This is a genomic window from Aurantiacibacter suaedae, assembly GCF_005434915.1.
Taxonomy (GTDB): domain Bacteria; phylum Pseudomonadota; class Alphaproteobacteria; order Sphingomonadales; family Sphingomonadaceae; genus Alteraurantiacibacter; species Alteraurantiacibacter suaedae.
In genome coordinates this window covers 168106-225776 of the sequence record NZ_SKCG01000004.1, presented here as the reverse complement: position 1 = coordinate 225776, position 57671 = coordinate 168106, and the positions used below count along the sequence as shown (strand labels likewise).

The window sequence follows — 57671 nt, the reverse complement described above, 5'->3', positions numbered from 1 at the left end:
GATGATCTTTCTGCACGGGTCGGGGGAGCGCGGCGACGACATCAATGCCATCAAGCGGCACGGGCCGCCCAAGCAGGCCGACCGCGATCCCGACTTCCCCTTCCTCCTCATCTCGCCGCTGCTGCCCGCGGAAGAGGACTGGGATATCGCCAAACTCGAACGTATCCTCGATCACGCTTTCGCGACGTTGCCGATCGATCCGCATCGGGTTTACCTGACAGGTCTCAGCCGCGGCGGCCATGCGACCTGGCGGTGGGGAGCAGCGGACCCGGATCGCTTCGCGGCGTTGGCGCCGGTGGCCGGGCGCGGCGACCCGGCGACCGGCTGCGCGCTGACCGACATTCCGGTCTGGGCGTTTCACGGCGATCGCGACGACGTGGTCGAACCTGAAGGCAGCTTCGCGATGGCGCGCGCGATCCGCGCCTGCGGCGGGCATATCTCGCGGCTCACCATCTATCCCGACCTGGGGCATAATGCATGGGATCCTGCCTACGAGGACCCCGAACTCTATCTGTGGTTGCTGAAGCAGCACCGCATGACCGAGGGGCAATGAGCGCAGTGTTGGGCAAGTCGAGATCGCGCGTCCGACTGTGCGCATGGGCGGCTGTGATGGCAGCGGCTCTCGTTGGCTGCACCGCAGGCAGGATGCACTCCTCTTCGCCTCCTGCCACCGAGGTGGCAGCGGTTCGCGCGATGACCTTCAATATCCGGTTGGCTACGGATGCGGATGGCGACAACGCCTGGCGCCATCGCAAGGAGCTGGTCGCGGCGCTGATCCAATATGAGGCGCCTGATGTCCTCGGCCTGCAGGAGGTCCTGCTCGAACAGAGGGATGACCTCGCGCTCGCCTTGCCCGACTATGCGATCGTTGGCGTCGCCCGTGATGATGGCAAACAGAAGGGCGAGTTCTCCCCGCTGGTCTATCACAAGGATCGTTTCGAGCTCTTACAATCGGGTACGTTCTGGTTGTCGCTCACTCCCGACGAGCCAAGCAAAGGCTGGGATGCGGCGTTCCCCCGCATCGCCACCTGGGCGGTCCTGCGCGACGGGCACAGCGGACAGAATATTCGCGCGTTGAACACGCATTTCGACCATGTCGGCCGCGAAGCGCGCGAACGCAGCGCAGCCCTTATCGCCGAGTGGGTTGCGACCGGGCCGGGGGCCAAACTGCCAACGATCGTCATGGGCGATTTCAATTCGGACCCGGAAAGCGAGCCCTATCGGCGGCTGGTCACGGACGCCGCCGCCGGAATGGTCGATACGCGCCGGGCGAGCCGGGCAACGCCCTACGGCCCGAGCGGCACGTTCACCGGCTTCGACATCATGCGAAACGCGCCGGCGCCGATCGACCATATCTTCGTGACTGACGATTGGGTGGTGGATAGCCACGCGGTCGTTACGCAGCACTGGGGCGGCCGGTTGCCCTCGGACCATTACCCGGTGTTGGCATCGCTGCGTCTTACGGGGCGTTCGGCTCTTCCAGCCAGCCTTCGGTAAAGCCGAGCCGCTCAAGGCCGCGCCGGATATGCGGGTTCTTCCGCATCGTGCGCCAAAGGAGCTCGCTACGGTGGTTCTCCAGCATGGCCAGGATTGGCCCCTGATCGATGCCGAGATGGTCGCGCGCGACCCAGCCCGATTGTGCATCGACCGTGCCTGAGGTGCTGCCTTCTTCGACAAATACATAGCTCGGGTTGAACGCGTCCTTGAACCCGTATTGCACGTAGAGCCGCTCGCCATAGTCGGCACGCATGGCCATCAGGGCCTGCAGCGTCGCCTCGGGCGCGAAGGGGATCGAGCCGCCGGCTGCGGTGGGGACAATGGTGCCATCGTCGACCACGCGTTCGGCGCTCACGCCCCGGGCGGAGTAAGACATGAAGGTTCGCTCGCGCCCGTTGACCTCGCGCCCGTTGGCGGCGGCCGTCGGCCCGTCGGAAGCGGTCCAGCCCCATAGCCGATCGGAATAGCCGACCCAGTCGTTGGGATTGTCTGCACCGTAGGCCCGTTGGCTCAGTGTGGCGCGGCGGCTGTTCTCGAAATAGTCGAGGCCCTTGCCGCGCATGAACTCGTCCTGGATACCGCGAAAGTCGATCCACACGTGGCTGTATTGATGGCCGAACAGCGGTTCGAACTGCAGATATTCGTAGCCGTAATAGCTGCCCCAGTCTTCCTCAAGCTGCGCGGCCCAGCCTTCGTCCCAAGCGGCCTTATCGACCGGATGGGTTGGCGATCCCGCCGCCAATACATAAACGAGCATGCCCTCGTTATAGCCGACCCAGTCGTGGGTGGTGTACTGCCCGTTTTCGCCGAGCTCGGGATACCAGCCCATGGTGATCGCCTGCGGCCCACCACCGTTTGCGGAGGGAGCATCGCTGTTGGCGCGCTGCGCGAATGTCCAGTCCACCCGCCGATAGATGCGTTCGGCGAGATCGCGGATCTCCGCCTCTACCGGATCATCGCCGTCGAAATAGCTCTGCGCGAACAGCACCCCGCCCAACATCAGGGCGGTATCGACGGTCGACAGTTCGGTATTGCCGAAGCGCGTTCCATCCTCGTTGGTCAGGAAATGGTAGAAGAAGCCCTTGTGGCCGGCCACGCCGCTGGCGGCGGGGCCTTGCGGTGCGTTCCAGTAGAATGCGAGGCAGTCGCGAACCCTGTCCGCCGCCTCCTGCCGAGAAACATAGCCACGGTCCGCCCCGATCCCGTAGGCGGTTAGAGCGAAGCCCGTTGCGGCGATCGAGGAGAAGGGGTTTTTGGGCCACCGATCGGGGGCGAGGCAGCGCTCGGTATCGGTGGTTTCCCAGAAGTACCGGAAGGTCCGGCGGCTGAGGTCTTCGGAAAAGGCTTCGACCTCGGCCCGGTCAAGAGCGGCGGGCTCCTCCACCGGGAGCGTGCGGGGTGAATCGGTGGCGGCCGCGCACGCAGCGAGCATCGCGCAGGCAGTAGACAGGGTCGCTGCCCGCATCACTATGCCCCGCCCCCACCGGGGGGAGGTGGGGGCGGGGACGCGGGGGGCGAGGGTGCCGCTGGTCAGAATTCGAACCCTGCCGAGATCTTCAGGGTGCGAGGGAAGCCGTCGGTCGCGAAATTGTTCAGGTCGCGCTCGCCGGTCACCGAGTTATAACCATTATAGTTGCGATCGTTCAGGACGTTGATGACGTCGGCGCGGACATAGACCCGCATATCTTCGGACAGGAACGGCAAGTTTATGTACTTGGTCGCCGACAGGTCGAGCTGGCGGAACCCCCACAGCCCCGGATTGCCTTCCGCTTCGGTTGCGACGATCCGGCGTGACAGCGGGTCGCCTTCATCCGACACGAAGGCCTGCAGGTAGGGCGGCGAGGAAAGCTGGAACTTGGCACCCATGCTGATATCGAACGGCAGGTCGGCTGTCGCCGCGATCACCAGCCGGTGCTTGCGCACGCCGGCGGAGCGGATAACCGGGTAGTCGTCGAACGAGGGGAAATCGAGCGAGAAGTATTCGCCGAACTTGCGGTTCTCTTCGGCCAGCGTGAAGGTGTAGGTCGCGTCGATCGACCAGGGCGAGGTCCGCGTATAGGTCTTGCCGACCTTGAGGTAGCTGGAATCCAGGAAGGTGTTGATCCCGTTGGTGCCGATCAGAATCGCACCATAGGGGCTCGGCGGGAAGCCGAACGGCGAGCCTGGATTGCCTTCCGGCGGGAAGAACGAGCCGTCTTCACGACGATTGCCGAGCAGATAACCGAAGCCGTCGCGGCTTTCGATATGGCGGTAGCCGACCTCGATATTGACGAGGTTGAAGCGGCTGCGGACGCCAAGGCTGAATTGATCGGAATAGGGCAGCTTCAGGTCGTTATCGATGAAGCGCAGTTCCCCGCCCGCTCCCGGAGGTGCACCATCGATCAACTGTTGGCGTCCGGCTTCGGTCAGGTAGACGGGATCGAAGGGTACGCAGGTCGGGCTAGCCGCGCACTCGCCGCGCGGATCACCGGCATTCTGGAAGCGGAAGGTCCGCCCGAAGGATGCGCCCTGCAACAGCTCCTGCTGCAGGAAATCGAACTGATTGCGATCGTAGGACCGGCCGTAGCCGCCGAACAGGGTGAACCGCCCATCTTCGTCGAGCAGGTACGAAAAGCCGATCCGCGGCTGGATCGCCCCGTAGAAAACCTTGCGTTCGCTGCCCGTCGAGATGAAGTCGTTGATGTCGTAATCGGCATTGACGAGGTTGGGATAATTGTCCGGCTGCACCGCCGCCACGCGGGCCGGATCATGCACGAAATTGAGGAAGTCGGGCGTCCGCTCGAGATCCCAGCGAACGCCGAGGTTGAGTGTGAGGCGATCGGTGACGTCCCAGTCGTCCTGTACGTAGATGCCGAACTGGAAGGTATCGGAACTGAGCGAAATGTCGCCGCCGGGAACAACAGAGCTGAAATTCACCTCATAGGGGATTTCATCGTTGAACGGGCCACTGTTGGGATTGCCGGGGGCAGCCGGATTGAAGGAGGTGTTGAACACATATTGCGGGTTGAAGCTGTTCTGCTGCGTGGAATTGAGCGTGACCCATTTCGCCTTGATGCCGGCCTTGATCGTATGCCCCTCGAACCCGATCCAGGTGAAGTCGTTCGAGATCTGGAAGCCTTCCTGCCCCTTGTCCTGGAAGTTGCGGCCACCGCCCGTTTCAAGAATGGCATCTTCGCGGATCGTGTCGCCTTCGGGGATCGTCGCGCGGAAAACCAGCCGCGGCTCGAACAGGAAAGGGCGCGGGTTCCAGGTGACGTCCTCGTAAGCGAACTTCAGGTCGTTGATAAAGTTGTCACCGCTATATTCCCAGCGCGCGAGACCGCGCCATTCCTTCACACTGGTGATGGTGCGGGTGGAGTAGGAACGCAGACCACTGCCGAAATCCTCGCCGTCCTCATCCCGGTATTTGAGCGAGACTTCGAACATGTTGCTGGCATCTGGGGTGAAGTTCAGTTTGCCGAAATAGAGGTTCTCGTTGAAGATCTCGTTCACACTGCCGAAGGCATCCTGATACTCCGCCGGGAAGTCTTCGGGCGACAGGTTCAGCCCCGGCGTAATATCGCGCGGCGAGACAATTTCCTTGCCTTCGTAGGTTGCGAAAAAGAACAGCTTGTCAGGGATGATCGGCCCACCAAGCGTTCCGCCGTATTGCAGATCCTTGGATTCGGTCTTTCCCGAGGGATTGTCGCCCATGAATTCGATCGGCCTTGCGGAACGCAAGTCCTGATTGGTGAAGTCGACGAAGGCGGAGCCGTGGAATTCGTTTGTGCCAGACTTGGTGATGGCAGTGATGGCGACCGAGCTGACCTGATCGAACTCTGCCTTGTAGTTCGAGCTGATAACCCGGTATTCGCCGATCGCTGCCTGCGGGAAAGGATTGCCCTGAGAGGAATCCTGCCCGGTTACGCCGCTGCGCAGGACATAGTCTTTCTGGCCCACGCCATCGATGAAGACGTTGACGCTGTTGCTGTTTTGCGCGCCGCCCTGCAGCCGCCGGTCGCCGCCGAAGCTTTCGACGAACTGCACACCCGGCGCGAGATCGGCGAAAGACAGGAAGTTGCGATTGGTCTGCGGGATTTGCTCGATGAGCCGTTCGGAAATATCGACCCCGACTTCACCGCCTTCAAGCGTGCGGATGCGCGCGCTGGTGACGAAGATCGTATCGCCATCGGCTGGAGCTGCCACGGTATCGTCGGCCGCGCTGGCGGGCGCTTGCGGCGCGAGTTCGGACACGTCGAAGTCCAGCGCGGCGTCCTGCGCCACCGAGAGCTCGAACTCGTCGCTGGTGCGCACGCCTTCAGGGGTCGTCACCTCCAGCTGATAGGTTCCAGGCGACAGCGATGCGAAATTGTAACGCCCATCGGCCGAGACCGGCACGGTGCGCCGCTGCCCGGTATCGGTTCTGATCGCCGTGATCTCGGTGGCGCCGCCGGTGATGCGGCCACGCAGCGATGCGCTCGATTCCTGCGCATGGGCCGCTGGCGCCATGCCAAGCACAAGCGCCCCGGCGGCAGTGCTGTAGGCCAGGGCTGCAGCTAACCGCCGCATCCGGAACGAACGAAAGGAACTGAAATGTGAAATCTTCGCGGTCATACTCACTCTCCCCAACCGCCCTCTGTCGCCGAGAGCTCCCAGATCCGCCCGCCGCAGGGGTCGAATCAAACCGATGGACGATCTTGTAACCGGTTTCATATTGTCTGTATAGACATTGAGAGACAACGGCGATTCTCTATCGAATCGCACCGCGAAGGGGTCGCCGGGAGGCGACGGACGGGAGAGACAATGAGATTGATGGCCAAACAGCTGCTGGCATTTGCTGCACTGCCGATCCTTGCGGGCTGCACGACCGTAGCGACGCAAGCGCCTCCGCCAGCCGGGCACGCCGCAACCGACATACCTGCGCACGTCGTGCCGGTGGAGCGGGCGCAACCCGCCTGGGCCGCGCCTGATCCGGAGATGGACCGGACGATCGACGAGCTGATGGCGCGCATGACGATCGAGGACAAGGTAGGCCAGTTGACCCTGCTGACAAGCGATTGGGAATCGACCGGCCCGACCATGCGCGACACCTATCGACAGGATATCCGCGCGGGCCGCGTCGGCGCGATATTCAATGCCTATACCGCCGGCTATACGCGCGAGCTGCAGCGGCTGGCGGTGGAGGAAACCCGGCTCGGCATCCCCCTCTTGTTCGGCTACGATGTCATTCACGGTCATCGCACGATCTTCCCGATCTCGCTTGGCGAAGCGGCAAGCTGGGATCTGGCGGCGATCGAGAAGGCTGCCCGCGTGTCGGCGCAGGAGGCTTCGGCGGAGGGGCTGCACTGGACGTTCTCGCCGATGGTCGACATCGCCCGTGATGCGCGCTGGGGCCGCGTCTCCGAAGGCGCCGGGGAAGATGTCTATCTCGGTGCGCAGATTGCCCGCGCGCGGGTGCGCGGGTATCAGGGCCACGATCTCGGCGCGACTGACACCATCCTCGCCACCGCCAAACATTTTGCCGCCTATGGCGCGGCGCAGGCGGGCCGCGACTACCACACGGTCGATATTTCCGAACGCACCCTGCGCGACGTCTACCTGCCGCCATTCAAGGCCGCGGTGGACGAAGGGGTCGCCAGCTTCATGACCGCCTTCAACGAATATGACGGCATTCCCGCCAGCGGCAGTCGCTACCTGCTGACCGATGTCTTGCGCGGCCAGTGGGGTTTCGATGGCTTCGTGGTCACCGATTATACGTCGATCAACGAGATGGTGCCGCACGGCTATTCCGCCGATCTCGCGCAGGCCGGCGAACAGGCGCTCGATGCCGGGGTCGACATGGACATGCAGGGCGCGGTCTTCATGGATCATCTGGCGCAATCGGTGTCGGACGGGACGATCGAGATGGCCGCTGTCGACCGGGCGGTGCGACGCATCCTGGAAATGAAATACCGCCTGGGCCTTTTCGCAGATCCCTATCGCTACGCCGACGAGGCGCGCGAGCAGGAGACGCTGTATCGACCGGACTTTCTGGAGGCGGCGCGCGACGTGGCGCGGCGCTCCATGGTCTTGCTCAAGAACGAAGACGATACGCTGCCGCTTGCTGCCAACACGGGTTTGGTCGCGCTGATCGGTCCGCTCGGCGACAGCAAGCCAGACATGATCGGCAGCTGGGCGGCGGCGGGTGATCGCGAGGCCCGCCCTGTCACCCTGCTCGAAGGAATGCGCGCCAATGCGCCGGAAGGCGTCAGGATCGAGCAGGTCGCTGGAGCGAGCTACCGCTTTGAGGATGAGGGCTCAACCGAGGGCTTCGCCGAGGCGTTGGCGCTGGCGCGCCGCTCGGACGTGATCGTCGCGGCGATGGGCGAACGGTGGGACATGACCGGCGAGGCGGCCAGCCGTACTTCGCTCGATCTGCCCGGGAACCAGCAAGCACTGCTCGAACAGCTGGTGGCGACGGGCAAGCCGGTCATCCTCGTCATGCTCAGTGGCCGCCCCAACTCGATCACCTGGGCCGACGAGAATGTCGCGGCGATCCTGCATGCCTGGTACCCGGGCACGATGGGTGGCCACGCGGTCGCCGATGTGTTGTTCGGGGCGTATAATCCCTCGGGCCGTTTGCCGATCACCTTCCCGCGAACCGTGGGGCAGGTGCCGATTCACTACGACATGAAGAACACCGGGCGCCCGATTGAGTTGGGCGAGCCGGGGGCGAAATACGTCTCGCGCTATCTCGATACCCCCAACGACCCGCTTTATCGTTTCGGATACGGGCTGAGCTACAGCAGCTTCGGCTACTCGCCCGTCACGCTGAGCGCACCGAGCATGGGGGCGGGCGGGTCGATCACCGCCAGCGCCACCATTACCAATACGGGCGACGTGGCAGGCGAGGAAGTCGTCCAGCTTTACGTGCGCGACCTTGTCGGATCGGTCACGCGGCCCGTGCAGGAGCTCAAGGGCTTCGAAAAGATCGCGCTGCAGCCGGGCGAAAGCCGGACCGTGCGCTTCACCTTGAAGCCTGAGGACCTCGCCTTCACCCGTGCCGATATGTCGCACGGCTGGGAGCCGGGGGAATTCCGGCTCTGGATCGCGCCTTCTTCTGGAGCCGAAGCCGCAACGCCGGTTACCTTCACGCTGACGGAGTGACCGGGATGGCTGGGCGCCTCGCAGCCGTCTGCCTGACTGTCGCGCTGACGCTTCCGGGCTGCGCGACAGTCTCCCAGCCTTCTGGCGCACGGCCCGCTGCCGCAGAGCGTGAGCGTCCGAATATCATCTTCATCATGTCGGACGATCATGCGCAGACGGCGATATCGGCCTACGGCACCGAGATCGGGCGGCTGGCACCCACTCCGAATATCGACCGCATCGCCGCCAACGGGGCGCTGTTCGAAAACAGCTACGTCACCAACTCGCTGTGCGGGCCGAGCCGCGCGACCATGCTGACCGGCCAGTTCAGCCACATGCACGGCTTCACGCAGAACGGACAGACTTTCGACAATACCTCGTGGAACTGGGTGCGCGAACTGGGGCGGGAGGGCTACAGGACTGCGCTGTTCGGAAAGTGGCACCTCAACTATTCGCCCGAGGGCGCGGGGATCGACGATTGGGCCGTGCTCGACGATCAGGGCAAGTACTACAACCCCGACATCATCACGCCGACCGGGCGCAGCGTGGTGGAGGGCTACGCCACCGACATCGTGACCGACCGGAGCATCGAGTGGCTGGAGGCCAATGCCGGATCGGGCCAGCCCTTCGCGCTGCTGATCCACCACAAGGCGCCGCACCGCAATTTCATGCCCGCGATCCGCCACGTGCAGAAATATCTCGGCAAGCAATTCCCCGTGCCGACCAACTACTTCGATCATTACGACGGTCGCCCTGCCGCCGCCGCGCAGGAGATGAACATCTACCGCGACATGTACGAGGGCCACGACCTCAAGATGACGGTGGAAGAAGGGGCGGACGAGCTGCGCTTCAATCCGTGGCCCGACGATTTTAGGCGGATGACGCCCGAGCAGCGCTCCGCCTATTTCGGCGCGCTGCAGGACAGCAACGACGCCATGAACGCGGCCCACATGACCGAGCGGCAATTGGCGGTCTGGAAGTACCAGCGCTACATGAGCGAATATCTCGGCACGGTCGCCGCAGTGGACGACAGCGTGGGCCGCGTGCTCAACTGGCTGGAGGCCACGGGCGAGGCGGACAACACCATCCTCGTCTACACCTCCGATCAGGGTTTCTATCTCGGTGAGCATGGCTGGTTCGACAAGCGCTTCATGTACGAAGAAAGCCTCCGCACGCCGTTCCTGATGCAGTATCCCGGCCATATCGCTGCGGGCAGCCGCGTCGAGGCACCGATCCAGAACGTCGATTACGCGCCGACCTTCCTCGACTACGCAGGCCTGCCCGTGCGTGAGACGATCCAAGGCCGCTCGCTGCGCGCGCTGTTCGAGGGCGGTGCACCCGCCGACTGGCGCAGGGACATCTACTACCACTACTACGAATATCCCGGCTTCCACTCGGTCCGCGCGCATTACGGCGTCAAATCCGGGCGCTACAAGCTGATGCGCTTCTACGGCGATATCGACGCATGGGAGTTCTATGACCTCGAAACCGATCCGGACGAGATGCTCAATCGGATCGACGATCCCCAGATGCAGGCCACGATTGCACGCCTGAAGGACACTCTGGTGGATCTGCGGCGCCAGTACCGCGACAGCGACGGCCCCGCAGTGACCGATCCGCTGACCGCAAGCGCCAAGGGCAAGCGCGATGCGCAGGCCGCCGCCGGGCTGGCAAGCCACGCGCACCACTAGCCGGGAATGCGCTGTCGGGTCGCACGCCCCGACACAGCTGACACACAGTCCAGGGAGCGAAAATCCCGCCCTCTCCGCGCAGGCATGATCGGGAGCGGATTTGCGCGGCAGGCCGTCGGTGTACCTTGCACATCCGGCACCCTGCAGGGCGGCGGATGGCGAGCGCCCGCTGTCAGACAGGCTTGCCGACCCGGACGAGCACCCCGGTCGGATCGCTCACCGCAAATTCGTACACGCCCCACGGCTTCACATGCGGCGTGCCGGGTTCGATGATCAGTTCGCGGACCCGGTTGGCGACTGCGTCGACATCCTCGGCATAAAGGTAAATGCCGAAGGGGTTGTCCTCCACCTTGCGTGGCCATCCGGGCGAATGGGTGAGGTGGAGATGCCAGCCATTCCCATCGTGGAGGATGCGGTAGTTTCCGTAATCGCTGGCGAGTTCGAAGCCCAACCGCCGGTAGAACGCCTCGCTCGCGTCGAGATTGCTGCTGGGCACGATGGCCACTGCATGATGTTGCACGCCTGTATCCTTTCGATCCTGTCAAGCAGGACATGCGCTGTTGGACCGGCGGATGCGAGCGCCAATCCGCCTGTTGCGTATCGTCCTGGACATCGGGCGCGATAAGTCCGGAAATCAATCTTCTGGCATCCGGCATGCTTGGCAGACCGCCTGGGCCCGGCCTAAGCATCCGGCATGGAGCTTGATCCGCCTGTCGATGCGCGTGCACTGAAAAGCCGCTCGGCCATCCTTGCCGCCTTCACGCGGCTTGCGTTCGAGAAGCGCTTGGAGGCCATCCGCATCGCCGACATTGTGGCCGAAGCCGGGGTCGGCCGGGCCACCTTCTACGATCACTACCAAGGCAAGGAGGCGGTGATGCTCGCCGCGCTGGAGCCCATGCTCGTGGCGCTGGGCAGCGTCGCTTCAGGCCGCGCGGCGCTATCCTATATCGAAGGAATGACCGCACATTGCTGGGAACGCCGCGTACTGTTCCGGGCGCTGCTCGATTCGTCTGCGGCCCGGGCGATCCAGCGCCAACTGGGCGAGATCATCCGGGCGCGGCTCGCCGCCATGGGCCTCGAAGGGTCTGCTTCAGCATTGCAGGCGACCGGCCTTGCTGCCGCGCAACTGGCTATGCTGCGAAGCTGGGTGGGCGGCGAGGCCCAATGCACCCCGGAGGATATGGCCGCCCGGCTGATCGAATGCGCGAGGATGCTGCCCGACACGCGGCCCTAGTCCACCGGTCGCAGGCTCATCGCAAAGCCGCCGCCCGCCTGCATCTGCACCGTGATCGACCCGCTGGAGGTATAGCCGGGCTCTTCCGGGGCGGCGGGCGACTTCAGCTTCTCGCGCACCATCGCGAAACGATTGCCGTCGATTCCACCGTTTTCGCCATCGCGCCAGATCTCCGCGACGTAGCTCTTGTTTGGGTCGAGAAAGTCGAGCTGGATCGTCACCGTGCGGGCCTCGCCATCGGTCACGCCGCCGATCCACCAGTCATCCCCGCCGCGCCGCTGGCGTGCGACGACCGCATATTGGCCGACCTCGCCTGCGAGCACCTTCGTGCGCTCCCAGTCGACCGGCACCTGCTCGATGAAGGCCAGCGCGTCGGGAGCAGCGCGATAGTTCTCCGGCAAATCCGCCGCCATCTGCAGCGGTGAATAGATCACGACATAGTCGGCGAGCTGGCGGGCGAGGGTATTCGGGATCAGCTCGCCGCCGCGACCTTCAAGGCTAACGATCCCCGGCGTCAGGTCGAAGGGGCCCGAAAGCATCCGCGTGAACAGGAGCGTTGGCTCATGGCCGGGCGGATTGCGTGGCTCGCCCCAGGCCATGTATTCGGTGCCACGCGCGCCTTCGCGGGTCATCAGATTGGGCCAGGTGCGCCTCAGGCCGGTATCCTTGATCGGTTCGTGCGCGTTGATCGCGATGCCGTGCGCCGCGGCGCGCTCGGCTACCAGGGCGTGATGACGGGCCATGTACTGGCCGTCGTGATATTCCCACTGTTCGGTGCCATCCGGATCCTCGCGCAGCACCATGCCCGCATCGGCCACATAGCCGGTCTTGATCGCCTGGACGCCGTGTCGCTGATAATAATCGAGGGCTGTTTCGAGTTGGCGCTCGTACAATCCCGCATTTCCGGCGGTTTCGTGATGACCCATGATCGTGATCCCGCGTTCGGCGGCGTAAGCGGCGACGCGATCCATGTCGAAATCGGGATAGGCGGTCGCGAACTCGAAGTTGCGCCCGCTCTCGCTCCACCAGCCTTCGTTCCAGCCCTCGACCAGGACCGAACCGAAGCCGTGCTCTGCGGCGAAGTCGATATAGTCGATTGCGTGCTCGGTGGTCGCGCCGTGGCGCGGCCCAGCATTCCAGGTCCAGCGGTCGAGATGCATCGCCCACCAGATGCCGACATATTTGTGCGGCTTCGCATAGGCGACCTCGCCCAGTCGGTTGGGCTCGTTCAGATTCAGGATGATATTCGCAGCAGAGTAAAGCCCCGGCGCGTCCGGCGCGATAAGGATCACGCGCCAAGGCGTAGTGAAGGGCGCGTCGCGGCGCACTTTGCCCTCTTGCGCGGAAGGCGCCAACCGGGTCCGGAAGCGTTGCCCGTCGATCCGCTGCAGCCAGAAGGCCGAATAGTCTGTCAGCGCGGCTTCATGGAGCGCGATATGCAGGCCATCCTCGCGCCGAAACGTCATCGGACTATGCGCGGTGCCAACCTCGTGAGCCGAGGTTCGCGAATAGAGATATTCGTAGCGGTTCCATTCACCGCCGGGAATCCACCAGGCATCAGCCTTTCCTGCGATGGTGAACTCGGTCAGCTCCTCGTCGATGATAACCTCATCGAGCTGCGGCTGAGCGGGGAATTCGTAGCGGAACCCGACCCCATCGTCGAAAACGCGGACCGCGAGCGTGATGGTGCGGTTGGTTCTCACCTGTTCGGTCATCGGCACCAGCATCGCGTTGTGGCGATCGGTAACGAGGCGATTCTCGCCCCAAGGCTGTTCCCAGGTTTCATCGTGGCTGGAGCGGGTTGCTTCGCCTAGCGTCACACCGCGCTGCCACTTGCCTGCTCCGCGCAGCATGAAGCCCAGCTGCGAGGGAGCGATGACCTCCTCCTCACCACGCAGCACGCGATAGACGGGAATGGAATCTTCCGTCCTTAGTTCGAAGCACAGCGTGCCGTCGGGAGAGCACTGGCGATGCGTTACTTCGTCCTGTGCTGCCGCGCCCGAAGCGAGGCCAACCGCAGCCAGCGCGCCGAGCAACCATCCATGAACGCGCGCCATCATCGGGTGGGTCCGGTCATTTTCTGCTCTCCCATGTCGATTTCCGGAACCTGCGCGATAGCAGCGCCTCATGCAACCGGTTACATTGCTCTGGTCGCTGCTTGGCAGGTTTAGCCCACGCTTTCTATCGATTTGAGGTCTCATACACGTCCGACCATGCGCTTCGTTGCGGTAAAGAGCCCGGAACAGCAAAGCCTGATGACGCTGCAAGCGACTGCGGCTGATGTTGGCCGCCTTTGCCACATGGCTTGGGCCCATCTTCGGACTCGAAGAGGCACCATTTGCTTTTTCGTCACGCGTGCGGTTGTAGACCCCACACACAGCATTGCTGTCCTGGTGGGCCAGCGCTCGTTCGATTGCGTCAGGGTGAAACTCACCGCTCTCATCCAACAATGTAGACGCGGTTGTGCGGAACCCTTGGGCAGTCATCACTCCGGCATAGCCCAGCCGCTTATGTGCGCCCATTACGGTCCTCCCAGAAAGCGGCTTCTTCAGATTGAAACTCGGGAATAGCCGCCAGTGCCTGGCGATCCATGTGCAGCGCAAGCTCAGGAGTGATGACGTGCTGGCCGCACTATCCGAACTGTTCCAGCGGCACGGTCCGCCTGATCACATCCGCAGTGATAATGATGCCGGGTTCACCGCCAATTCCCTACGCGACTGGCTAGGTCGGATCGGCGTGAAGAGGCTCTACATCGAGCCGGGATCGCCATGGGAGAATGGTGACAATTACAGCTTCACCGGCAAGCTCCCGGACGAGCTACTCAATGCGGAGATCTTCTATACGCTGACGGAAGCAGGCCTCGTGATCGAGCGCCGGCGCATCCCCTACAACACCATTCGACAGCACTCATCACGCGGATACCAGCCGCCGGCGCAATAACGAATGGCAAGTTGCAACGCGCGACGCCATAGCGCTCCCCTACTTCGCCAATCTCAGGATCACCGTGAATTGGCGCACGTTGCTGCGCATTCGCCTCGCAATAGAACCACGGCGACTAGCGCAAGAACCGACAGAACGGCCCGCTCGCCGCAGCGCTCATTCGGGCGCGGTGGCGAACAGAATCTGTCTTAGGATGGCGGCCAACTCGTCTTCGTCGTACGGCTTGGTAAGCACGGGCACATCGGGATACTCCTCGGCGAGTTCACCGGCGTCGCCATAGCCTGTAGCAAAAGCAAAGGGCACACCTGTCGTGCGTAGGCGCTGGGCAACGGGCAGGCTGTTTTCTATCCCGAGGTTAAGATCGAGCACCCCGCACACGACCGTCTCCGCATCAAGCATGCTCATGGCCTGTGTGACGCTGCTTGCCGTCAGCACCTTTTCGGCGCCGAGATTGGCCAGAAACCGCTCGCCATCCATGGCGATAATCATGTTGTCTTCGAGTAGCAGCACCGTAGGAGAGGACAGTCCAGACAGGGGGGGCACCTGCGTTTGCGCATCGTTGTCTGCCAAGTCGGGCTCGCCCGCAGGCTGCGCCTCGAAGCGTGCTATGTGCCGTGCGGGAACATACATTTCTGCGGTTAAGCCAGTAAGCGGATAGGTCACTTCGACCTTTCCGCCCAACTCGAACGGAATCGACCGCTCGATCACGGTCGATCCAAAGCCGCGCCGCACTGGGGCTTTGACCGGCGGACCGCCCGATTCCACCCAGCGAATGCCCAGCACGCCGTCATCTTCCTCCGTCAGAGTGACATCGACGCGGCCAAGGCTGTCGGCCAGCGAGCCGTACTTGGCCGAATTGGTGGTCAGCTCGTGGATCACCAACGCGAGCGTGGCATAGGCGTCCGGCTTCACGATCGCATCGCCGCCGTGGAACACCACCCGGTCGCGCTTGGCGCCGAGGTAAGCATTGACCTCGGTCTCAACGAGTTCGCGCAGCGATGCAGCGTTCCAGTTGCTGCGCGTGATCTGGTCATGCGCGCGGGCAAGCGCCTGAATACGGTCGCTCACGTTGGCGGTAAACTCCTCGATGCTGAGCAAATCGGACTTGCTCTGCTCGACCAAGCCGCGAATGAGCGTGAGGATATTGCGTACCCGGTGGTTCAGCTCGGCGATCAGCAGTTCCTGCCGCTCGCTTGCTCGCTGGCGCTCGAGGTTGGCGCTGTCGGCCATCCGCAGCACCACTTCGAGCAGCGTGACCCGGATGGTGTCGGCAACCTCCAGCTCTTGCGGGGTCCATTCCGCAGAGTGGCCGTGCACAATTTCTTTCCAGCTTTCGAAGCTCTTGCGCGGGGTAAGGCGGACGCCGTTCGGCCCTAGCTCGACCGGTTTTTCGGGATTGCCCGCCCAGGTGACCTGCTTGGCAATCTCGCCGCGAAATAGCATGATATAGTCACGCGGTTTGCGCGACACGGGCATGGCCAGAACGCCGGAGGCACGCTGTGTATAGTCCGCCGCCGGGGGATGGACCTGCATCAGGCAATCGGTCGCGTAGACCGTGCTGGTTGCCGTGGTGTTCAGAAAGCGAACCAGCGTCATAATCTCGTCGCGTGTCGGGGTCGCGCCACTGGTCTGGAACTTGCCATCAATCCATGCGGCAGCGCCATCGAAAGCGACCAGATCCCTCAGCCCGTCGATGATCTGGTCAAGATCATCGCTCAACGAGCTGCTCTGGGCGAAATGGCGCATCAGGTCGTCGTGGAGTTCACGCGCAACCTCGGAATCCTGCTTGCGCCGCACTTCGAGTTGGTGCGCCAGCAGGAAGCCGAACATCTGCCCGAACAGTTCCGCCGCCGAGCGGGTCACATAATCCAATACCAGCGGCTTGTAATGATGGCAGGCGAACAGCCCCCACAGCTTGCCATCGACGATAATGCTGATCGACATGGATGCCTTTACACCCATGTTGCGCAGATATTCGAGGTGGATCGGCGAAACGGCGCGCAGCGTGCTCAGCGACAGGTCGAGCTTCTCGTTCTCCGAATTGACCTCGGGCAGGATCGGCGAGACCCTGTCATCGACATCGCTGATGATGCGGATCACCGAACGCAGGTAAAGCGCGCGCGCCTGGCGGGGAATATCGCTGGCCGGGTAGCGCAGGCCGAGAAAGGTATCGACGCCGTGCGCGGCGGATTCGGTTATGACTTGCCCCGTGTCGTCTTTCGCAAAGCGGTAGACCATCACCCGATCGAAGCCCAGGAACACGCGCAAGAAGCGCGCAGCCGTCTCCGCCAACGATTGCACGTCCTTGCAGGTCTTGAGGCGGGATACGATGTTGTGCACCTGCATCAGCGGATCGACGCACTGGCCCTTCTCGTCAGCGGCCTCGATCTCAATGATCGTGGTCCGCCCGGTGCGGTGAAGAGCCAGGTTGAACAGGCGATCGGAGCCTGGCAGAAGCTTAAGATCGAACAGTCGCCCGATCGAATCCCTGGTCGACAGAAGCTGCACGGCCCCTCGCACCTCGTGGATCGCTTTCTCGGACAGGATCTGGTGCAAAGGCAAGCCGATCAGGTTCGTCGCCTTCTCTCCGAGAAATCTCTCGGTAGATTGGGAGGCGTGCATGATCAACCAGTCTGACGAGAGCGCAATCAGGCACCCAAAGGACTGTACATGGCCAAGGAGATGTATCTCCTCCCGGTCACAATTGGTCAGATCGACTTCCACCTAAACTTCCTTAACCGTTAGGCGAGACGCAAATCTGGCCGCTTCCTGCTGAAATACCTCGAAGGCAGCACGCGTATCTGCCACTATCGCAGTTTCTTCTCTTGGCAATGCTGCGAGCATTTCCTGCAATTTCTGCCACGCCGGTCCCGAACCCTCGTCACGAAAATAGGCATGGGCGGCGGAGTCGTGGGGCACCTGCGCTGCGTTCAAACGGGCCGAGATGAGCCGTGCCCCTAGTCGCGAGCCCAACACGACATAGGCAACCGCCAGCGGCTTGAGCGCGCCAACATCCCGGATAAACGAAGTGGCTGGCGCGGCACCGGTGGCAGCAAGCGAGCATACCGCCAGATCGCGTAAACGGCCGATTTCCTCGGTGAAGATCGGATGAGAGGAGACACTGGGAAGAAGCGAGGATAGCGCCGCAGCATGCGCGCGCAGTGTCGCCTCCAAACCCTCGCGAGTAGTTATGTCGAAAGCTGCGAAAGCACTTTCGGTATCTTCGTGAGCCTGCATCGTCTGATCGCGCAGAACCCGCCTCAGTCCGACCGGCATCCTTGGGCCCGAATCATTGTCTTTCTCATGCCCGAATTGATAGGCATGATTTTACAGAACGACAATCTCTCTACCGCCATAAAATCATACTTTATTAACCGCTATTCCTCTAAAAATAAACATATTTTATTGCGGATGGAGGGCTGGGAAGCATCGGCCCTGCCGATGGAAGACCACAGCGCTAGCCTTGGCACCATCAGCGCGCTGGCCAATGCAGGCGCAATTGCAAACTTTACGTCGCAGAACCTCTCGGCAGGAAAGCTCCGAAGCCGGCCAAGCTGCATTGTCAGCACATAGGGCGCATTGCGCTCCGGCAGCTCACGCTAGAGCAGCCCGGCGGTTGACCCCAGCGCTGTTCAATTCCTTTGAAGACCTCGACGCCCTGACAACCGCGGTGACCCGGATCTCGGGCAAGCGGGGTAGCTAGCAGATCAGACTGTATGCGCTTCAGCCTTAATCGGCGCGCTTTCGGGTGACCGAGCGCATGGGGTGGAGCTGGGAGCGGTGCAACGCATAACCGAGTTCTGAAGCATCGCCTGCGACTTCGCTGACCGCAGCGCACTTTCGATGCGCGCCGTCGCCGCGATCGACGTGGCGGGTCGGCAATACACTAGTCGATCCGGCTCGCTCTCATCGCTAGTCTGGCGATACCGGGAAAGATGCGCGAAGAAAGCGTCATTGCGGCCGCGCCACGTGACGTCTCTGCAATGTGCCAGAGGAACTTTGCGACGCCCACGGGCTGCGCAGCACGGCGGGCAAACTGGCGCTGGAAATGCGCTGATCCCTGGCCGTGCGAATAGCTGGCTACCGCCGCCTTCGCGCTGGCAAGAGCGATGGCCATTCCTTCGCCCGCGAGTGAAGGGATCACGGCGGCCTGATCGCCAAGTCTATAAATGCCATCCTCGGTGTCGCGGGCGATCCAGCCGTACGGGACGGCAGCGATCGTATCAATCGGCAGGCGAGCCGTGGTGCAGTTCATTCGTCGGGCGAAATGCGGATTGTCGCGAGCCAGATGCTGAAAGATCGCCCAAGGATCGCCGCCCATCTCGGCAAATGCCGATTTGCGCAGCGCGAGGCATATGTTGGCGCTACCGCCTTCTTGTAGCACAATCCCGGCATAGCCGCCGGGGAACAGGTGCAATTCGATTGCATCCCCGATCAGCCGTTCGACGTCGGCTGCCGCAGGCACGCGGACCCGCATGCCCAGGGCTGGATCGGGTGCATCGCGCGGGCGACGTTCCCCCCTTACATCGTGTTTGCCGGTGGCGAGGAAAATCGCCGGGCTCTTCCAGATCTGACGCTTACCCTCGACAACTCCCGGCGCCACGCGGCGTGCATGATCGATCTCGAGCTGGGCGCCCATCGCTACCGCCCGCGCACGCAAAGCGCTGTCGAGCGCATGGCGGGAAAGTCCGTAGGCAGTTTCGGGCAGGGGCATTTCCGCCTGGCGGCTACCTGCAAAAATGCGCAGCCGTGTCACCCGCCGCGCGCCGAACGTTTCCGGATCGCAGCCCGCGCCTCGCAGTGTCTCGGCTGTGCGCCAACTCAAAAAACCGCCGCAAATCGCGTCGCCCACTTCTTGATTTCGGTCGATTAAGATCGGCCGCGCACCGCTTTGGGCGAGGAGCAGGGCTGCCATGCTTCCGGCGGGTCCGGCACCGAGCACGATCGGCCGGTTCATTTCAGACGCTCGACGCACAGGCGAAACGGAAAGCAGCGCTCGACCCTAGCCGCCGTGACCCCTGCCTCTGCCAGAATGGGAGGCCATTCTTCCGGACGAAAAGAGCGCGCTATCGAAAGCTGTCCGTCCTTGCGGACTATGGGATGCCATCCCGCAAGACGGGCGAGTAGCGGGTAACCAAGATAAGCGAAGCCGTGTCGGTGCAAGTCGTTTACGAACCATCCTGCCTCTGCCTCGTGTTCCATGAAGCGCAGGAATGTCACCAGTTGCCTATGCGTCATGTGATGCGCGACGAGGCTGGAAACAATGCAATCGAACCCTTCGCTGGCCAGATCTGCGTAATCTCCGGTGCGATAGCTGATAGCCATTCCAGCTTGCGTCTTGGCTTTGGCGATGCCCTCGCTGCGCGGATTGAGATCGATCCCTACGAGCCGCGCCACCTTGCCCCGGTCTGCAGCCCACCTTCCGATGGCTCGAAGCATGTCGCCATCGCCGAAGCCTACATCCAAAAGGGAGAACTCGCGTCTCGAACCGATCGCCCGATCAAGGAACTCCATTGTCGGACGCCGCGCCAATGTGATCGTGTTGACCCGCGCTAGGTCGGCCAGCACCGAGGCATAGACATCCGCGCCAAGCGCGGGATCGTCCATGATTTCCTCGGCTTGAGCCCGATTAGCGAGCATCGCACCAGCCGAAGCGGAAACCTTCCATTGCCAGGCCGGGCCCGAACGCCAACGCGACACCCCTTTCGGGTCGGTCCCGAATGATCCGTTCAAGCACGAACATGAGCGTGGAGGACGACATGTTACCGAACTCACGCAGCACGTCCCGCGAATGATCGAGCGCATCTGGATCCAGTTCGAGCCCCTCCACCACCGCGTCGAGAATCGAGCGACCGCCCGCGTGCACGGCATAGGACAAGGGTTTTTCCTCGTCGCCAAGCACGCGTTTGCGCACTTCTTCGCGCCTCAATGCGGTGCGGATCCGGCCAGGCACTTCGCCCGACAGGCGCATCTCGAACCCGGTATCGCCAATCTGCCAGGTGATAAGTTCGTCGCTTTCTTCCAGCGCCGCGGTAATTCCTCGGCCGATCAGCAAACCCTCGCCTTGGCTGCTGACGATAGCTGCAGCGGCGCCATCGCCGAATTGCGCGCCGGCCAGCAATGGTTCGATATCCACGGTTTGCTGATGGTGGAGGGTCGACAGTTCGACCGTCACCACGAGCACACGCGCCTGCGGTTCGGAGCGGACGATATGGCGCGCAGTCCGTAGCGCGGTTACGGCGGCATAGCAGCCCATGAATCCGATCAGCACCCGCTCGACATCGTCGGCAAGGCCCAGCCGACGCGCGATGATCTGGTCGATTCCCGGAGCGATGAAACCGGTGCAGCTAGCGACGACCATATGGCTGATATTGCCGAGTTCACCCAGCTTCCTGATCGCCGCCAGCGCCAGCTTGGGGGCCTCTTCGGCGTAAATCGCCATCCTGCGGCCGGTCGATGGTGGGGTCGCGGAATAAATGCCATCCCCTGCATCGAGTTTCGCGTCGTCCTCTGTTAACACCGACCAGCGGTGATCGATGCCGGAGCGTTCGGCCATGCGCGCGTACAACTTCGCCTCGCGCCTGCCACTCAACTGCCGCATCGCCCAGGCACGGTATTCCTGTTCGAAATCGCAATCCGGCACCGCAGAAGCCAACAGGTTAATTCGCGCTGTCATCTTCTCGTGATCCTAGCTTCATGAAATCAACCTTCTCACCGGTCCATCGTTCCTGTTCGGCCACGCCCTGCCGCTCATGAGGTGAGTGCGCGATGCGGTACTGCGCGAGCAGATTGCTCTCGATGAGTTTGGCACGTTGCCTTCGCAGCGTTTGCGTACCCGCCATCTCCGACGTGTCAGTGTCGCTGCTCCGTATTCAAGCGTCAACGCGATCCGACGAGAATGCAACAATATAATATAACCTTGACCTTGGGAGTCTGCTCGCTATTGGCCATCGCCTCAGAATGAGACATTGTCTCATAAATCTTTTTTGCCCACTTTTTCGAGTTGCGACCCCGATGACCACAGGTTTTCTTGCCGCCTCCGCGCTGACCGCGCTGGGCGTTCTGTTCATGCCGACGGGTGCCGCCGCCCAGCCAGAGAGCCTTGCTTCGCAGGATTTCGCTGTCGGGCCTGGTGGTGCGCAAATCGTCGTATCGGGCGTGCGCCAGGCCTATCGGGGCGATTTCGCGATCTCTGAAATTCCGCAGTCGATCGATGTAATCGCTTCCGAAACGCTCGCAGAGAACAGCATCATCCGCCTCAACGACGCGCTCGACCTCAATGCCTCGGTCGCGCGGCAGAACACGCTGGGCGGATTGTGGGATTCCTTCGCCATTCGCGGCTTCGCGGGCGACGAGAACATCCCGACAGGCTATCTCGTCAACGGGTTCAACGGCGGTCGCGGCTTCGGGGGCGAGCGGGATACTGCCGGGATCGCGCGGATCGAAGTGCTCAAGGGCCCGGCGGCTGCGCTGCTGGGAAGGGGCGAACCCGGCGGTACGGTCAACCTGGTGACCAAGCAGGCGCAGATCGGCGACACGTTCGGCACGGCAGGAGTACAGTTCGGCAGCTTCCACCGGCTTCGTTCCGAAGCCGACGTGAACATCTCCATCACCGAGGGGCTGAGTGTGCGACTGATCGGCTATGCCGAGGATGGCGACACCTTCCGCGACACGGTGGACGAATATCGCTGGGGTTTCCTGCCATCCATAGGCGTTGCGATCGGGCCAGACACCCGCCTGACCTACGACTTGGAGAAAACGCGCGTCGAAGTGCCGTTCGACCGCGGGATCGTGGTGCTCAATGGCGATTTCGATACCGTCCCGCGCGATCGCTATCTCGGCGAGCCCGGCGATGGTGACCATGTCGCGCGGGCCGAGGGGCACTCACTGCGCCTCCAGCACGATTTCGGCAATTCGTGGAGCCTGCTGCTTGGCGGTAGCATCCGCGACACGCTGCTCACCGGCACCTCCTCCGACCCCGAACTTGCGGTCTCGCGCCAGCCGATCTTCACCGACGGTCGCTCGCTCTCGCGCCAGCGCCGCTCGCGCGTGTATGATTCGCAGCAGGTCGTGGTGCGCGGCGAGGTCAGCGGCGAGTTTTCGACCGGCGGGCTGATCCACCGCATCCTGATCGGCGCCGATCACGACGAGTTCGACAACCTGCAGGATTTCCGCCGGGTCCGTCCGCCATCGGTGGGCAACAATCCGAGCGACGAGGCGGCCTACGTGATCGACATTCTCGATCCCGTCTACGGGCGCTTCCCGCTGCCGACGCCGCTGCCGCAGAACAACCGTCTCGACCAGCAGTCGTCGACCGGGTTCTTCGTGCAGGACCAGATCGAGCTGACCGACCGCCTGCAGGTGCGGCTCGGCGCGCGCTACGACGATTTCACTCTGCGGACCGAGAATTACCTGACCGATGTCGACAGCGAGCGCAGCGACAGCCGGGTCAGCCCGCAGTTCGGCGTGGTGTACGAAATCTCGCCCGCCTTCTCGCTCTATGCCGCCTATGGCGAGGGCTTCCGCGCGAATATCGGCACCGATGTAACCGGGCGCATCTTCGATCCCGAGGTGAGCAAGTCGATGGAGGCGGGTGCGAAGCTGACGCTGCTGGACGGCGCGCTGACCGGCATTTTCACCCTTTACCAGCTCGATAAGAACAACGTGCTCGCGAGCGACATCAACAATCCCGGCTTCTCGGTCGCGATCGGCGAGGCGCGCAGCCGCGGGGTGGAACTGGACCTCGACGGGCGCCTGCCCGGCGATGTCGATGTGCTGCTCAGCTATGCCTATGTCGATGCGGAATCGCGATCGAGCGTGCTCGACCCGAACTTCTCCTTCGTGATCGAGCCGGGCGATCCGCTGATCAACATTCCCGATCACACCTTCAATATGCAGGCTTCGAAGACCTTCCAGCTCGGCGGGCGCGAGGCGAAGCTGGGCGGCGGGGTGCAGTATGTCGGCAAGCGGCTGGGCGCGACCGGCACCGACTTCTTCCTGCCCGACCACACGCTGGCCCGCCTGTTCGGGGAGGTCGAGCTGCTGGAGGGCGTCACGCTGTTCGGCACGATCGCCAATCTCTTCGACGCCGACTGGTACGCCAACAGCTATTCGCAGCTCTGGGTCCAGCCCGGAGCGCCGCGCACCGCCACTCTCGGTTTTCGGGCAGGTTTCTGATGAACATGAAGATCACTTCCACCCCCGCGATCGCGATTGAGGGGCTTGAGCAGAGCTACGGCCACAAACAGGTGCTGCGCGGGCTCGACCTGACCGTGAAGCGCGGCGAAATCTACGCGCTGCTCGGCGGCAATGGCGCGGGCAAGTCGACCACGCTCTCGGCGCTGCTCGGCTTCATCGTGCCGCAGGCTGGCACGGTGCGCGTATGCGGGATCGACCCGGCTGCCGACCCGCGCGGTGCGCGGGCCACGATGGCCTATGTGCCGGAGAACGTCTCGCTCTACGAACACCTCACCGCGCGTGAGAACATCGCCTATTTCCTTGCGCTCGCCGATGCCATGCGCGGGCGGGACGCGATCGAGGGTGCGCTGACCGCGGTCGGCCTGGCGGAAGAGGCATGGGACAAGCGGCTGTCCGGCTTTTCCAAGGGGATGCGCCAGAAGGTCGCGATTGCCTTGGCACTAGCGCGCGACGTGCCCGTTCTGCTGCTGGACGAGCCGACCTCGGGCCTCGACCCGCGTGCGGTGCTCGAATTCAATCGCCTGCTCGACGCCGCGCGTGAACGCGAGGTCGCGGTGCTGATGGTGACGCACGACATCGTGAGCGCGGTCGACATCGCCGACCGGTCCGGATTCCTCGGGCAAGGACGCATCGAGGAAGAGCGCGAGGCCAGCGCCAGCGGTCCGCGGTTCGACCTCAACGCGCTGCATGATCGCTACGCCCGCGCTGGCGAACCGGCATGAGTGCCGCGAGCCTGATCGCGCGCGAGGAATGGCGCGTGCTGGCGCGCAACCGCGCCGGCCTGATCGCCAGCGCGCTGCTCGTGCTGCTGATCCTCGTCGCCAACTTCACCAGCCTTGAACGGCGCAGCGCAATCGAGGCGGATCGCGAGCGGTACCAGGCGAGCGTCGACGAGAGCTTCGATGCACAGCCCGACCGCCATCCGCACCGAATGGTCCACTACGGGCAGTTCGTGTTCCGCCCGCTCGCCCCGCTCGCCTTCTTCGATGCGGGCGTGGACAGCTTCACCGGCAACACGGTGTTTCTCGAAGGCCACCGCCAGAACAGCGCCAACTTCGCGGAGGCGCGCCAGTCCTCGCTGCTGCTGCGCTTCGGCCAGCTGACGCCCGCCTTCGTCCTCCAGACGCTCGCGCCGCTGCTATTGATCTTCCTCGCCTTTGCCAGCGTCGGAAGGGAGAAGGAGCGCGCCACGCTCAAGTTGATGCTGGCACAGGGCGTAAGCGGGCGCAGCGTGATAGCGGGCAAACTGATCGGGCACGCTGCTATCGCGCTTGCTGTAGGCCTGCCAGCTTTTGCTGTATTGCTCGTCTTCGCCGCCGCCGGTGCGGCCGAGTGGGGCAGCGTCGCTCTGATGATTCTCGGCTATGCCGCATGGCTGCTGCTGTGGGCGGTGCTGGGCGTCGTCGTTTCCGCGCTCGCCGGGCGGCCGCGCGATGCGCTCGCGATCCTGATCGGCTTGTGGATGGTGATCGTCATCCTCCTTCCCCGCGCGCTGCCCGAGGCCGCTTCCGCGCAGAGCGAACTGGCCACCAAGATAGAGACCGAGATTGCGCTGCACCGCGACCTGCTGAAGATCGGCGACAGCCACGATCCCGACGATCCCTATTTCAACGACTTCAAGGAAGAGGTTCTGGCCAAATACGGGGTCGACACGGTGGAAGAGCTGCCGGTGCAATACGCCGGTCTCGTCAGCATCGAGGGCGAGCGGCTGACCACGCAGATCTACGCCGACGCCGCGAACCGCCAGATCGCCAGCGAGAGCGAGCAAAACGCCTTCGTCCATGCGTTCTCCGTCGTCAGCCCGCTGATTGCGATTCGCCAGCTGTCGATGGCGCTCGCCGGCAGCGACCTTTCAGCGCATTACGACTTCCTCGATCAGGCGGAGACGTTCCGGTACGATTTCGTGCAGCGGTTGAACCGGATGCAGGCGGAGCTTCTGCCCGGCATCGAAGGCGACGACCCGCGCATCTCCGCCGCTTACTGGCAGGATATTCCGCGCTTCGCCTATGATCCGACCGATCCCTTCGCGCGATCCCAAAACCTCGTCTGGCCGTTCGCTGTTTTGCTCGGCTGGCTGGGCGCACTGGCTGCGCTAGCGCTTATCGCCGCGCGCCGCATCGAGAGGGCCGCACGATGAGCGCGCCTTCGATCTGGTCTGCCGAGGCGCGCCTGCTGCTGCGTTCGGGGCGAAACCTTGTGGCGCTGATCCTGCTGCTGGCGTTGTCGAGCGCCGCGGTGTGGGCGGGCATTGCCGAAGTCGAACATCAGCACGCCACGATCAAGCGGGTCGAGGCCGAACAGGTCCGCGATCTTGCCGCCGTCGCCGAGGCGAATGCCGGACCCGAGGGCGATGCGGGCTACAATGCCTATTACGCTTTCATGCTGACCCAGGGCCCGCCGCCACCGCTGGCCTTCGCGGCGATCGGACAGCGCGATCTGCAACCCTATGTGCTTCGCGTGCGCGCGCTCGGTTTGCAGGCGCAGCTTTACGATTCCGAAGTCTACAACCCCGAACTGGCGCTCCCCGGCGTGTTCGATTGGGCCTTCGTGCTGATCTACCTACTGCCGCTGGTGGTCATTGCCTTGGGTCACGATCTGGTGACCGGCGAGCGTGAAACCGGTCGGCTGCGCCTGCTGCTCTCGCTTCCGGGCAGCGGCTTGTGGCGGCGCCGCGTTGGGCTGCGCTACGGCGCGGTACTGGCAGCGCTCGGACTGCCGCTGGTAGTGGGCGGCATCGTCATGGTCGCACCGGTATCGGGCATCGCGATCATGCTGCTGACCGCGGCGCTTTATTGCGGGTTCTGGTTCGGCCTCGCCATGCTGATCGGGGCGAGCCTGCGCACCTCTGCGACTGCTGCCGCAACGATGATCGGCTGCTGGATCGTGCTGACGCTGATCGTGCCAACCCTCGCCAACGCTACGATTGCGCGCACGGTGCCCGTCGCCAAAGGGATAGACCTCACGTTGGCCCAGCGCGAAATGGTTCACCACGGATGGGATATCCCGAAGGAAGAGACGTTCGAGCGGTTCTTCGTCAACCATCCCGAATGGCGCGGCAAGGAAGAGTTCGAGGGCCGCTTCCACTGGAAGTGGTACTACGCGATGCATCAGGTCGGCGACGAAGCTGTCGCAGCCGACGTCGCAGCCTATCGCGCCAGCCTTGCCAGGCGCGAGGAGCTGACGAAGACGCTGGGCTTCGTGCTGCCCGGCGTGGGGACGATGAATGTCCTGCACCGGCTCGCCGATACCGATATCGAAGGACAGCTGGCCTACCAGGATTCGGTTGCCGCCTTCCACAAGAGCCTGCGCGAGTTCTATTACCCCTACCTGTTTGAGGATCGCATGTTCACGCAGGCCGATTTCCGCCGGATCCCTCGCTATGAAGCAAGGCATTCAACCGGAACGCTGGCGCTTGGATCGCTGGGTGCCCTGGGCTTGCTTGGCCTGCTGGCCTTGTGGTTGGGCTCGTTGAGGATTGCGCGAAGCGGTATTGGCAGCCGGTCCAAAGGGAGAGGTCCGGGAATGGCAGCGTTCGGCAAACTGGCCGAAATCACGCACTGACGGAGTTTGGGATGCAAGGGCGACATCTCAGCGCCCCAAACTCGGCCCTTCGGCAACCCGCAGCAGTTTCTGATTTTTGGCAGTCTGCAAACCTGCTGATCGCCGGCTGACAATCGACAGGCCGGATGGCTTCATGTTGGTTGGCAGGAAGGTGCTGCTTAATAGATACGCAACTATTCTTAAGTACCAATCCTGATGGTGTGAAATTTGGAAATCCTATGGACGCTCGCGAGAAAAAGCGGTTGCAAACACTGCACGGCTATCGGCTATTGGATACCCCTTCCGAGCCGGAATTCGACAGTATTGTGGGACGGGCTGCAGAGCGGTTTCAGACGCCGATCGCGCTCATGTCACTCGTCGACGCCGACCGGCAGTGGTTCAAGGCGAAAATCGGTCTCGATGTGGACGAGACGCCGCGCTCCATCTCGTTTTGCACTTATGCGATCCAGGACGACGGTGTGATGGTGGTCGAGGATGCCAGTGAGGACGAGCGGTTTATCCGCAATCCGCTGGTTCTCGGCGATCCCTCCATTCGGTTCTACGCCGGCGCTCCTGTGGTTGCTGAGGACGGTTCCAAGCTGGGTACGCTGTGCATCATCGACCGCAAGCCGAGGCACGACTTTGGCAAGGCGGAAAGTGAGGCTCTGGCGGAGCTTTCGTCGGAACTGAGCCGCGCACTTGCTGCAAGAGCAAAAGCGGCTGACGCGCTGGAATAATGGATGACGGGGCCGGCCACCATCGCTGATACCGGCGCGATCAAGCTCGCCCGAACACATAGTGTGCTGACTGGATTGTCAGCACAGATTTTTCTCATCGCGCTCGGATACGCCGTGCTGGGATGGGTTGGGCAGCAACTCGCGCCTCCTCCCGGCTTTGCTTCGCTAATCTGGCCGGCTTCGGGGCTGGCGATCGCCGGGGTGTCGGCATGGGGCTACCGCGTGTGGCCCGGGGTGTTCCTCGGCGCCTTGGCAATCAATGCGCTTTCGGTCAGCTCGGTTCTTCTTCCCCTCAATGCACTTGTCTTGCTGAACGCGGTGGCCATCGCAGCAGGCTCGACGCTGCAAGCTCTTCTAGCGGGCTACTGGATACGAAGCCGTGCCGGTTTCCCGGTGAAACTGGCCGGACCTGTGGATGCGTTGCGTCTTGTTGTGCTCGTCGCCCCGCTTGCCTGCCTCGTGAATTCCTCCATCGGAACTGCCACATTGTATGGCACCGGGGTCATCCCGCCCGACAATATCGCCCGTTTCTGGCTGCGGTGGTGGGCGGGCGATATGGGCGGCGTCTTGATCGTTCTGCCCCTTCTCTTTCTTGCGCCCTGGAGCCGGGGGGCAATAGTGTGGCGGGGCAAAGTCCTCTCCCCGTTCACTACATTGGCGTTTGTCGCCATCCTTGTGCTCTTGTGCGCAACGCTGGCGGCATGGCGATTGAACATGCACGCAGCTTACGAACGAAGCCAGACTTCGTTCGAAGCGTTGGCGACCGACAGCCAGCAGGCACTTGAATTCCGGATGCAATCCTATCGACAGGCGCTCGACGGCGGTGCTGCGCTTTTCGAAGCGTCGAACGAAGTTAATTTCGATGAATGGCGCACATACACCTCGGTTCTGGACCTGGCGCAAAACCTGCCCGGTATCAGCGGCATCGGGTTTATCGAGCCGGTAGCCGCAGGCCAGGAGGAACAGTTCGTCGCCAGCGTGCTAAAGCGCGGGCAGCCGGATTTCGATATCCATCCGCTGACCGAACGCGACGAGAAATTCGTGATCGTCGCTGTCGAACCGCAGGAAGGCAATGTCGAAGCAATAGGCCTCGACATCGCATTCGAGGCCAATCGCAGGCAGGCCGCACTTCACGCACGCGATACGGGGCTGGCCACGATCACGCAGCGCATTCTGCTCGTTCAGGACGAGACGGAAAGCCCTGGGTTTCTTCTGCTGCGCCCTGTCTATCGGGCGGGGATGCCGATTGACACGCTCGAACAACGGCGGGAGGCATTCGACGGATGGATTTACGCCCCGTTCATCGCACCGCGCTTCATGAACGGGCTTACCGCCAGCCAGGGAGAGCTGTTCGACATAACCGTTTATGGCGGACCGACGGCCGATCCGGATACGGTGATTTTCACCAGCCTCGATGCAAGCGCAGCCGAGAGATCTTCGGCGTTTGTGGTCACGCGGACATTTCCGGTAATGGAGCAGACGTGGACGGTCGCATGGTCGAGCACGCCTGCTTTCGAACAAGGGGTGGTGACAAGCGAAGCGGAACTCGTGCTGGCGGGCGGTCTGTTGCTCACACTCATCTTTGCCGCTTTGCTGTTATCCGCCTCGCGTCGCGAGGCTTACATCAGCGGGCAAGTCGAGGAGCAAACCCGCGAGCTGGAGGAAACGGTGGCCGCTCTTGCGGATAGCGAGCGGCGTTTCGGCGATCTGGCAGGCCTGTCACCGGCCGGAATTTTCCGCACTGATCCTTATGGCTTCTGCAATTACGTCAACGAGTCATGGCTGAAGTCCACCGGTCTCGATCCTTGGGAGGCGCTGGGGGCAGGGTGGCTGGATGCTGTACACCCTGAAACGCGATCGCGCGTACGAGAGCAATGGCTCGACGCCATCGGTGAAGCATCGCAATTGCGTACCGAAGTGCAGTTTGTGAAGGGCGACGGGGAGCCCCGATGGGTGGACCTCATCGCGGCCCCGCAACTCGATGTGAACGGCCAGGTCCAAGGTTTTATCGGTGTTGCCATCGATATTTCCGAGCAGAAGCGCGCGGCCGATGCTCTCAAGGAGAGCGAACAGCGCTTCCAGTCATTAGCCAGTTTCTCCCCTGCCGGCATCTTCAGAACCACCCCTTCGGGCTTGTGCAATTATGTCAATCCGGCCTGGTGCCGGATGACAGACCTGACCGAGGATGAAGCTATGGGAATGGGCTGGCGCAATGCCGTGCATCCTCTCGATGTCGATAGGCTCACGTCCGAATGGCTTGCGGCGTTGGAGGCTGGCGATATCTACAGGAACGAGATTCGCTGGCTTCATCGTGATGGATCAATCGTCTGGGGCGATGCGATTGCCCGGCCGGAATTGAGCGAAGACGGCAAACCGCTGGGATATATCGGCGTAGTGCTCGACATCACGGATCGGAAGCGGTTTGAGGATGAGATCGCAGAGCGTGACCAAGAGCTTTCCTTGCTTGTACAAAACGCCACGGATGCCGTTTTGCGTATCGGTCTCGACAATCGGTGCATCTACGCCTCCCCTTCGGCGAACGACGTGTTGGGAGTTCCTGCCCAGGAGTTGATTGGCCGCTCGCTTCTCGAACGCCTGCACCCTGATGATGCAAGGGAAGTGGCTGCGATCTTCGCGCAACTGCGCTTTGGCGAAACAGAAAAGGCCGTGATTGCCTTCAGGTCGGACACCCGCGGCGCATTTGGCGATTATCGCTGGCTAGAAGCGACTGTCGGCCTGGTGCGCGATGCGCAGACCAACGCTCCGAAGGAGATTTCCGCGTCTGTACGTGACATCAGCGATCGCAAAAAGATGGAGCTGGATCTGGTTGCGGCACGCAGAAACGCTGAGACTGCGGCTGCTGCCAAGGCAACTTTCCTGGCCAATATGAGCCATGAAATTCGCACGCCGATGAATGGAGTTATCGGGTTTACCGAGTTGCTGCTGGAAGACAACCTGACTCCCGAACAGCACGAAAAGGCGCAGCTCATCGCCGATTCCGGCCGGGCCATGATGCAGATACTCAACGATATTCTCGATATTTCGAAGATCGACGCGGGCCGGATGAAGATTGTGCCCGAGCCCATCGACCTGCGTCATAAGCTGAAGTCTTGTATCAATTTGCTGGAACCTTCAGCTCGCCAAAAAGGCCTCATGTTCGAGCTGATCGTGGACGAGGAGGTGCCCAACCGCATCATGGTCGACCCGCTGAGGCTGCGGCAAATTCTGACCAATCTGGCTGGCAATGCGATCAAATTTACTTCCGAAGGTGCTGTCAGAAGCCGCGTTTCGGTGGAGCAGAGGCCGGGCGGGCGTGATGTTCTGTGCATTTCGGTGGAGGATTCAGGGATAGGCATTCCGGCCAACCGGCTCGAAGCGATCTTCCGCGAGTTCAGCCAGGCCGACGATTCCACCGCCCGCATATTCGGAGGTACCGGCCTGGGCCTGACGATCAGCAATGAGCTTGCCAAGATGATGGGCGGCGAACTGGAGGTGAGTAGTGAAGAAGGCCATGGCTCTGTCTTCACGCTGCGTATCCCGCTGCGTCCGATCGACGAAAGTCAGGTCGAGGCGCAGGTTGCACAGCCCATTGAACGCGAGCTTACCTTTGCCCGGCCTCTTCGCATCCTCGTGGCAGAGGATCATGATATCAATCAGGCGCTTGTCATGTCGATGGCCAGCCGCATTGGCCTTGCCGTCGATATAGCTGTTAACGGCAAGGAAGCAGTGCGCATGGTGCAGGATGCGAAGGCCGCAGGTCAGCCCTACGATATGGTGCTGATGGACGTGCAGATGCCGGTGATGGACGGCCTGGAGGCAACGCGTTCGCTGCGAAATGCCGGCTTCACAGCCGAAGAGCTTCCGATCCTTGCGCAGACGGCAAATGCCTATAGCGAGGACGTCCAGCGCTGCCTGGAAGCGGGGATGCAGGGGCATCTGTCCAAGCCCATTCGGCTGCGCGGGCTGAAATCCGCAATCCAGCGGTGGTTGCCCAAAGAGCTGTTCCGCGAAACAGCCGCGAGTGCGCCGTGCAAGCAGGAAACCTCACCGGATCCGGCAAAGGCGCTTACGAAGCGTTATGCCGCTCGGCGCAAGACAACGTTCGCTGCGCTTGACCGGCTGGACCCGGCCAATCCGCTCGATCGGCGCGAGGTCGAAGCAGTCGCGCAGATGCTGCATAAGCTTGCGGGCGCTGCCGGTATGTTCGGCGAGGAGGAACTCGGTGAACTGGCGCGGGCGCAGGAAAAAGCCATACTCGCGGCCGATGCGCAGGATGCGCGCGAGGCCGTTCGCATGGCCCAGCGTGCTTTTTCGAAATGGAAGTAGCGATAACGGCAGGCTTTGGTCCGTCTTCACGGCACCCGGCGCTGGCGGGTGGAAGAACCCGTCAATCCTGCGGCGAGTTGCTGGCCGCCAACAGCTTTTCCACGCGGGCCAACAAGTCTTCCGGGACGAAGGGCTTCGTCATATATTCGCTGGCACCGCCTTCCAGGGCGCCGGCAATGTCGTCCTGCCCTGCGCGAGCAGTCAACATCAGCACCGGAACATTCGATAACTCGGGTTCCGATTTCAGTACCCGCAGCACTTCGGGCCCGGACAGGATTGGCATCACCGTATCCAGAACGATCAGATCCGGCGTCCGCAACCGGGCTTGTGTCAAAGCCGCTCCGCCATCCTCTGTCACACACACTTCGTAGCCTGACGTTTCGAGACGAATCTGGACCAGTTCGGCCAGAATGTCATCGTCGTCTGCAACCAGAATGTAGGCCATGGGGCATCCTCGGCATGGAGTTATCGCCTCACCTTAGGAGGCATTGGGAAATAAGCAGTTAAGCGTCGGCCCGCTGTGCGGGGAGCACAGACGATGGAATGAACGAGACGATAGGCTCTTGTTACGCAAAGATAGCGCGGTTTTGCGCCACGCCCTCTTCACGTGATATTCGATGCCGTACCGACCTTGGCCAATGCCTTGCAGCCAATGCGGCAAGGAGCAGCGATGTAGAGAGGGAGATTGCCGATGGGAAACGAGTGGGCTGATCTCCCGCACGAAAAGCAGATCGAGCTTCTCTCCCGCCGTCTTTCTCGCGCAAACACGGCGCTGGAAGACGCGGAAACGATGCTCGAACGGCGTATGCGCGAGCTTGACCACGCAAATAACGAGCTGCGCAAACGTGAAGGCGAACTTGTCGAGCGGCTCGACATCGAAAACCGAAAGCTTCTCAGCGCGCAGCGGCTCGCGGAGATGGCGACGATCTACGCAGCGCCCGATCGCGGGTTCACGGCCTCCTCCAACCTTGCCATTCTGCTGGGGCTTCCGGAAGGAACCGAAGTGGGCATGGAGACGCTGAAAGCGGCGGTTCACCCGCTCGACCGCCAGCGTTTCGCGCGTGTTGCGCGCAACCGTTACGCTTCGGTTTCCCCAGATCAGGATCACACGTTCCAGCACCGCATCCTGCGACCTGACGGCGAGATGCGTTGGTTGGAGTGGCATGTGCGCCGGGAAAGTACGTCCGCCGCAGGTGCTTTCGTGGTTTTTGCCACAGTAAACGATGTGACCGAGAACCGCGCCAACGCTCGCCGTGTGCGGGCTCTGCAGCTACGGGCAGAGCGGCGCGTGAAGGAACTTGATCGGCTAACGAAAGCGCTCCGCCGTGCGGAGGCGGAAACGGGTCAGATACTGGAAAAGCGCAACCGCTTTATCTCAGAAATGGCCCACCGCATTCGCACGCCAATGGGCGGTTTGATCGGCGCAATGGAACTGCTCGTTCAGCGGCATCCCGGTGACGAACTTACAGCCAGAGCGCTCGAATCCGCCGACAGCCTCGCGGCAATTGCCGACCAACTTCTGACGGCCGCAGATGAGACCGGGGAAAGCTCGATAAATGAACGTTCCAAGCCAGCTCCAAGTGCGCCTGGCGAATTCACCGCACTGACAACGGCCGAAGGCCAGGCTCCAAAAATCCTGCTGGCCGAGGATACCGAAAGCAACGCTGTCGTCATCAGTCAGCTGGTCGATATGCTGGGCGGAGAGGTCACTTTGGTGACCAATGGGTTCGATGCTGTCGAAGCCGTCCGCAATAACTGTTTCGACGCGGTGCTGATGGATGTGATGATGCCGATCATGACCGGAGAGGAGGCCACCTTGGCCATCCGGGCGCTGCCCGGACCAAAGGCTCGGGTGCCGATTATCGGCATAAGCGCACACAGCCTCCAGGCCGAAAGGCAGAGCCTGCTGACTGCCGGCATGTCCCAATGCCTGGTCAAGCCGATCAGGCGCGATACGCTCGAGGCTGCCTTGCGCGAAGCTCTGTCTGCTGAAGCTGGGCAGGTCGCAGAAAGGGCTTTATTCGACAAAGAGGTGTTCATCGAAGCGTTCACGGTTTTGCCGCCGGCCTTCCGCGAAAAGATGCTTGAGGCGTTCCGGAAGGACCTCATGAAAAATAGCGAAGAACTGGCCAAGGCGATCCGGGCCGGCGATGATGAGCGGACCCGCAGGTTCGCGCACAGTCTGAAGGGCATCTGCCTGAATGTGGGCGCTGTCGCCCTGGTGGAGCAGATGGCCGAGATAAGGGAAACACGGAGCGATCAGCGCGAGCGCCTTCTCGAACCCCTGCACGATACGGTCATCGCAAGCCTGGCGGCCTGCGATGACCTGTATGAAGGGCACGTGATCCACACTTAGTAAGCTCCCCGCCCGGTGATGACGGCTGGAACGGTACGCAGCATCAGCGAAAGATCGGTCAGCAAGCCGCGGCGGCGCAGATAGGCACAATCCATGACAACCTGCCGCTTGAACGGGATTTCGGCGCGTCCGCTCACCTGCCAGATGCAGGTGATGCCGGGTTTGCCGCCCAACCGCTGCCAGCTTTTCCCGGCATAGGTCGCCACCTCGCAGGGCAACGCGGGCCGCGGGCCAACCAGCGACATCTCTCCTGTCAGCACGTTGAAGAGCTGCGGAAGTTCATCGATCGAGGTCCGGCGGATGAACCGCCCCACCGATGTGATGCGCGGATCGTGCTTCATCTTGAAGCAGGTTCCATCCCGTTCGGAATGCGCGAGCAACGCTGTGCGGCGGGCTTCGGCATCGGTATACATCGAACGGAACTTGATCATGCGGAAGTTGCGCCCGCGCTCGCCGATGCGTGTCTGCCGGAAGAACACCGGACCGCGATCCTCAAGTTTGATGGCCAGGGCCACTGCAAGGAAGATCGGGGAGAGGATCGCGAGCGCCATGGTGGCAAGCATCATGTCCATCGCGCGCTTGATGGTTGCCGACGCCTTCACGGGAAGGCTGCGAGCATCCAGCGCGTGGCGAACAGCATGTGCCATGAAAGCCAGGTTCCCGGCGATATAGCGCGTGGCCAGACGCCGCGGCTCCATCGCCAGACGCCATACCCACTCACAGCCAACCGCCCGAAGAGCCTTCGGCGCGCGCGGAATGCGGCCCGAATAGTAGTCGAACAGTCCGCCGACGCCGAGGATCACAGGCACGTCGAGGCGATGGCGGTTATCGGCAATCCACTTTTCCTGCAAAGGAACGCCAAATCCGACGAACAGGATCGAGGCGCCAGAGCGATTGATGCGCTCGATAAGCGCGTCTTCCTGCTCCACATCGAAATAGCCGTGCCAGGTGCCGGCAATGTCGATTTGCGGGAAGCTGCGCGCAACCCATTCAGCGGCGCCGTCGGCCACGCCATGGTCGCCCCCCAGCAGGAAGATCGCCTGACCCTCGCGTTCGGCAAGGCTGCAGATATGCGGAAACAGATCGGTTCCGTTGAGGTTTTCTCCCAGTTCCACCCCTGCCATTTTTGCAGCGAGCGACATACCGCTGCCATCGGGTAGGAGGCGGTCGCTGGCACCGAGGGCTCGGCGATAACCGGCATCCTTATAGAGCGTGTTCACGCAATGCGCGTTGAGGAAATTGACAACCGTGGGTTCTGCGCGCGCGGCACGGAAAACAATTTCCCGGGCCATGGCTTCGCGGGTGCCTTGAACGACAGGTTGGCCGAACATCGAAACGGTCGGCGCAGGTTGGCCTGCCTTGATCCTCTCAATCACCGTTTCAAAGTCGCACGTGTCGATTGCGTTTCTGGGATAGTATTTCATCGAGCCCTCCTTCGTTTGGAACGACCCACTTCCAGCAATTGCCGTGCCAAACGGTGATAATGGTCTTTAATCAGGCATTTGTGCGATTTCTTCATTGAAGGCAGGGGCAGCGCCGCGCAGCATATTCGCAAATTGCGTGCGCCCGCCTTCGCACTTCGCGACAGTTGCTGTTGCAGAATGCGAAATTGCCGCGCCGATGCGGTTCACTCAGGCTGCGGGCATCCAAAAAAGCCCGGATTTCTGCAATTGGCACGGTCTTTGAGAGGACGGTGGCGAAACCAGTTCAGGACCCGCCACTCATGTTCGCACGTACACTCTCTGCCAGGCTGCCCAACGGCATAGCCCCGATCGCGAAGGGTCTGGTTGCCTATGGTTCGGCCGAGGCGGCAACGCGGATCGTGCGCATCCTAGCCATCCTTGTGATCGCGCGCCGCACTTCGCCCGAACTGCTCGGCACTGCGGCGCTCGCACTCACTCTGTTCGAATTGATTCGCGTGCTTGCCAATGCGGGGATCGGCCAGCGCATCATCGCGGCGACCGACAGCGAACTGGCGCCTCTTTGCAACACGGCCCGCCGCCTGTTCTGGGCCGTTTGCCTGGGCGTAGCAGGCGTTCAGCTGGGCGTGGCGGCTGCGCTGGTTGCGGTCTGGGATCTCTCCGAAGCGGCGTTGATGCTGGCTGCCTTGTCCGGCGTCTATGCCTGTATGCCTCCGGCGTTGGTGCAGGTTTTCCTGCTGATGCGCGACGCGCGCCTCACCACAACCGCGCGGATTGGCGCGACGCAAACCATGGCTGACCACTGCCTTACCTTGGCGCTCGTGGTCGTCTGGCCAAGCGCCTGGGCGATCGTGCTGCCCAAGCTGCTGACCGCGCCGGTGTGGACGATATTGACGCGCCGTGCCCGGGCATGGGTGGCCGATCCCGCTGCCGGTTATGCGCCGGTGCGCGAGTTCAGCTCCTACGGACCGGCGATTTTCGGCTCAGAACTGATCGCCGCGCTGCGCATCCATGCCGACAAGCTCGTTATCGGTGCGCTGCTGGGAAGCGAGGCGCTGGGCCTTTACTATTTCGCCTTCAATGCAGGGCTGGGTATCACCCTGTCGTTCGTTGCAGCGTGCAACACGGTAATCTTCCCGTTGCTGTGCAAGCAGGCCGAGGGCGAACAACGCGCCCGTCTGTTCCGACAATCCTTCGCATTGGGATTGGTGCTGTTGGCCCCGGTCGTCGCCGCGCAGGCTTTGCTGGCACCGTTTTACGTGCCGCTGGTGTTCGGCCCCGAGTGGATCGATGCCTCGCCTTATATCGCGCTGCTCTCGCTCGCTGCGCTGCCGCTTTACGCCGGTTCGCTGATCGGCGCGTGGTTCCGCGCCCAGAAACGACCTCTCGTGGAAACGCGGATCGCACTGGCAGCTACCGTCACCGGCCTTGGAGGGCTTGCCGCCGGTTCCACCCATTCTCTCACCGCAGCCTGCGCTGCCTATGCTGCGGGCCTGGCGCTGGTGCTGCTCCCGGCAGCCATCGCGCACCTGTTTTCCCGCACCTTTCATTCCGTTCCGACCTGAGGAGAAGCCTGATGAAGACCCCCCGTTTTTCCGTGATCATTCCCGTCCACAACGCCGAGCGGACCATCGCGGCAGCGGTGAAAAGCGTGCTCGCCCAGTCTTGCAGAGATTTCGAGCTGATCCTTATCGACGACGGTTCGACCGACCACAGCTTCCGTACCATGCTGGACTTCGCCTGCATGGATGAACGCATCAGGTTGTGCTCCAAGCAACAGGAAGGTGTTTCCGCAACCCGGAACCACGGCGCGGTTCTGGCCCGAGGAGAGTACCTCGCGTTTCTCGATGCCGATGATTGCTGGAACGTCCACAAGCTTTCGCGTCATCGCGCCCTGCACGAGCGGGACACGACGATCGAGGCCAGCTTTGCCAAGATCGCCTTTCGCTCGGAACGGGAGGACGGCGAGCTAGCCAAGCCTCTGACCTTCTCAACCGTGCCGACCGGCCCGCTGCAATTGCAGACAGTGCTGCCGGAGAATCCGGTCTGCACCACGTCGAACCTTGTCATCCGTCGCGAGACATTTCGTCAGATGGGAGGCTTTCGCAAAGGCATGAACCATGCAGAAGACCAGGAGTTTCTCGCAAGGTTCGTTGCTGAGGGCCGCAAGATCGTGGGGCTGGACGACTGTCTGGTCGACTATCGGCTGAGCCCGGATGGTCTCTCGTGCAACTACGAGGCCATGCTGTCGGGCTGGAGACGGCTCGCTGCGCAATATGCCGCCGACTTCGACATGCGCCGCGCAGAAGCGGTGTACTGCCGTTACCTGGCCCGCCGTATCCTGCGTGCCGGCGGCCCGGCCCACCTTGCCAGACGCATGGCATTCGACGGTGTCCGGGCGGATTGGCGCGCCTTCTTTGCGGACATGCGCCGCGGCGCGCTCACATTCAGCGCAGTGATCGGCAACAGCCTGATCCCGCAGCGCGTGAGCGTCAGAATTTTTTCCTGATTTGAATAATTTATCGAGGGGATTATCGATGACTACGCCCAAAATTTCCGTTGTTATGCCCGTCTACAACGTCGAGGCCTACGTGGCCGAAGCGATCCAGTCGGTCCTTTCACAGACTTTCAGCGATTTCGAACTCATCGTGGTCGATGATGGCGGACAAGACGGCTCGATGGAGATCGTACGCAGCTTCTCAGACGCGCGCATTCGCATCGTCACGCAGGCCAATCGAGGCCTCGCCGGTGCCCGCAACAGCGGCATTGCGGCGTCACGCGCGCCCTATATCGCGCTGCTCGATTCCGACGATCGCTGGCATGATGACAAGCTGTGTCTGCACTATGTTCATCTGGAAGCCGACAAGTCGATCGGGGTCAGCTACTCGGGTTCGCGCATGATCGATCGCGCGGGCAACGCGCTGTCGGTGGCAATGCGCCCCAAGCTAACTGGCATCCGCCCCGAGGATATCCTGCGGCGCAATCCGATTGGCAATGGCAGCGCCCCGGTTCTGCGCCGCTCCGCCATTGACGCCGCGATGTTTTTCCATCCACGCGAACACTCGCGCAGATGCTGGTTCGACGAGGACTTCCGGCAGTCAGAAGACATTGACCTCTGGGTGCGCCTTTCGGCTGCGCATGGGGTGCGTTTCGAGGGCATTGCCGGCGAACTGACCGAATATCGCATCGTCGGCGGGGCGCTTTCCGCCAATGTCGTCAAGCAATATCTCAGCTGGACTGCGATGCTGCGCAAAGCGTCGCAATATGCGCCCGATCTGGTGGACCGGCATGGCAATTCGGCGCGTGCCTACCAATTGCGCTATCTGGCACGGCGGGCGATCCAGCTGGGAAATGGCGAGTTCGCTGGCGAGCTGCTCGGCCAGGCCCTTCGCCTCAGCCCGCGCATCTTGATAGAAGAGCCACGCAAAAGCGCGACCACTGTCGTTGCCGTAGCGGCAGCGAAGGTGCTGGGTCAGGCACGCTTCCAAGGGATCTCGCAGCTCTATCTCAAGCAGGCCGCGTCATGATCAACGTCGTCCATCTGCTTGATGATTTCGCCTTCGGCGGGGTCACGCGGGCCCTCACCCTGTTTGACCATCGCGAGTTGACCGAACACGCGCGCTCGCGAACGGTAGCTATCGGGAAGGACCTGCTTGCCGAGAACTTCGATGCCGATCTGCTGGTGACGCATATGCCGCCATGCTGGTCGCGATTGGGGTTCCTCTTTTCGCTGCGAGTCCGCAATCGCGATGCGCGTCTGGTCCACGTTGAACACAGCTATACTGAAGGGTTTGTGCGCGAGCGCGTGCAAGCGCCGCGCAGGTTCCATGCCTTGGTGCGGCTGGCCTATTCCTTGTATGACGAGATCGTCTGCGTTTCCCAGGCGCAACGAAACTGGCTTGCCAGAACCGTCGGCATTCCGGGCAACAAGCTGCGTGTCATTCACCCCTGGTGTGGGCGTGAGGAGTTGTTTGCGCTTCCGAATGTCCCTTGGGCGCCGGAGCGGCCCTTGCGTCTCGTGGCCTATGGCCGCTTCGCGAGCGAGAAGAACTTCACGCAGCTTGTCCGGGCCGTATCGCTGTTTGCGCCGGGGGAGATCATTCTCCAGCTTATCGGAGATGGACCGGAGCTGACGGCCTTGCGCAAGGCCGCAGTCGGCAAGCTCAACATTCACATCAGAGGCCGCATCGACAGCCCAGCGGAGTTCCTGCAAGACTGTGATGCGGTGATTGTGCCGTCGCGCTACGAAGCGTTCGGTCTCGTAGCCACAGAAGCCCGGATGGCAGCGCGGCCGATCTTGGTGGCCGACGTGGATGGGCTGCCCGAGCAGACCGGATCTGCTGGTATCGCGCGGCCAATGCGCACAGCCGCCGAAATTGCTGCGGCAATTTGCGATTTCCGGAAGCTGCCACTTCACGACATGGGCCGAGCCGGGAGGCGCGAAGTGGCAGGGCTGCACGACACGATTCTGGCCAGTTGGAAGGAGGTCTTCGCCGACGCCGGGAGTGAGACGGCGGGCAAGCTGTTTGTGCCTGAGGGGGAGGCGCGGCAAGCTGCCTGAACTGGCGAAGACTCTTCAGGCCGCCCCTCCTAAGATCGGAGGGGCGGCCTTTTTTGCGCTTGGGCTGCTGCGAAAAGACCGGATCGAACGATCCGCACGGGCAAGTTCTGTCGTCGTGAAGCGGAAAACTTTGCGTGGACGCTGCCAAACGTGGCTAGCAATGCGATCCAAGTTCGCCGTCTGACGGAGCCGAGCCCTTGCGAGAGCACGATCCAGGCTCACGCCTCGCTTTTGCCCTTCTGGCTATCCTCTTGGGCAAGCACCTTGCCCAAGAGGACCAGCGCGGGCCAGAACAGATAGGCGAGAATCTCCAGGTTCTCGCCAAAGCTGTAAAGCACCAGGGTGAGCGTCATCGCCAAGGCCATGCGTTCAGCGCTTCCTTCCCGCGCGCCCCATGCAAGGGCAAGAAGTGTGCTGAAGAGCGGTATCGCCAGCGCCACTGCACCTGCCAGCCCCTTCACGAACAACAAGCCGTACCAGCTGTGATGGCTGCCGATCGGCATATATTCGACCAGGTGAGGCCCGTTCTCGACGATACCGTGGCCAAACCAGTACGCTTCTGCCTGCCAGCGTTCGATTGCGATGCGCCCCAGCGTCTCACGGACGCGGCTGGAATCGGCGCGCGCGGCGGAAAAGTCGCTCATCAGCGCTTCGAAGAACTCCAGCAGCGCAGGTCCAACGATCCCCAGCAGCACCATCGCCGGCGCGGCGAGAAACCAGATCCAGGCCTTGTCGATCCGTCCCAAGCCCCAGACAATCGGCGGGATCACGATTAACGCTACCATCGCCAGCCTGGACTGTGAGAGCAAGGCCAGCATCAGACCCGCAATGATGCCGACAGTTCGCCAGGTGCCGCTTTTGTCACGTGCGGCGAGCAGAACGTAGATGACGGCAATCATCCCGGCCGCAGGCGACCAGGGGGCGAAGAACTGCCAGCGCGGTGTGCCTGCTCCCGGCTCGATTGTATAAAGCGTGGTGGCGAAGTACTCCGGGCCCGGGCCGCCGACGATCTTGAGCGGGGATACCCACAATGTCTCGGGCAGGCCGATGAAGGGCGCGGCCAGAAACAGCGGCAGTAGCACCAACGTTTGCAACCCAAGCCTGCAAATCGCGCGATAGATCACCTGCTCGCGCACCTGCAGCAGCGCGCCCGCCAGCGGGAAAAGTGCGATCAGGGCCCACCCTTTCGCCCAGCCGATTGACGATTTGATCGTCTTGCCCGTACCCAGATCGAAGTTGGCATGGCCGATCCACAGGATCAGCAGCATGGCCGCCATGCCGATGACCCACAGCCATATGAGCAGCGGCAGACGGACAAAGCGTGCGCCCACCGTCGGGTCTACATAGGCCTGCCAACATGCGAGCAGGAGCAGCACCCAACCCAGCACCGGCCCGGCAATGTACAGCCCACCCAGCAGCCAGAGCAGCCAGGTGGACTGTATCGCTACCGAGATCAGGCGTTCGGCAGGAGTTTGCGGATGATCGGTTGGCGCAGCCACAGCAGCAGAAACCCAAAGAGGACAAACACGCTGGCACCCAGGGCACCGGCGATGGCGATGATCGGCGTAGGCGATGAACGGGTGCGCGGCAGCGAGGGCGCTTCCAGCGTCTGCACCAGCGGATAGGACGCAAAGGAATCAGCCTTGTTGGTGTCGAGCCGGGCGAGCGCCGAACTGAACACCGCTTCGGCAACGCGCACATCGCGCACCAGCTCGGCAAGTTGCGACGCCTGTGCGACGTGTTCGCCCGCGCGCTGGCTCTCTTGCGAGATTTGTCGGCGCAATTCCGCCAAAGCGGCTTGGTTGCCAGCGTGAATGCTGTCACGATTGGTCAGCGTTTCGAACAGTCTCTCGCGGGTGTCAGACACAGCAAGATCGGAGAAAGCGAGCACGCTTGCCGCATCGGCGCCGGTCAGCTGGGCACCCTGGCGGGCCAGCGCATCGCGCAATTCGCTGCGTTCGGCATTCAGCCGTTCGATCTCCCCGTGAGCGGAGCCGAGAGTGCCGCTACGCTGCGTTTCTTCGGCAACCGTATCGGCATAGCGGGTGAGCAATTGCCGGAACACAGGATCTGCCTTGAGTTGCATTGCCATGCGGGCTTGCGGCAGGCTGATCTGCAGGGAAGACGCGAGGCGCCCAGCCGTGCCGCCACTTTCAGCCGCGATCACGCTGCGCTCACGCTCGGCAACTTTCATCTGGTCGAGCGCCGAAACGCGGCCGGCGAACTGCTCCAGCGAGATGAGGCCGGTTTCGCTCTGGAATTGCAATAGGGCAGCCTGAGCGGCGTCGACCTTGTGTTCGAGTTCGGCAATACGCGCAGCGTCGGCCCGCTCGCGCTTGTTCGCTTCGTCCTCGCGAAGGATCTCAAGCGCGGTCATGAAAGCGGCGCGCAGCTCTTCCATCCGCACGCGGGCCTGCTCGGGCGATCCGCCGGGAATGGTCAGAGAGATAAGATTGGTCTGATCGATCAACTTCACCTGCGGGACGGGGAAGGCATCCTCGTCTTCGCCTGCTCGGCGGGCAGCATCGCGCAACACCACGTCAGACGTGATCAGCCGCTTGTAGTTCTCTGTCGGGCTCAGCGTTGTGCTGGAAAACGCGGAGGCCGTGGTGGCCGTGGCCTGGCCGATCGATTCCAGATTGACCGAGCCACCTACCCCGGAGCCGGGAAGGATCAAGGTCATCCGGCTCTCGAATTTGTCAGGCACGAAAGCGAGATAGGCAATCGTGACCAGCCAGATAGCGGCCACCGGGATGGAGATCGCGGTAATATAGCGGCGATACCGGCCGACCGAGGGCAAGCCGTCACGTGTGAACTCCCACGCGCGCACGAGCCATCGCGGGGTCGGCTTGAAGTAGGGGCTGGTGCGCTCCATCAGTTCACTCCACCCAGCAGCAGGGCCGGTGTTGCGCTGCCAACCGCACTTCCGATCGAACCAATGACTTCGTTGAAGTTGGACCAGCGGCTGTCGTAGCACGCGATGGCGTCGTTCGGCATCAGCAGCGGATTGGCCGCATCACGCCCAACTGCACGCACCAGCTTTTCGATGTCGCGCTCGATAACGATGCTCTGCCCGGTGCGGGGATTGCGCGAGATCAGCACCGCGCGCCGATCCGACTGCATGTAGGAACCGCCCACACAGTTCATCGCGACCAGCGCTTGAAGCAGCCGCGTGCCGTAAGGCAGCGAAGTGGTCTCCGCGCCGATGGCCGCGCCCGCATTGTTGTTCGCGCTGCGTGTCAGATTGGACATGAAGACCTTGATCCCCGGCGGCGTAAGCGGTGTCGGCCGGGCCAATGCCGGATCGAAACACCCGCGGCTCGGAACGATAACCCGGTCGCCCGCAGCCACGGAAACGTCTCGCGCTGCCCAGCCGTGAGCCAGACCGGAAAGGTCCAGCTCGACATAGGCGTCGCCCCGCACGAGATAGATGCGCTGAACGTCCGCATCCGGCCGCACACCGCCTGCCGCCCGGATGGCGGTCGCCACGCTGCGCGAAACATTGTCGTCGCCGCTCACCTCACCTTCACGCAGGCCGATCCGGCTTTCCGGCGTCCGCTCACCCGCACGCACCGCGCCTTCAGAAAAGACCGCGCCCGATACGGCAACCGGCACGCCCGCCGCCTCGATCAGAGAGAGCGACACTGCATTGCGCAGTGGCCGCACGACTTGCGATTCCACCAGGACGCTGCGGATCGTTTCCTCGGCTTCGGGAAGGGATAGGCCCGCCACAATCAGCGGCCCATGACCGGCGATCAGGATCGTGCCATCGCTTTGGACGACATAGGTGCCGCCCAGTGCCTCATCACTAAGTAAACGCAGCGTCAGCCTGTCGCCGGGAGAGAGCGGAGATGCCTGATCGAGGAATTCCTCGGCGCGCGCGCGGCGCAGATTGTCAAGTTCGCGCGGTGCGCGCCAGTCGCATGTCGGGGCACCGCGCGCGACGGGCGAAGCCATTACCCAGTCGCCCTCAGGATGCCCGCTCCCGCTCTCCAGGCTCTGACCAGGTAGCCAAGACGCACCGGCGATGTTGGCCGGGGCCGGGCCTGTTACACAGGCGCCAAGCGACGCCGCCATCGCGGCAACGGAAACACTACGGAAGACATTGAACGGCATCGACTATGGTCCTTGCATTGCGTTTGGACCGATCGTTTCAAGGAGCGTGCCAAACCCGGCATATCCACGCGTTGCTGCGGAAATTGCCGATCCGCCGAGCGCGCTTTCGCAATTTGCGAGAGCCCAAATTTGCAATTTGCAAAGACAATTCGCGTTATGCGACGGTTATTGGGACCCTTGTGCCCTTTTGCGGCCCCAAGAACCGGCACGTTTCTTGCTCGTAAGCATGGGGCCGTATGTGGCGGCCGAAGTCGAAAAAAGGACACGATCATGAAAGGCTTCATCTTTTCAGAACTTCTCCTGTTCATGGAAGAGAAGCAAAGCGCGCTGTTTGTTGAGGAAGTTATCGCTGCCGCCGATCTGCCGAACGATGCAGCGTTTTCGCGTATTGGAGCCTATCCAACGGCTTATGCTCTCTTGCTTGTAAGCGCGGCTTCCAAGCTGTCAGGCATACCCGCCGCCGCGCTTTGCGAGGAATTCGGTACGTTTCTCTTCGGTCGCTTTGTTGTGCTTTACCCGGACATCATGGCATCATACGCTAGTGCCGAAAGCATGTTGGAGCATGTCCGCGGCCATATACACGAGGATATGAAGGTGCTCTATCCTGATGCCACCCCGCCTGAAGTGACTGCGACGTCAGAAGATGGAGATTGCATCGTGGAATATCGCTCACATCGGCCACTCGCCCATATCGCCTTCGGCCTCATTCGTGGATGTCTCGAGCATTTCGGCGACAATCGGAAAATCGAATGGATAAGCCGCAGTGAGAGCGGTGATGCCGCCACCTTCAGGATCGCAGGCTAGTGTCGCTCTCGGTTCTAATCGTTGAGGACAGCGCTTCCATTGCCCTTGGTTACGCAGCGCAACTGCAGAGCGCCGGGCACGACGTGGATGTGAGCGAGACGCTGGCCGAGGCCCACACTGCGCTGAAACGCACGGCGTTCGATGTCGTGCTGCTCGACCTGCAGTTGCCCGACGGCAACGGGCTCGAGCTGCTTGCCGACATATCCTCGGGCGAGAACCCCGCGCCTGCTTTTATCATCGTCACGGCGGACGGCTCCTTATCGCGGGCAATCGACGCCATGCGGCTAGGGGCCTATGATTTCCTTGTGAAGCCGGTGGCGGGTGAGCGGCTTCTGACCACGGTGCGCAACGCTGCCGCACGCGGCCGTGCTGTCCGCAAGGCGGAGCAGCCCAAGCGCGCGGATCCCAACGGATATCACGGCTTCATCGGTAACTCCCCGGCGATGAAGGAAGTTTATAGCGCGATCGATAGTGTCGCGAATTCCAAGGCCACTGTTTTCGTCACCGGAGAAAGCGGCACCGGTAAAGAACTGGCGGCTGAAGCCATTCATGCGGCGGGAGCCCGAAGCAATGGCCCCTTTGTGGCGATCAATTGCGGAGCGATCCCGGAGAGCCTGCTCGAATCCGAGCTGTTCGGTCACGTGAAGGGAGCCTTCACCGGTGCAATAGAAAACCGGATCGGGGCTGCCAAAGCCGCTGACGGCGGCACCTTGTTCCTTGACGAAATTTGCGAGATGGAACTCAAGCTACAGGTCAAGTTGCTCCGGTTCCTGCAGACTGCGACTGTTCAACGCGTGGGATCGAGCAAGGTCGAGCCAGTCGACGTGCGGATCGTATGCGCCACCAACCGCGATCCGGCCGCAGAGGTCGCAGCAGGGCGTTTCCGCGAAGATTTGTTTTATCGCTTGAATGTCATACCGCTCCATCTGCCCCCGCTGCGCGAAAGAGGAAGCGATGTGCAGTTGATCGCGGAGCATTTTATGATGCGCTTTGGCAAGGAAGAGGGGCGCGAGCTTAGCGGATTGACCGAGAACAGCCGCAAGGCGATCCTCGAACATAGTTGGCCCGGCAATGTCCGAGAGCTGCAAAACACCGTTCGACGGGCAGTGGTGGTTGGCTCAGGTCCGTTATTGGATCTCGATTTGCGCTCACACCCGGGCGAAACTGGTCAGCCCACAGAGCAAACCCGTTTTTCGAAGCCTGACGACAACTCCCAGGCCGCGCCTCGCCCCCACATTGCAGAACGTTTGCACGAGCCATGGGAAGACATGACGCTGGAGCAGATAGAGCGCATGGCAGTTCATGCGGCGATCGAACGATGCCAGGGCAATGTTACCAAGGCCGCCAAGGCTCTGGATGTGAGCCCCTCCACCTTATACCGCAAGCTGGAAAAGTGGCACTCGAAGCTCGATTGACCTTTCAGCAAGCAAGCGAGCGGCACTGTACGATCAGGTTAACCTCTGAGCTTTCAGTCCGGCCCTCGTGATTGACGACTTATTTGCCGGTCACTCCTGCATCCCCGGCACCAGCGGTTCGGGACCGGCTGGCACAATGCCGTACGGATTTATCCGCTCGTGGCTCTCGTAGTAGTGATGCTTGATGTGGCGGAAATTGACCGTCTGGGCGATCCCGTCAAGCTCGTAGACCCGGCGGGTAAGCGCGGCGAGATTCGGGTAATCCGCAATCCGGCGGACGTTGCACTTGAAATGCGTGTAATAAACCGGATCGAAACGGATGAGGGTGGTCCACAGGCGAACATCCGCCTCTGTCAGCCGGTCGCCGATAAGCCAGTCTTTGCCTTCCAGGCGATTTTCCAACTGATCGAGCATGGCGAACAGCGGTTTCACGGCCTTCTCGTAAGCGTCCTGCGTTGTCGCGAAGCCCGCCTTGTAGACGCCGTTGTTTACCGCATCATAGACCTTGTCGTTCAGCCTATCGATCTCTGCGCGCAAGCCTTCGGGATAGAGGTCGAGGTCATTGGCACCGCACCCGTCGAACGCTGTACCGAGCATCCGCAGGATGTCCGCGCTCTCGTTGTTCACTATCGTCTCGGTCTTGGTATCCCACAACACCGGCACAGTGACATGGCCCGAATAATCGCTCTTGGCGTGGGTATAGAGCTGGTGAAGGTAGTCGGCTCCGATGGCGGGATCGCCGGTGACGCACTCGCCTTCGCGGAACGACCAGCCGCCATCCTTCATCAGCCAGTGGACCACGCTTAACTCGATGGCGTCGGTTAGACCTTTCAGATGCCGGGCTACATTGGCGCGGTGGGCCCAGGGGCACGCAAGGCTGATGTACAGGCGATAGCGCCCCGGTTCGGCGGCGAACCCGCCGTCGCCGGTTGCGCCGGGCGATCCTTCCGGCGTGATCCAGCTGCGAAACGCGCTCTCGTCGCGTTCGAACTCGCCGCTGTCCTCGTCGTTATGCGCCCACTCGTCGTGCCAGGTGCCGTTCTTCAGATAGCCCATTGCTGTTACAAATCCTTCGCCGAGAATGGGAAGTCGCGCTTTTCATGCTGGAGAGAGATCCAGCGCGTGGTGGTGAAAGCTTCGATAGCCCAATGGCCATTGAACCGCCCGATCCCCGAATTCTTGACCCCGCCGAAGGGGGAGAAGGGGCTATCGTTCACCGGCTGGTCGTTAATGTGGCATACGCCCGACTGGATCTGTTTGGCCACTTTCAGCGCGCGGCCCTCGTCCTGGCTGAACACCGCCGCCGAAAGCCCGTAGTCGGTTGCATTGGCGAGGCGGATCGCATCGGCCTGATCCTTCGCGCGGATGATTGGCGCAACCGGGCCGAAGATTTCGGTGTTGAGGAGGCAGCTGTCTTCATCGAGGTCGGCAAAGATGTGCGGCGGTACCACCAGCCCGTCGGGCTCGCCGCCCAGCGCACAGGTCGCGCCCTGATCCTTCGCCTTGGCGATCAGACCGGTCACGCTTTCGAACTGGTCGCGGTTGACGATTGGGCCGATAAAGCACTCCGGGTCGTCGCGTTCGCCGACCACAAATTTGCCCACACGCTCGACGAAAGCTTCCACGAAGCGGTCGTACAGCCCATCCTCGACGATGATCCGGTTGGCGATCATGCAGATCTGGCCCTGATGCATGAACTTGCCCCAGGCGCTCGCCTCCACCGCATAGTCGAGGTCAGCATCGTCGAGCACCACGATCGGGCTGTTGCCGCCCAGCTCCAGCTCGACCGGCTTGATAAGGTCGGCATCGAGCGCGGCCTTGCCCACGCCGCGCCCCACTTCAGTCGATCCGGTGAAAGAGACGACCGAGGGGATATCGTGTTCGATCAGAGCGGTGCCGATGTCGCTGCCCGAACCGGGAAGCACACTGACGAGGCCTTCGGGCAGGCCCGCCTCCTCACAGATCGCGGCAAAGATCGTCCCGCCGGTGACGATTGAATCGCTCGCAGGCTTGATAACCACCGCGTTACCGAGGCTGAGCGCCGGGAACAGCGTGCGGGCGGTGAGCTGAAGCGGGAAGTTCCATGGGCTGATTAGCGCAACCACGCCGGCTGGCTGGCGATAAACGCGCGATTCCTTGCCGGGGATATCCTCCGGCATGATCGCTCCTTCGACCATGAAGGGCCATACTGTGCCTTTGCGCGCGAAATCGCTCGCCAGTTGGAGTTCGAGCGCGGCCTTTACCTTCGTTCCGCCCACCTCGCGCACGATCCATTCGGCGATCTCTTCCTTCCGGCGCTGCATCACGTCGGCGATCTTGCCCATTGTCTCCGCGCGGGCGGAAGGTGGCATCGCGCCCCATTCGCGCTGGGCTTTTGCAGCGGCGCGGCAGGCTTCGTCAACGTCGCTCGCAGTGGCCGCGTTCATCGAGAAGATGACGCTTTCGTCCCACGGGCAGATGTTCTGGAGGATATCGCCTTTGCCTTCGCGCCATTCACCGGCGACGAAGAGGCGGTCGAGATTGCTGTATGACTTGGACATACATGGCTAACGACCGCGGACTGTATTGGTTTCGCACGGGGTTTGCCGAGACCTGCAATCGCATCCAGGCCTTAGGGAACAACGTTTGCGATCAAAGCAGCCGCGCTATAGGCAGGCGCTTGGCGATTCCCACGATCAATCGGTCGAGCGCGTTCATCCCGGGCTCTTTATCGAACACCATGTTCGCGTTGTCTGTACTGAACCTCCAGCGCAATTCGCCATCTTCGCCCATCAGCACTTCGCAGACCGGCCCGTTCACTGCCTGCTCCAGTTGATCGGCAACCCTTGCTGCAAACGCGGGACTTTCGATAACGAAGCCGAGTTCGGTATTCAGTTCGTAAGATCTGGGGTCGAGATTGAATGATCCGACGAACAGCCTTTTCCGGTCCACCGTAAAAGTTTTGGCGTGCAACGTCGTTACGCCTGATCGCAAGGCTGCGGTAGAGCCGGTCCCGGTGCCGCGAAACCGCTTGGCGATACCGACGTGACCGGTCTTGCGGGTGGTACGTGCGGAACCGGGCCACGGCTGAATTTCGAGCAGCCGGACTCCGGCAGAGACGAGCCGCTTGCGATGGGGCGCGTAACCGGCGTGGACCAGCCCCACGTCGCTGGCGGCATAGCCGTTAGTCAGGACCGTGACCGAAATCCCCGAAGCTGCAAGATCGGCGAAGGTTTTTGCGCCCTGTTCTCCCGGCACGAAGTAGCCGGAAACCAAGCCGATCTCGCGTCTGACAGGGCCCATCAATTCTTGTAGGTTCGTCAACAGCAGATCCCGCTGCTCCGCCTTTCCCAGGGTTTTTGCCGGATCGTCACTAAGCAGGCGCACCTCGGCCCACTCCAGTTCCAGCGATCCGTTGCGCAGATCGTCGACGAGCGTCAGGGTCTCCAGTCGATCGATATAGCGACGGGCGGAATCGTCGCGCGCGACAGCGGCGGCCCGCTTGGCAAGTTTGCGTCGCTTTGCTTTTCGCACGCGCGGCAGGATTTGCTGTGCCGGATAAGCTGACTGGCTGTCCCAGTATCGTTGAAAATCGTTCTCCACGGCAGCTACCGCGGGGCCGATTGCGAGAACATCGAGATCGACGAACATCGCTTCGTCATCGGCACCGAAGTATTCATCACCGACATTGCGCCCGCCAACAATGGTCACGCTGCCGTCTACCGTAAGGCTCTTGTTGTGCATCCGTCTGTTGAGGCGGTTGAAGTCGAACAGGAAACCAAGCGCCTTTGGAAACCGAATGCCGAAGGGATTGAATATCCGGATCTCTATGCCGGGGTGCCGGTCGAGCGCGGACAGCACGGTATCGAGCCCGGAGATGCCGTTGTCGTCCAGCAACATGCGGACCTTCACGCCGCGTTCGGCGGCCTCGTGGATGGCCTCCAGCATTAGCGTGCCGGTTCGATCTCCGTGCCAGATGTAATATTGCACATCGAGCCGACTTTCAGCCGCCTTCACCAAGGCCAGCCGTGCCGCACACGCGTCGATACCGCTTTCCAGAAGATGCAGCCCGGAAAGGTGCGGATGCTCTTTTGTCTGCCGCCTTGCAGCCGCAGCGAGCGACGTGCCGGAAGCATCAAGAGGTTCCCCGGCAGAGGCCACCTTGCGGACCGGCAAGCGGCTTGCCTTGCGAAGCGCGAAAAAGGAAACAGTTGCCGCAAGCCCGGCGAGAAGGCGCAGTCCTCTCATGACCCGGGAGGCGCGCCCTTGTCCTGATCGTCCGGGAGCGGGATGGGCGTCGCCGCGCATATCGTCCTCAATGCACTCTTGAGTCCTTCTTCCACGGTTGGGTGATAGAAGGGGCGTTCGAGCATTTCGCTGGCGGTTATTCCGGAGCTGATCGCCCAGGTGAGGAGATGGGCAAGATGCTCGCCTGCCGGAGCGAACAGGTCCGCCCCGATCAGGCGGCCATCGGGAGCGGCGGCGTAAAGCGTCAACACCCCGCGATTGCGCGCCTCCACCCGGGCGCGACCCTGATCGGAAAAATCGACCGTTCCCGTTATCGCGCCATCGTCTTCCGAGCTGCCGATCGTGGCGAGGGCAGGATGGGTAAAGGTGATTGCGAGCGAGACATAGCGGTCAGTCTTGATCGGCGCAGGAAAGGCGGCCGCATTGCGGCCCGCAATTGCGCCGTCGTGCGATGCTTCGTGCAGCAGCGGCAAGTCCGCCGCCACGTCCCCGGCGAGGAAAATCGCGCTGTCGCCGCAGCGCATCGTCGCGCGGTCATGGCACGGCACGCCGTGTTCATCGCAGTCCAGCCCGGCTTTGTCGATATCGAGACCGTCGAGGGCAGGCGGTCGCCCCATCGCGGCAAGAACGATGTCGAAGTGCTCCTCGCCGCTATCGTTCGCCTCGCCGTTCGTCGACCAGCGCAGGGTAACGCCCTCTTCGCAAAGTTCGGGCTCGACGTCGCAGCCAAGGTGGACGTTCAGTTCGCTCTCGACCGCTTCGAGCAGTGCGCGATGCACGCGCGGGCACCGAACCTTAGCCAAGGTGTCGGCGCGGTCGAACAAGGAGACCTCCACCCCGAGGCGCGCGAAGGCTTGCGCCAGTTCGAGGCCGATCGGTCCGCTGCCGACCACACCCAGGCGGCGAGGCAGATCCTCGATCTCGAAAATGCTCTCGTGGGTCAGCACGCGCGAACCGAGCCGGGCATAGGCGGGTGGAAGCGTGGCTTCACCCCCTGTGGCAATCACGATTGTTTTGGCTTCGATCTCGCGTCCGTCGGCTAGCGCAAGCCGGTTCGGACCGAGGAAGCGCGCGCGGCTTTCGATCATGATGCCGTCGGGTATCTTATCGAAGCCTTCGCGTGTGAGCCGGGCGAAGCGGTCACGCTCGGAGCGGACCCGGTGCATGACCGCCGGCCCGTCGATTTCCACATCGCCGACTTTGATGCCGAAGATATCGGCCCGTTCGATGCGATGCGCTTCTTCCGCAGCGGCAATCAGCAGCTTCGAGGGCATACAGCCGGTGGTTGCGCACAACGTCCCCGCGAAATGCGGATCGATCAGCAAGGTGCTCGCACCGTTCTCGCGCGCCGCACGTTCCGCCGCCAGGCCCGCCGTGCCAGCGCCGATCACGGCGACATCGCATTTTAAACTGTCGGTCATTCACTTGGGTCCGCTTGCGGGAGGGGCATTGTATCGAGTGGTGCAATCGGCAGCTTAGCCGAACTCCGAACGGTGTTTGGAAAGCGTCTTGTCGACGCCTTCCAGCGCTTTCAGCACCTCTTCGCGCCAGCCGCCCTCGGCAAGGTGGCGTATGTCGGTATGGGCGGCACAGACGATCCGTGTGCCCGACCAGCGTTCTGCAATGTCTCGCGCCCAGCGCGCGAAGGCATCGGCCGCGCCCGGTCGCTTCTCCAGCGCATCGGGCAGCTTGGGATGGAACTTGAGCGAGGATTGCGGCAGCAGGCGGCCGACGAAGCCCGGCGCAGCCAGCACGTTGATCGTGTCGTCGACATGGACGATTTGGCTTTCGCGGTGGCGGGCAAGCACCGAACCTGCATGAACATCCGGATTGTCGGTTACCAGATCGACCCCGCCGGCGAGCGAGAATTCCAGCGTATCTGAGAAGTCGGCCTGGGTCGCGGCATCTTCGATCACGTTTGTGTCCCAGGGCAACTCCGGGAACTGCGACAGATGGCGGCTCGTCCCGATCAAGCGCGCATGGGGCAAAAGTTCGTGCGTGGCGCGGCAGAAAACCGTGTGAAACGGATGAACGTTTATTATGGCGTCAACCGCCTTGCCATCGTCTGTCAGCTGCATGAGCTGATCGCGCTGCTCCTCTTTCAGATCGTAGCTGTCGAGGACAAGGAAGCGGCCATTGGGGCGGCGAACCAGCGATAGGTGTGTCCCGATGTCAATGATCTTAGCCACCTTGAACGAGCCGCGAAAATTCCAGAAGTTTGGGGCTAGCTTCATCCGCTGGAACACTCGCCTTCATGATGCCGGGTACAAACCATAACGCTCATTAAAAGCTCAGGCGCAGCGCTTGTTCCATGGCGAGCGATATTCGCGCAGGCCGTTTGTTGCCAATGATAATTGCCCGATCGGACGATGCGATGCGATCCAGCCACCGCCTCACACGGCCCGCTATGTGAGGGGCAAGATGCAATATGGCGAGCGCCGATCCGTTCGGTAGTTTTACGGACCAATTCTTGGCGGCGGAAATCTGCTCAATCGAAAAGGAAAATCAGATCGTTACCTCGCTCCAGCCGCGGCCGGGTTGCAGGTTGGCGGTGGGGAGTTAACCCAATCGAAACCGTAACCGTGCGAATCCGAAGTTATTAACAGCGTGCTGTTTCGTATTACTACTGGCTCGGCTTCGTCAGTCTCACCGGCGAAAGGAAGCTAGTTTAGTGCTCTGCGGGGCGCGAGCGGCAAGGTGACGAGACGGGCGCGCGGGCAGCGTCAGAATTTGGTGAACATTCTTTCGAGGTTTGGATGGCGAGTATTTTCTGGCGTACCATCGTAGGTCTGGTCGCGCTCGGCGGGGCCGAGAGTGCAGCTTTTGCCGCCTCCGCATCCGCCAAAGGCGCGCACATTCCTGATCGGGTGGCAAATCTATCGGCAACGATGGACATGATCTGGGTCATCATCGCGGCTACGTTGGTGATGCTGATGCAGATCGGCTTCATGATGATCGAAGCGGGCACGGTGCGCACCAAGAACGCCATCAGCGTTGCCCAGAAGAATATGCTCGACTTCGCCTTTTCCACCGTGGCCTTTGCGGTGATCGGCTTCGCACTGGCGTTCGGCGTCAGCACAAGCTGGCTTCCGTTCAGCAACGATGGCGGTCTGTTCTTTCTGCAAGACCTCTCCGGCACGACTGCGACCTTTTTCATCTTTCAGGTCATGTTTTGCGGCACATGCGCGACGATCGTTTCCGGCGCTGTGGCCGAGCGGATGCGCCTTCGCGCCTATATCCTGCTCAGCGTGATCCTGTCGGCAGCCGTCTATCCAATTTTCACGCAATGGGCCTGGGGTAATGCACTCGGTCCATCGCCGGGCGCTTTTCTCGCCGATGCCGGCTTTGTCGACTTTGCCGGCGCAACTGTCGTCCATGCCACTGGCGGTTGGTTCGCTTTGGCCGCATGTCTCATCATCGGTGCGCGTCAGGGGCGCTTTATTGAAGGGCCGCCGATCCGGATCGGTGGGCACAGTGCGGTTCTTTCCTCGGCAGGCGCGCTGTTCCTGTTCATTGGCTGGATCGGCTTCAACGGCGGATCGACGCTGTCGGCCTCGAAAGAGGTTCCGGAGATTATTCTCAACACGATTCTCGCCGGGTCGGCGGGCGGTGCGGTCGGCTATGGCATGATGTGGTTCCGGGGCGCGATGCTGCCCGAGCGGGCAGTGAACGGGATGATCGGCGGCCTCGTTGCGATAACCGCAGGCTGCCATCTGGTGAGCCCTCTTGCAGCGATTGTTCTGGGCGCATTGGGCAGCCTTGCGGCCAATGCCGCCAACCACTTTCTCGAAACCCGCTTGCGGATCGACGACGCTGTCGGCGCGGTGGGTGTGCATGGCGTGGCCGGTGTCGTCGGGACGCTTGGCCTCGCGCTGCTGGCTCCTGCCGATGCCCTGCCGGCAGGGTCGCGACTGGCGCAGGTTCTCGTTCAGGCGCAGGGCAGCGCCCTGAACATGGTGTGGGCCTTCGGCACAGGTGTTGTCGTGATCCTTGCGGCCCGATCGATCATCGCCTTGCGAGCGACGCCGGAAGAGGAGGCGCTGGGCCTCAACGCGGCGGAACATGGCGCGCATCTGGGCACCGATCATCTTCAGGCCAAGATTGAAATGATGCTCCAGTCAGACTTCCACGGCGGCGAGCGGCTGACGGTGGAGGCGGGCGACGATACCGAACTGCTCACCACTTCGCTTAACAGTCTCATGGACCGGCTAGAAGCGGCAGAAGCTGCGCGAACAAGCCAGGCCATTAGCATGAGAAGCGTGGAGGAAGCGCAGCGGCTCGCCGCATTCGGGGAGGTGGCCAGCGAATGCATCCTGCTGATATATCAGGGCCGCATCCACACGGCCAATCTCGCCGCTGCGCAACTGTTCGGTTGCTCTGAAGAACAGCTGTTCGGTCGCCGTCCTGAAGAGCTGGTCCACCCTGACATGCGCGAGGCAATGATCGGCTGGCTTGAAGCGGGCAACGATGCGGTTCAACATGCCCGGGTCCTGCGCGGGTTGGGAACGGACATTCCGGTGGAGCTTCGCTTCCGCCAGATCGAACTCGATGGCCGCGATGTGATTGTCCTCAGGATGACCGATCTGAGCGAGCGGGAGGAAGCCCGGCGGCAGATTTATCATCTCGCCATGCACGATACGCTGACCGATCTGCCGAACCGCGAACTGTTCAACCGCAACCTACGTACGGCACTGGAGCGCCGCCAGGAGACGATGTTGACCGCGCTGCTGCTGGTGGACATCGACAGGTTCAAGGATATCAACGACCTGCATGGTCATCCGTCCGGCGATACCGTGCTCGTTGCGGTGGCGGAACGGCTCCGCGACGGGGTGCGCGGATGCGATACGGTCGCGCGGCTGGGGGGTGACGAATTCGCGGTCGTCTACACCAACATATCGTTCCCCAATCAGGCGCTTGATCTGGCGTACCGCATTCTGAAGAACATTTCGCAACCGCTGCTCTTGCCGACGGGTACCACCATCCATCCCCGCGCCAGCGTTGGATTGGCGATCTGCCCGCTCGACGCCGAAGACAGGGAAGTGCTCATCCGCAATGCGGACATGGCGCTGTACGCTGCCAAGAAGCGCGGCCGGAACGGTTTCCAGCGCTACAAGCCGGAAATGGGGCGGCTGCAGCATCTGCGGCAAGAGCTCGAAGCCGATCTGGCCGAGGCTCTCGCCCGCAACGAACTTGAAATGTACTATCAACCGCGCACCGACGTGCGGAACGGCGAAGTGGCAGGCTTCGAGGCTCTGTTGCGCTGGAACCGGGGAGACGTGCAGATTTCCCCGGCTGATTTTATCTCCATTGCAGAAGAGACGGGCCTGATCGTGCCGATCGGCGCCTGGGCTATCCGCGAGTCATGCCGTGCGGCGATGGAGGATCTGGACGGCAGCTGCATCAGCGTGAATGTCAGCGCGCGCCAGTTCCACACGCCGGATCTTGTCGATGCGGTCACCCTTGCTCTTGCCGAGAGTGGGTTGCCACCTTCGCGCCTCGAACTCGAGATTACCGAGAGCGTGCTGATCGACGATGACGATATTGCCACGCGCGTTCTGAACACCTTGCGCCAACTCGGCGTGCGGGTGGCGCTCGATGATTTCGGGACCGGATATTCGTCGCTCAGCTACCTCACCCGCTTTGCATTCGACACGGTCAAAATCGATCGCAGTTTCATTCAGGCCGAAGACGACAAGACCTGGCACGTTATCCGTTCGGTGCTGAGCATGTCGGCGGGATTGGGCACCGAGGTGGTGGCAGAAGGCGTTGAAACCAGCGAGCAGCTAGAGCGCCTGGCGGCAGAGGGATGCTCGCTGATACAGGGATTTCTTATCTCGCAACCTTTGCCCGCGAAGGAGGCTGCGCAGTTCCTTCGCTCCGGCCCGAACCGCGCCGTGGTCGGCGCGCCGGCTTTGCTGGACAGGCCTGGCGTCAATGTGATCACGCGCTAGGCTTGCTCTTTGGGCTCGATTGTCAGACTTGCGGTCGCGCAGCCGCCCGGATGCGATTGAACACGCGAGTATCTATGCAGTTTCGAGATTTCGACATCGATGGTTTTCTGCGCAACTATTGGCAGCGCAAGCCACTGCTCATCAGGAATCCCTGGAAAGATTGGCGCAACCCGCTCGAAGCCGATGAACTGGCTGGCCTTGCCTGCGAAGAAGGCATCGAGGCGCGCCTGATCGAGCAAGCAAGCGGCCAGCCGCAGCGGGCCTGGCAGGTCGAACATGGCCCGTTTGCAGAAGCGCGGTTCGATCGGCTCGGAGCCAAACCATGGACACTGCTCGTCCAGGCTGTCGATCATCACATACCCGACGTTGCCGCGCTCATCACGCCGTTCCGCTTCATCCCCAATTGGCGGATCGATGATGTGATGGTCAGTTATGCCAGCGATGGCGGCGGCGTCGGCCCGCATTTCGATCAGTATGACGTGTTTCTTGTCCAGGGCTGTGGAAAGCGCCTCTGGCAACTCGGCTCGATGTGCACTTCCCATACCGAACTGTT

General features: G+C 62.1%; 42 protein-coding genes and 1 pseudogene (2 of these 43 only partly in view). 22 read left to right on the top strand and 21 right to left on the bottom strand.

What is annotated here, in order from left to right; translation table 11 throughout:
* Together E0473_RS15000 and E0473_RS14995 are read left to right on the top strand one after the other, a co-directional pair.
* Positions 1–553, top strand: partial view of a carboxylesterase family protein gene (locus tag E0473_RS15000; RefSeq protein WP_137681728.1) — the 3' portion only. Its footprint begins 245 nt before the window's first position; the window shows 553 of its 798 coding nt (coding positions 246–798); its start codon lies off the left edge, out of view; its stop codon occupies positions 551–553.
* Between the two features lie 140 nt (positions 554–693).
* The gene (locus E0473_RS14995) at positions 694–1497 is read left to right on the top strand and encodes an endonuclease/exonuclease/phosphatase family protein (protein WP_161981631.1); all 804 of its coding nucleotides are present in this window, start codon (positions 694–696) and stop codon (positions 1495–1497) included.
* Here the strand turns inward: E0473_RS14995 and E0473_RS14990 are convergent.
* Entirely contained in the window at positions 1460–2962 is a 1503-nt protein-coding gene (locus E0473_RS14990; RefSeq protein WP_137681726.1) for a glucoamylase family protein, read from the bottom strand. The genes E0473_RS14995 and E0473_RS14990 overlap by 38 nt on opposite strands.
* 65 nt (positions 2963–3027) lie before the next feature.
* The gene (locus E0473_RS14985) at positions 3028–6090 is read right to left on the bottom strand and encodes a TonB-dependent receptor (RefSeq protein WP_137681725.1); all 3063 of its coding nucleotides are present in this window, start codon (positions 6088–6090) and stop codon (positions 3028–3030) included.
* A gap of 198 nt (positions 6091–6288) precedes the next feature.
* Here E0473_RS14985 and bglX point away from each other — a divergent pair, with 198 nt between their 5' ends.
* Both bglX and E0473_RS14975 read left to right on the top strand, forming a co-directional pair.
* Positions 6289–8622: a beta-glucosidase BglX gene (gene bglX, locus E0473_RS14980; RefSeq protein ID WP_137681724.1), complete on the top strand. Its 2334-nt coding sequence runs from the start codon at positions 6289–6291 to the stop codon at positions 8620–8622.
* Positions 8623–8627: 5 nt separating this feature from the next.
* Positions 8628–10292 carry a sulfatase family protein gene (locus E0473_RS14975; protein WP_241657547.1) on the top strand — a complete coding sequence of 555 codons (1665 nt, stop codon included), beginning with the start codon at positions 8628–8630 and terminating at the stop codon, positions 10290–10292.
* 172 nt (positions 10293–10464) lie between these two features.
* On the opposite strand, the gene E0473_RS14970 is transcribed toward E0473_RS14975, so the two are convergent.
* A complete protein-coding gene (locus E0473_RS14970) occupies positions 10465–10812 on the bottom strand; it encodes a VOC family protein (protein ID WP_137681723.1) in 348 nt (115 codons plus the stop codon).
* Positions 10813–10986: 174 nt separating this feature from the next.
* Between E0473_RS14970 and E0473_RS14965 the strand changes: the two genes are divergently transcribed.
* Positions 10987–11526, top strand: coding sequence for a TetR/AcrR family transcriptional regulator (locus E0473_RS14965; RefSeq protein ID WP_137681722.1), 540 nt, complete (start codon positions 10987–10989; stop codon positions 11524–11526).
* Here the strand turns inward: E0473_RS14965 and E0473_RS14960 are convergent.
* Positions 11523–13586: a glycoside hydrolase family 97 protein gene (locus E0473_RS14960; RefSeq protein WP_137681721.1), complete on the bottom strand. Its 2064-nt coding sequence runs from the start codon at positions 13584–13586 to the stop codon at positions 11523–11525. The genes E0473_RS14965 and E0473_RS14960 overlap by 4 nt on opposite strands.
* Before the next feature lie 508 nt (positions 13587–14094).
* Here E0473_RS14960 and E0473_RS14955 point away from each other — a divergent pair.
* Positions 14095–14460: pseudogene (locus tag E0473_RS14955) on the top strand (integrase core domain-containing protein); the annotation flags it as partial.
* Positions 14461–14622: 162 nt separating this feature from the next.
* Here the strand turns inward: E0473_RS14955 and E0473_RS14950 are convergent.
* Positions 14623–17190, bottom strand: coding sequence for an HWE histidine kinase domain-containing protein (locus E0473_RS14950; protein WP_137681719.1), 2568 nt, complete (start codon positions 17188–17190; stop codon positions 14623–14625).
* Positions 17191–17703 (bottom strand): biliverdin-producing heme oxygenase, encoded by a 513-nt coding sequence (locus E0473_RS14945; protein ID WP_137681718.1) that lies wholly within the window; start codon positions 17701–17703, stop codon positions 17191–17193.
* Here E0473_RS14945 and E0473_RS14940 point away from each other — a divergent pair.
* Positions 17692–18039, top strand: coding sequence for a hypothetical protein (locus E0473_RS14940; RefSeq protein ID WP_137681717.1), 348 nt, complete (start codon positions 17692–17694; stop codon positions 18037–18039). The two genes, E0473_RS14945 and E0473_RS14940, sit on opposite strands and share 12 nt — an antisense overlap.
* 313 nt (positions 18040–18352) lie before the next feature.
* Here E0473_RS14940 and E0473_RS14935 read toward each other — a convergent pair whose 3' ends face one another.
* The 4 genes from E0473_RS14935 to E0473_RS14920 are packed head-to-tail and all read right to left on the bottom strand — an operon-like array spanning position 18353 to position 21308.
* On the bottom strand, positions 18353–19423 hold the full coding sequence (locus E0473_RS14935) for an FAD-dependent monooxygenase (protein WP_137681716.1): 1071 nt from the start codon (positions 19421–19423) through the stop codon (positions 18353–18355).
* The gene (locus E0473_RS14930) at positions 19420–20073 is read right to left on the bottom strand and encodes a methyltransferase domain-containing protein (RefSeq protein ID WP_241657546.1); all 654 of its coding nucleotides are present in this window, start codon (positions 20071–20073) and stop codon (positions 19420–19422) included. The genes E0473_RS14935 and E0473_RS14930 overlap by 4 nt, the downstream gene beginning before the upstream one ends.
* A 22-nt stretch (positions 20074–20095) precedes the next feature.
* The gene (locus E0473_RS14925) at positions 20096–21142 is read right to left on the bottom strand and encodes a type III polyketide synthase (protein WP_137681714.1); all 1047 of its coding nucleotides are present in this window, start codon (positions 21140–21142) and stop codon (positions 20096–20098) included.
* Positions 21126–21308 carry a hypothetical protein gene (locus tag E0473_RS14920; protein ID WP_137681713.1) on the bottom strand — a complete coding sequence of 61 codons (183 nt, stop codon included), beginning with the start codon at positions 21306–21308 and terminating at the stop codon, positions 21126–21128. The genes E0473_RS14925 and E0473_RS14920 overlap by 17 nt, the downstream gene beginning before the upstream one ends.
* Positions 21309–21534: 226 nt before the next feature.
* Between E0473_RS14920 and E0473_RS14915 the strand changes: the two genes are divergently transcribed.
* The 6 genes from E0473_RS14915 to E0473_RS14890 all read left to right on the top strand — a co-directional run bounded on the left by E0473_RS14915 (position 21535) and on the right by E0473_RS14890 (position 32267).
* On the top strand, positions 21535–23643 hold the full coding sequence (locus tag E0473_RS14915; RefSeq protein WP_421721795.1) for a TonB-dependent siderophore receptor: 2109 nt from the start codon (positions 21535–21537) through the stop codon (positions 23641–23643).
* A 5-nt stretch (positions 23644–23648) separates the two neighbouring features.
* Positions 23649–24386 carry an ABC transporter ATP-binding protein gene (locus E0473_RS14910; protein WP_421721794.1) on the top strand — a complete coding sequence of 246 codons (738 nt, stop codon included), beginning with the start codon at positions 23649–23651 and terminating at the stop codon, positions 24384–24386.
* Complete coding sequence (locus E0473_RS14905; RefSeq protein WP_137681710.1) at positions 24383–25801, top strand: ABC transporter permease; 1419 nt, start codon at positions 24383–24385, stop codon at positions 25799–25801. The genes E0473_RS14910 and E0473_RS14905 overlap by 4 nt, the downstream gene beginning before the upstream one ends.
* A complete protein-coding gene (locus E0473_RS14900; RefSeq protein WP_137681709.1) occupies positions 25798–27225 on the top strand; it encodes an ABC transporter permease in 1428 nt (475 codons plus the stop codon). The genes E0473_RS14905 and E0473_RS14900 overlap by 4 nt, the downstream gene beginning before the upstream one ends.
* A gap of 218 nt (positions 27226–27443) precedes the next feature.
* The gene (locus E0473_RS14895) at positions 27444–27941 is read left to right on the top strand and encodes a GAF domain-containing protein (protein ID WP_137681708.1); all 498 of its coding nucleotides are present in this window, start codon (positions 27444–27446) and stop codon (positions 27939–27941) included.
* 3 nt (positions 27942–27944) lie between these two features.
* A complete protein-coding gene (locus tag E0473_RS14890; RefSeq protein WP_137681707.1) occupies positions 27945–32267 on the top strand; it encodes a PAS domain S-box protein in 4323 nt (1440 codons plus the stop codon).
* Between the two features lie 61 nt (positions 32268–32328).
* On the opposite strand, the gene E0473_RS14885 is transcribed toward E0473_RS14890, so the two are convergent.
* A complete protein-coding gene (locus E0473_RS14885) occupies positions 32329–32712 on the bottom strand; it encodes a response regulator transcription factor (protein WP_137681706.1) in 384 nt (127 codons plus the stop codon).
* A gap of 246 nt (positions 32713–32958) precedes the next feature.
* Between E0473_RS14885 and E0473_RS14880 the strand changes: the two genes are divergently transcribed.
* Positions 32959–34623 (top strand): response regulator, encoded by a 1665-nt coding sequence (locus tag E0473_RS14880; RefSeq protein ID WP_137681705.1) that lies wholly within the window; start codon positions 32959–32961, stop codon positions 34621–34623.
* Here E0473_RS14880 and E0473_RS14875 read toward each other — a convergent pair.
* The gene (locus E0473_RS14875) at positions 34620–36047 is read right to left on the bottom strand and encodes a WecB/TagA/CpsF family glycosyltransferase (protein WP_137681704.1); all 1428 of its coding nucleotides are present in this window, start codon (positions 36045–36047) and stop codon (positions 34620–34622) included. The genes E0473_RS14880 and E0473_RS14875 overlap by 4 nt on opposite strands.
* A gap of 66 nt (positions 36048–36113) precedes the next feature.
* Positions 36114–36254: a hypothetical protein gene (locus tag E0473_RS15440; protein ID WP_161981629.1), complete on the bottom strand. Its 141-nt coding sequence runs from the start codon at positions 36252–36254 to the stop codon at positions 36114–36116.
* A 92-nt stretch (positions 36255–36346) separates the two neighbouring features.
* On the opposite strand from E0473_RS15440, the gene E0473_RS14870 reads away from it, so the two are divergent.
* The 4 genes from E0473_RS14870 to E0473_RS14855 are packed head-to-tail and all read left to right on the top strand — an operon-like array spanning position 36347 to position 40605.
* The gene (locus tag E0473_RS14870; protein ID WP_137681703.1) at positions 36347–37609 is read left to right on the top strand and encodes an oligosaccharide flippase family protein; all 1263 of its coding nucleotides are present in this window, start codon (positions 36347–36349) and stop codon (positions 37607–37609) included.
* A gap of 11 nt (positions 37610–37620) precedes the next feature.
* Positions 37621–38553 carry a glycosyltransferase family 2 protein gene (locus E0473_RS14865; protein ID WP_137681702.1) on the top strand — a complete coding sequence of 311 codons (933 nt, stop codon included), beginning with the start codon at positions 37621–37623 and terminating at the stop codon, positions 38551–38553.
* 28 nt (positions 38554–38581) lie between these two features.
* Entirely contained in the window at positions 38582–39571 is a 990-nt protein-coding gene (locus E0473_RS14860) for a glycosyltransferase family 2 protein (RefSeq protein ID WP_137681701.1), read from the top strand.
* Positions 39568–40605, top strand: coding sequence for a glycosyltransferase family 4 protein (locus E0473_RS14855; RefSeq protein WP_137681700.1), 1038 nt, complete (start codon positions 39568–39570; stop codon positions 40603–40605). Before E0473_RS14860 ends, E0473_RS14855 begins: the two co-directional genes overlap by 4 nt.
* 218 nt (positions 40606–40823) lie before the next feature.
* Here E0473_RS14855 and E0473_RS14850 read toward each other — a convergent pair whose 3' ends face one another.
* The 3 genes from E0473_RS14850 to E0473_RS14840 are packed head-to-tail and all read right to left on the bottom strand — an operon-like array spanning position 40824 to position 44562.
* Positions 40824–42104 carry an O-antigen ligase domain-containing protein gene (locus tag E0473_RS14850; protein WP_137681699.1) on the bottom strand — a complete coding sequence of 427 codons (1281 nt, stop codon included), beginning with the start codon at positions 42102–42104 and terminating at the stop codon, positions 40824–40826.
* Positions 42059–43480: a GumC family protein gene (locus tag E0473_RS14845; protein WP_137681698.1), complete on the bottom strand. Its 1422-nt coding sequence runs from the start codon at positions 43478–43480 to the stop codon at positions 42059–42061. Before E0473_RS14845 ends, E0473_RS14850 begins: the two co-directional genes overlap by 46 nt.
* The gene (locus tag E0473_RS14840) at positions 43480–44562 is read right to left on the bottom strand and encodes a polysaccharide biosynthesis/export family protein (protein ID WP_241657545.1); all 1083 of its coding nucleotides are present in this window, start codon (positions 44560–44562) and stop codon (positions 43480–43482) included. Before E0473_RS14840 ends, E0473_RS14845 begins: the two co-directional genes overlap by 1 nt.
* A 429-nt stretch (positions 44563–44991) precedes the next feature.
* Here E0473_RS14840 and E0473_RS14835 point away from each other — a divergent pair, with 429 nt between their 5' ends.
* Together E0473_RS14835 and E0473_RS14830 are read left to right on the top strand one after the other, a co-directional pair.
* Entirely contained in the window at positions 44992–45525 is a 534-nt protein-coding gene (locus E0473_RS14835; protein WP_241657544.1) for a heme NO-binding domain-containing protein, read from the top strand.
* Complete coding sequence (locus tag E0473_RS14830; RefSeq protein ID WP_137681696.1) at positions 45525–46940, top strand: sigma-54-dependent transcriptional regulator; 1416 nt, start codon at positions 45525–45527, stop codon at positions 46938–46940. The genes E0473_RS14835 and E0473_RS14830 overlap by 1 nt, the downstream gene beginning before the upstream one ends.
* Positions 46941–47030: 90 nt before the next feature.
* On the opposite strand, the gene E0473_RS14825 is transcribed toward E0473_RS14830, so the two are convergent.
* From E0473_RS14825 to E0473_RS14805, 5 genes are all read right to left on the bottom strand, one after another.
* The gene (locus E0473_RS14825; protein ID WP_137681695.1) at positions 47031–47996 is read right to left on the bottom strand and encodes a glutathione S-transferase family protein; all 966 of its coding nucleotides are present in this window, start codon (positions 47994–47996) and stop codon (positions 47031–47033) included.
* 5 nt (positions 47997–48001) lie between these two features.
* Positions 48002–49480: an aldehyde dehydrogenase family protein gene (locus E0473_RS14820; RefSeq protein ID WP_137681694.1), complete on the bottom strand. Its 1479-nt coding sequence runs from the start codon at positions 49478–49480 to the stop codon at positions 48002–48004.
* Between the two features lie 91 nt (positions 49481–49571).
* The gene (locus tag E0473_RS14815) at positions 49572–51167 is read right to left on the bottom strand and encodes a phospholipase D family protein (protein ID WP_161981628.1); all 1596 of its coding nucleotides are present in this window, start codon (positions 51165–51167) and stop codon (positions 49572–49574) included.
* Positions 51164–52588 (bottom strand): dihydrolipoyl dehydrogenase, encoded by a 1425-nt coding sequence (locus E0473_RS14810; protein ID WP_137681692.1) that lies wholly within the window; start codon positions 52586–52588, stop codon positions 51164–51166. The genes E0473_RS14815 and E0473_RS14810 overlap by 4 nt, the downstream gene beginning before the upstream one ends.
* A gap of 54 nt (positions 52589–52642) precedes the next feature.
* Entirely contained in the window at positions 52643–53401 is a 759-nt protein-coding gene (locus E0473_RS14805) for a hypothetical protein (protein ID WP_137681691.1), read from the bottom strand.
* A gap of 522 nt (positions 53402–53923) precedes the next feature.
* Between E0473_RS14805 and E0473_RS14800 the strand changes: the two genes are divergently transcribed.
* Positions 53924–57118 (top strand): EAL domain-containing protein, encoded by a 3195-nt coding sequence (locus E0473_RS14800; RefSeq protein ID WP_137681690.1) that lies wholly within the window; start codon positions 53924–53926, stop codon positions 57116–57118.
* 74 nt (positions 57119–57192) lie between these two features.
* Positions 57193–57671, top strand: partial view of a cupin domain-containing protein gene (locus E0473_RS14795; protein WP_137681689.1) — the start only. Its footprint extends 685 nt past the window's final position; 479 of the gene's 1164 nt are visible here — the first part of the coding sequence; the start codon lies at positions 57193–57195; its stop codon lies off the right edge, out of view.

Bases quoted from the DNA above. Each gene is read 5' to 3' on its own strand.
- E0473_RS14995 (WP_161981631.1), top strand. From the start codon at position 694: ATGACCTTCAATATCCGGTTGGCTACGGATGCGGATGGCGACAACGCC.
- E0473_RS14990 (WP_137681726.1), bottom strand. From the start codon at position 2,962: ATGCGGGCAGCGACCCTGTCTACTGCCTGCGCGATGCTCGCTGCGTGC.
- E0473_RS14985 (WP_137681725.1), bottom strand. From the start codon at position 6,090: ATGACCGCGAAGATTTCACATTTCAGTTCCTTTCGTTCGTTCCGGATG.
- bglX (WP_137681724.1), top strand. From the start codon at position 6,289: ATGGCCAAACAGCTGCTGGCATTTGCTGCACTGCCGATCCTTGCGGGC.
- E0473_RS14975 (WP_241657547.1), top strand. From the start codon at position 8,628: ATGGCTGGGCGCCTCGCAGCCGTCTGCCTGACTGTCGCGCTGACGCTT.
- E0473_RS14965 (WP_137681722.1), top strand. From the start codon at position 10,987: ATGGAGCTTGATCCGCCTGTCGATGCGCGTGCACTGAAAAGCCGCTCG.
- E0473_RS14960 (WP_137681721.1), bottom strand. From the start codon at position 13,586: ATGATGGCGCGCGTTCATGGATGGTTGCTCGGCGCGCTGGCTGCGGTT.
- E0473_RS14945 (WP_137681718.1), bottom strand. From the start codon at position 17,703: ATGCAGGCTCACGAAGATACCGAAAGTGCTTTCGCAGCTTTCGACATA.
- E0473_RS14935 (WP_137681716.1), bottom strand. From the start codon at position 19,423: ATGAACCGGCCGATCGTGCTCGGTGCCGGACCCGCCGGAAGCATGGCA.
- E0473_RS14930 (WP_241657546.1), bottom strand. From the start codon at position 20,073: ATGGACGATCCCGCGCTTGGCGCGGATGTCTATGCCTCGGTGCTGGCC.
- E0473_RS14925 (WP_137681714.1), bottom strand. From the start codon at position 21,142: ATGACAGCGCGAATTAACCTGTTGGCTTCTGCGGTGCCGGATTGCGAT.
- E0473_RS14920 (WP_137681713.1), bottom strand. From the start codon at position 21,308: ATGGCGGGTACGCAAACGCTGCGAAGGCAACGTGCCAAACTCATCGAG.
- E0473_RS14915 (WP_421721795.1), top strand. From the start codon at position 21,535: ATGCCGACGGGTGCCGCCGCCCAGCCAGAGAGCCTTGCTTCGCAGGAT.
- E0473_RS14910 (WP_421721794.1), top strand. From the start codon at position 23,649: ATGAAGATCACTTCCACCCCCGCGATCGCGATTGAGGGGCTTGAGCAG.
- E0473_RS14905 (WP_137681710.1), top strand. From the start codon at position 24,383: ATGAGTGCCGCGAGCCTGATCGCGCGCGAGGAATGGCGCGTGCTGGCG.
- E0473_RS14900 (WP_137681709.1), top strand. From the start codon at position 25,798: ATGAGCGCGCCTTCGATCTGGTCTGCCGAGGCGCGCCTGCTGCTGCGT.
- E0473_RS14895 (WP_137681708.1), top strand. From the start codon at position 27,444: ATGGACGCTCGCGAGAAAAAGCGGTTGCAAACACTGCACGGCTATCGG.
- E0473_RS14890 (WP_137681707.1), top strand. From the start codon at position 27,945: ATGACGGGGCCGGCCACCATCGCTGATACCGGCGCGATCAAGCTCGCC.
- E0473_RS14885 (WP_137681706.1), bottom strand. From the start codon at position 32,712: ATGGCCTACATTCTGGTTGCAGACGACGATGACATTCTGGCCGAACTG.
- E0473_RS14880 (WP_137681705.1), top strand. From the start codon at position 32,959: ATGGGAAACGAGTGGGCTGATCTCCCGCACGAAAAGCAGATCGAGCTT.
- E0473_RS14875 (WP_137681704.1), bottom strand. From the start codon at position 36,047: ATGAAATACTATCCCAGAAACGCAATCGACACGTGCGACTTTGAAACG.
- E0473_RS14870 (WP_137681703.1), top strand. From the start codon at position 36,347: ATGTTCGCACGTACACTCTCTGCCAGGCTGCCCAACGGCATAGCCCCG.
- E0473_RS14865 (WP_137681702.1), top strand. From the start codon at position 37,621: ATGAAGACCCCCCGTTTTTCCGTGATCATTCCCGTCCACAACGCCGAG.
- E0473_RS14860 (WP_137681701.1), top strand. From the start codon at position 38,582: ATGACTACGCCCAAAATTTCCGTTGTTATGCCCGTCTACAACGTCGAG.
- E0473_RS14855 (WP_137681700.1), top strand. From the start codon at position 39,568: ATGATCAACGTCGTCCATCTGCTTGATGATTTCGCCTTCGGCGGGGTC.
- E0473_RS14845 (WP_137681698.1), bottom strand. From the start codon at position 43,480: ATGGAGCGCACCAGCCCCTACTTCAAGCCGACCCCGCGATGGCTCGTG.
- E0473_RS14840 (WP_241657545.1), bottom strand. From the start codon at position 44,562: ATGGCTTCGCCCGTCGCGCGCGGTGCCCCGACATGCGACTGGCGCGCA.
- E0473_RS14835 (WP_241657544.1), top strand. From the start codon at position 44,992: ATGAAAGGCTTCATCTTTTCAGAACTTCTCCTGTTCATGGAAGAGAAG.
- E0473_RS14825 (WP_137681695.1), bottom strand. From the start codon at position 47,996: ATGGGCTATCTGAAGAACGGCACCTGGCACGACGAGTGGGCGCATAAC.
- E0473_RS14820 (WP_137681694.1), bottom strand. From the start codon at position 49,480: ATGTCCAAGTCATACAGCAATCTCGACCGCCTCTTCGTCGCCGGTGAA.
- E0473_RS14815 (WP_161981628.1), bottom strand. From the start codon at position 51,167: ATGAGAGGACTGCGCCTTCTCGCCGGGCTTGCGGCAACTGTTTCCTTT.
- E0473_RS14810 (WP_137681692.1), bottom strand. From the start codon at position 52,588: ATGACCGACAGTTTAAAATGCGATGTCGCCGTGATCGGCGCTGGCACG.
- E0473_RS14805 (WP_137681691.1), bottom strand. From the start codon at position 53,401: ATGAAGCTAGCCCCAAACTTCTGGAATTTTCGCGGCTCGTTCAAGGTG.
- E0473_RS14800 (WP_137681690.1), top strand. From the start codon at position 53,924: ATGGCGAGTATTTTCTGGCGTACCATCGTAGGTCTGGTCGCGCTCGGC.